This is a genomic window from Hominiventricola aquisgranensis (assembly GCF_040096225.1).
Classification (GTDB): Bacteria; Bacillota; Clostridia; order Lachnospirales; family Lachnospiraceae; genus Hominiventricola; species Hominiventricola aquisgranensis.
The window spans coordinates 1-57,671 of the sequence record NZ_JBBMFC010000002.1; the positions used below are offsets into that span (position 1 = coordinate 1).

Genomic DNA, 57,671 nt, shown 5'->3' on the forward strand with positions numbered 1-57,671 from the left:
TTATGTACATAGTAAAGGCTGGTACATCCTGCGACCGAAGAATGCAGCTCTGGCCGCAAAGATGGCTGAGCGGATGATTGCCGCCTGCAACAACAAAAATATCGGCTATGACCAGGGTAATCGCCTGGGAGTCATTATTTATAGTATCAATACCAAGACAAAGACCGAGTGCGATTGCAGCAGTCTGACCAGACAGGTTGTTAAAGAGGCATCTGGTAAGGATCCGGGTAATTTTACCACGGCAAATGCAACAGCAGTTCTGGGAGCAACTGGGCTGTTTATGTCTAAAATCGCGTATGTGTCTCAGGCAAAGACCCCGATTTACAACGGCGACATCTTGGTGACAAAGACCAAAGGGCATATTGTAGTAGTGGTGTCTGGACACCCTCGGAGTCAGACACAGAACAGCGGATCAGGAAGCAATGTAGCGAAAGGAGAATATAACATGCAGACAATCAGAAAAGGTAGCAAAGGAAAAGCAGTGAAGATCTGGCAGGTAATACTGGGACACACCGGAAGCAAGATTGACGGAATCTTTGGATCTGGCACTGAGGCAGATACAAGGACTTGGCAGAAAGCACATGGCCTGACTGCTGATGGAATTGTTGGAGCGAAGAGCTGGAAAGTTGGTCTGGAATCAGCATAAAAATATCATCTCCATCCTCCGTGAGCCTACGAATTAGCCCATCTTGAAATGATTTGTGCCATTGTTTATCAGCTGACCAAGAATATGACCATAGAAGAATTAAAGGCATCTGGTTTTGATAAATATTATGTGGATCATACAGCAGCACTATGGCCACAGGCAGCGGGTGGAATTCCCTTCAATGCCTGCGAGTTCCAGTCCAAGGGAGATGTGATCACAGATCTTCATGAGGATCTCGCAGCAGAACAGAAAGCAAGAACCACATATGACAACCTGCTTCGGTTGGTCAAAGACCCGGAAGTGGCAGATCCCTTACGTTTTCTGAGGGAGAGAGAACTTGTTCATTATCAGAGATTTGGAGAATGTTTAAGAATCACACAGGAACATCTGGATGCGAAGAACTTCTATATTATGAATCCTGAATTTGATACAGGAATCCAGGGGAATTGTAAGAATTAAATTGTGCAGGCCTGGATATACGTTGTTGTGACTACAAGCAGTAGAGTAACATTTTATGATTAAGATCAGTACAGGATGCAACACGAAATGCAACATGAAAATAAAAAACCCCGAGATTTCGGGGTTTTTTGTATGCAGGAGATGGGACTTGAACCCACACGAAGTCACCCTCGTCAGATTTTGAGTCTGATGCGTCTGCCATTCCGCCACTCCTGCGCATCTAACTCTGATATTCTATCACAGGTTCCTTCAAAGTTCAAGTGTTTATTTCCAACTAAGCATTATTTTTTAGTTATTTTTCAGCAATCAGTTTATTCAAGGTTTCGCCGATCTCAAAGCAATCAAAGGTTGCGAAGTAGTCATGCAGGGTCTCAGCTCTGCGGATCAGCTGTACACTGCCGTCTTCTTTTAACAGAAGTTCAGCAGAGCGTAATTTACCGTTGTAGTTATATCCCATGGAATGTCCGTGAGCACCAGCATCATGGATGAAGAGGTAATCGCCCTTGTCGATCTTCGGGAGTTTGCGGTCAACAGCGAATTTATCACAGTTCTCACAGAGGGATCCGGTTACATCATAAGTATGATCGCAAGGCTCATTTTCTTTGCCAAGGACGGTAATGTGATGATAAGCACCGTAGATCGCCGGACGCATCAGGTTAGCTGCGCAGGCATCTACACCGATATACTCCTTGTAAGTATGTTTTTCATGGATGGCTTTGGTGATCAGTCCGTCATATGGACCAGTCATAAAACGACCAAGCTCGGTACACAGGGATACGTCCCCCATTCCAGCCGGAACGAGAACCTCGTCATATACTTTGTGAACTCCTTCACCGATAACCATAATATCATTCGGCTCCTGATCCGGGGTATACGGAATACCGATTCCGCCGGACAGGTTGATGAAGGTAATGTGTGCACCGGTTTTCTCTTTTAATCTGACAGCCAGTTCAAAGAGAACCTTTGCAAGCATTGGATAGTATTCGTTCGTTACAGTATTGCTGGCAAGAAATGCATGGATACCGAAGTTCTCCACACCTTTGGACTTCATGATACGAAATGCCTCGATAATCTGTTCTTCGGTCATACCGTATTTAGAATCACCAGGATTGTCCATGATTCCGTTGCTCATTTTAAAATATCCGCCTGGATTGAAACGGCAGCTCATGGTCTTAGGAAGATATCCTACGGATTTTTCCACGGCTTCAATATGAGTAATATCATCCAGGTTAATGATTCCTCCAAGTTTTTCACACAGCGCGAATTCATTCAGCGGTGTGTCATTGGAAGAAAACATAATGTCATGTCCAGTAATCCCAACAGCCTCGGACAGAAGCAGCTCTGCTTCTGAAGAACAATCACTTCCACAACCGTATTCTTTCAAAATGCTCATCAGAAATGGGTTTGGAGTTGCTTTGACGGCAAAATATTCTTTATATCCCGGATTCCAGGAAAATGCCTCATACAGACGCTTGGCATTTTCACGGAGACCTTTTTCATCATACAGATGGAAAGGAGTCGGGTAGGTTTTGACGATTTCTTCAATCTGTTCTTTGGTTACAAAAGGTACTTTTTTCATATGTGTTTGCTCCTCGTAAATGCGTGGTAAATGATTTTGACAAAATTTATTTGATTAACTTATGGGGGATTGTTAGGATTCTGTCAAGTAACAGAAAAGGGAGCCTACATTGTTTGTAGACCCCCTCCTTGGAGTGAAGCTACGATCGGCAGCCTCTTGAAATCGGGGTAACAGGATTCGAACCTGCGACCTCACGGCCCCCAGCCGTGCGCTCTAGCCAAACTGAGCCATACCCCGATAACGCAACTAATTATATTATAGATATGTGGAAAAAGCAAGTACAAAATTTCCCATAATACAAAACGCCTGGTTGCATTGCATTCCACGTTTGGGTATAATAAGCACATATGAGGACAGGAGCGATCGTTATGAACTGTAAACAGGTACAGCGGCAGTTGGTATCCTATATCAACGGTGAGCTGGAGGAAAAAGAAGAGGAAGAATTCGTAAAGCATATTCGGCATTGCCCGGAGTGTTATGAAGAACTGGAAGTCTATTCCACTGTTTTTGCCGGTATTCGGCAGTTGGACGGCGCAGAAGAAGAGATTGATTACCGCACATTGGTGGAGGATTATCTGGAAACGTCAGAGGAAGATGCGAAAGACGAACATTTTCTGTCTACCTATGTATTTTTGCTGCGCATTGTGGTTACGGTGTTGTTGTTCTACATGATCGTGAGGTGCTTTTTAGGATGAGTGAAAAAATAGTTTTAATTGATGGTCATAGTATTATTAACCGTGCTTTTTATGGAGTGCCGGATCTGACCAATTCTGATGGACTCCATACCAATGCAATCTATGGATTTTTGAATATTATGTTTCGGATCCTGGATGAGGAGAAGCCGGATTATCTGGCAGTTGCATTTGATCTGAAGGCTCCAACCTTCCGCCATCAGATGTATGATGCTTATAAAGGAACGAGAAAACCCATGCCGGAAGAATTGCGGGAGCAGGTTCCGGTATTAAAGGAAGTTCTGCAGGCTATGGGTATTCCGCTTTTGATGAAAGAAGGATTTGAGGCTGATGATCTCCTTGGAACGGCGGCGAGAGTCAGTGAGGAAAAAGGAATCAACGCTGTTATTGTATCTGGTGACAGGGATCTGTTGCAGCTGGCAACGGACAATGTGCTGATCCGGATGCCAAAGACCAAAAGAGGAACCACAGAGATTGAAAATTATTATGCGGCTGACGTGAAGGAAGCTTATCAGGTGAATCCGCCTCAGATCATTGAACTGAAGGCATTGATGGGTGATGCTTCTGATAATATTCCGGGTGTGCCGGGAATCGGTGAAAAAACGGCAACTAATCTGATCGTAGCATATGGTTCTATTGAAAATGCTTATGCACATGTGGAAGAGATCAAGCCAAATCGTGCAAAAGAAGCTCTTCGTAACCATTATGACATGGCTAAGATGAGTAAAAAGCTTGCAACCATCTGTGTGCAGGCTCCATTAGAACTGTCATGGGAAAATGCAAAGCTTACCAATCTTTATACGCCAGAAGTGTATGAGTGGTTCAAGAAGCTGAATTTTAAAAAGCTTCTGTCCAGATTTGATTTGACAGGAACGGAACTTCCTTCAGTGCCGGAAGTGAAGCGGGTAACAGAGCTGGGCGAGGCGGAAAGCATTTTTGCAAAGGCAGCAGACCAGGATCGCCTGGCGTTTGAAATCTGTCAGTCCAAGGATGAATTTGGCATCTCTCTGGCACTGTCCGAACAGGAAGTTTATTATTTGGCAGCAGAAGGATTTCTGACCGAGGAATACCTGACAGATCATATGACACAAGTGGTGGAACAGGTGCCTTTGTGTGCGGCTTCGGACGTGAAAAAACTGTTGAAAATGGTTCATCCGGTACACAGAGAGCATTTCTTCGATATTGAAATTGCAGCATATCTGATCAATCCGCTGATCAGCAGCTACGCACATGAGGATATGGGAACACCTCATGCGGCATTGACCACGTTGAAAAAACTGCCGGAATTATTGAATAAGCTTGATGAAATGGAAATGCGCTCTTTGTTTGATGAGGTTGAGATGCCATTGGTATTTACCTTGTTTGATATGGAGCAGGAAGGGATGCGAGTCAATGCAGAAGAACTGAAAGCATACGGCGAAGCACTGGTGGACAAGATCAGTGCATTGGAAAAGAGCATTCATGAGGCAGCGGGAGAAGAATTCAATATCAATTCCCCAAAGCAGCTTGGTGTGATCCTGTTTGAAAAGCTGGGCATGAAGGGTGGTAAGAAGACCAAGACCGGTTATTCTACTTCTGCGGAAGTGCTTGATAAACTGGCGCCGGAACATCCGATAGTTCGGGATATTCTGGAATACCGACAGCTTACCAAATTAAAATCCACCTATGCAGATGGCCTGGCAGGATGCATTGCGGCAGATGGTCGGATTCATAGTAGTTTCAATCAGACGATTACGGCAACTGGTCGGATCAGCAGTACAGAGCCGAATCTTCAGAATATTCCGGTTCGTATGGAACTGGGACGCCTGATCCGAAAGGTATTTATTCCATCGGATGGTTATGTATTTGTGGATGCAGATTATTCTCAGATCGAACTGCGTGTGCTGGCACATATGTCAGGTGATGAAAAACTGATCGAAGCTTATAGACAGGCAGAGGATATTCACCGGATTACAGCTTCGCAGGTATTTCATGTGCCCTTTGATGAAGTAACACCACTTCAGAGAAGAAATGCAAAAGCAGTAAATTTTGGAATTGTTTATGGCATCAGTTCCTTTGGCCTGTCGCAGGATCTGAGCATTTCTACGAAGGAAGCAAAGGAATATATTGACCGGTATTTTGAAACTTATCCTGGAATCAAGGTATTTCTTGATAAGCTGGTACAGGATGCAAAAGAGCAGGGATATGTGACTACCATGTTCGGAAGACGCAGACCGGTGCCGGAACTGAAATCTTCTAATTTTATGCAGCGTTCCTTTGGTGAACGTGTAGCTATGAACTCTCCGATCCAGGGTACGGCTGCAGATATTATCAAGATTGCCATGAACCGGGTTCATGACCGTCTGCTAAGAGAAGGGCTGGAGTCCCGCTTGATCCTTCAGGTACACGATGAACTTTTAATAGAAGCAAAATTGTCGGAAGCAGATCAGGTGGAGCAGATCTTGCGGGAAGAGATGCAGCAGGCGGCAGATCTTCAGGTTCCGTTGGAAATCGACCTGCATAGAGGAAATAACTGGTATGAGGCGAAATAAATGAAGATCATTGGAGTGACCGGAGGCGTAGGAGCAGGGAAAAGCACGGTGCTTGATTATTTGAAGGAAACCTATCATGCCCACCTGATCCTGGCTGATCTGGTGGGACATGAAGTCATGGAGCCGGGGCTTCCGGCTTACGATGCGATTATAGAAACCTTTGGCAGAGAGATCCTGAGTGAGGATCAGACCATTGACCGAAAGAAGCTTGGAGATATTGTATTTCATAAGGAAGAGATGCGCCAGAAGCTTAACGCCATCGTTCATCCGGCTGTAAAACAGGAGATTCTCAGGAGGATTGAACAGGCAAAGTTGGAGAATGTGTCATATACAGTGGTAGAAGCCGCATTATTTCTGGAAGAAAATTATGATGCATTTTGTAATGAAACATGGTATATTTATACGAGCGAAGATAACCGGAGGCTTCGATTGAAAGAGAGCCGTGGTTATAGCGATGAGAAGATCGACCGGATGTTTGCAGCGCAGAAAAGTCATGAAGAATTTCTGGAACGTTGTCAGTTTGTGATTGATAACAATGGCAGCGCCGAGGAGACGCACCGGCAGATCGACAGAAGGATGAGACATACATGAGATTATGCAGTATTGCCAGTGGAAGCAGTGGAAACTGCATCTATACAGGTACCGATGACACCCATTTACTGATAGATGCGGGAGTCAGCGCAAAGAAGATAGAGGCAGGACTGAAGGACTTGGAGCTGGAAGGCCATGATATCCAGGGACTTCTGATCACCCATGAGCATTCAGATCATATCAAAGGTGTGGGAGTGCTTGCCAGAAGATATGGATTTCCCATCTATGCCACACAGGGAACGATTGATCAGATGAAGGGCATGAGCAGCCTGGGAGCAATTGATGAAGGGCTGTATCATACAATCAGACCGGATGAGACATTTTCCATAGGAGATGTGGAGGTAGAACCCTTCCATATTTCTCACGATGCGGCGGATCCGGTGGCATACCGGTTTGAGAGCAACGGAAAAAGTGCCGCAGTTGCCACAGACATGGGAATCTATAATGATTACATAGTAGAGCATCTAAAAGGACTGGACGTAGTATTGCTGGAGGCAAATCACGATATCCAGATGCTTCAGGTGGGACCCTATCCTTACCCGTTGAAGCAGCGGATCCTTGGAGAGCGGGGACATCTGTCCAATGAGAGTGCGGGACAGCTTTTATGCAGAATCCTGCACGACAATATGAAAAAGATATACCTTGGCCACCTGAGCAAAGAGAATAATTATGCACAGCTGGCTTATGAAACGGTGAAGCTGGAGATTCAGCTGGATCCGGTGGAATACATGCCTCAGGATTTTGATATTCAGGTAGCAGAGAGGGATTGTATATCCGGTATATGCAACTTTTAAGACGGAGGAGAAACCTATGAAAAACAAATTTGTCATTACAGTAGTAGGCCGCGATACAGTAGGTATTATCGCAAAAGTCTGCACCTATCTGGCTGATCACCAGGTAAATATCCTGGATATTTCCCAGACGATTGTAGATGGGTATTTTAACATGATGATGATCGTCGATGCAGCAAATGCAGGCGACGTAACTGAGATGTCCGGAGATCTGGCTGCGCTTGGACAGGAGATCGGTGTGGTGATCCGGTGCCAGCATGAAGATATCTTCAATATGATGCATAGAATTTAGGAGGCGGAAAGCATGATAAATATTAATGAAGTGCTGGAAACCAATAAGATGATCGAGGAAGAGAATCTGGACGTGAGAACCATCACACTGGGTATCAGTCTGATGGATTGTATTGATACAGATCTGGAGACTCTGAAGAAAAATATTTACAATAAGATCACAACGGTAGCAAAAGATCTGGTGAAGACCGGTAAAGAGATCGAGGCACAGTATGGGATTCCCATTGTAAATAAGCGAATCTCTGTGACTCCGATCGCATTGATCGGCGGATCTGCCTGCAAGACTCCGGATGATTATGTGGAGATTGCAAAGGTATTGGATCAGGCAGCGAAGGAAGTGGGTGTGAACTTCCTTGGAGGATTTTCTGCACTGGTATCAAAAGGAATCACGAAGAGTGACGATCTTCTGATGCATGCGATCCCGAAGGCATTGGCAGAGACGGAGAGAGTCTGCAGTTCTATTAATGTGGGTTCCACTAAGACGGGTATCGACATGGACGCAGTTAAATTGATGGGTGAGATCATCAAAGAGACTGCAGAACTTACGAAAGAAAATGATTCTCTTGGCTGTGCAAAGCTGGTTGTCTTCTGCAATGCGCCGGATGACAATCCATTTATGGCAGGTGCATTCCACGGAGTTACTGAAGGGGATGCAGTAATAAACGTAGGTGTCAGCGGACCGGGTGTTGTGAAGACTGCACTGAGCAAAGTCCGTGGGGAGAATTTTGAAGTTCTTTGCGAGACCATCAAGAAGACAGCTTTTAAGATCACCCGTGTAGGTCAGCTGGTTGCACAGGAAGCATCCAGAAGAATGGGAATTCCATTTGGAATTATTGACCTTTCTCTTGCACCGACTCCGGCTATTGGAGACAGTGTGGCCGAAATCCTGCAGGAGATTGGACTGGAGCGCGCAGGTGCACCGGGAACTACCGCAGCCCTTGCATTACTCAATGACCAGGTGAAAAAGGGCGGTGTTATGGCATCTTCCTATGTAGGTGGTTTGAGTGGCGCATTTATTCCGGTCAGCGAAGATCAGGGTATGATCGACGCAGTTCAGGAGGGAGCACTGACAATTGAAAAACTGGAAGCAATGACTTGTGTTTGCTCCGTAGGACTGGATATGATTGCAATTCCGGGAGATACTCCGGCAACCACAATTTCCGGTGTGATCGCGGATGAGATGGCCATCGGTATGGTGAATCAGAAGACCACAGCTGTTCGTCTGATCCCGGTGATTGGAAAAGGTGTAGGTGAGATGGTAGAGTTTGGTGGACTTCTCGGATATGCACCGGTTATGCCGGTAAACAAATTTGCATGTGATGCATTTGTAAATCGTGGCGGAAGAATTCCAGCACCGATCCATAGCTTTAAGAATTAAAGTACATAAAAGTGCACAAAAAATTGAGGCTGATGCTTGACAGTATGCACAGAATGATATAAAATAAAAATGTGCAAAGAATGCTGTGTCAAGTGCGTATCGACAAGTTTGATACGAAAAGGGAATCAGGTGTAAGTCCTGAGCGATCCGGTCACTGTGTTCGGAGAGTCTGTTTTCAATATCCCATTGCATAACCCAATCATGATACATGTGAGAAGGGGAGGACAGACGTTTGTATCCGTAAGTCAGGAAACCTGCTTGGCATATGAGATGAGCTTCCGAGCAAAGCTTAACATCCGACAGCCGGGAACGAATGGCGCGTGCCCGACTTGAAACGTCGACTTGTGGGTTAAGGCGGCATTTTTGATGAGAATCTCTAAGCAGTGATGCACAAACATATATTGTCGGATGATCATGCATAGCCTCCATAAAACATTTGCATGAGAATGGCGCATCTGACAGCTTCATGTAAAACCCCTCCGGGCGCAGGTTCCCTGAACACCCTGCCTCCCGGAGGGGTTTTACGTTTCATCCTCATCCACCATCCGGTATCCAACTCCGATTTCTGTAAAGATATACATCGGCTCTGAAGGATTAGGTTCCAGCTTTCGTCGGATATTTGCCATATGTACACGGAGACTGGTGGTATCATTCTCGGAATAGGGTCCCCACACATGGGCAATGAGCCGATCATAAGTGAGCACCTGTCCGCAGTTTTGAGCCAGCAGAGAGACAATCTTGAACTCATTCTGGGTCAGGTGAATCTCAGCACCGTCCCGGGTGATGAGCCGCTTCTGAAAATCAATGACAAGTCCATGACTCCGATAAGGATGGTTAGTTTGTCCAGTATCAGTCTTCAGACGGTTTACATGGCGAAGTGCAGTACGGATCCTGGCCAACAGTTCTGAATTGCCGAAGGGTTTGGTAATATAATCATCGGCACCGGAATCCAGCGCCAGCACTTTATCATCCTCCTGAACCCGGGCAGAGATTACAAGAATCGGTGTATTAGACCACTCGCGGATCTTACGGATAATCTCCATACCGTCCATATCAGGGAGGCCGAGATCCAACAGGATCAGATCAGGAGAAGCGGAAGCTGCCTGACTGAGCCCGTCCCGCCCGGTCAGGGACGAGATGACCTGATAGTGCTGGGAATTCAGCACAGATGTAATAAAGTTCTGAATATTTTTCTCATCTTCGATGACCAGAATCCGAATGTTCTGACTCATGTGAAATCGCCTCCTTTGGTAAATTGAAGAAAAATTCTGCACCATCCGCATGATTTATGGCATGGATCTCGCCATTGTGGGCGGTGATGATTGCTTTACAGATAGACAGTCCGATGCCCATGCCGCGTTTGGTGTCTGCGGCGGAGGATGGAGCAGAAGGTGCAGCATCGAAGATACTTTTCAGCCGGTCCGGTGCAATTCCATTTCCATGATCCCGGATATGAACCTGGATCTGGGCGTCGTCTCCGGTGAGATAACACTGAACAGGCTGTTCACTTCTGGCATGGAAATAAGCATTTTCCAGAAGATTGATGATGACCTGCTTGATCAGCAGTGGATCCATGGGAACCACATAGAAATCACCGGGTACAGAGACCTGGATCTGATAATCCGGATAGCGTTTGCGGATGGTGGAGACTGCATCGAAAAGCACTTCTTCAGCGACTTCCGGCGTCTCTTTTAACGTGTTGGAAATACCATCTGTGATCCTTGTAACAGACAAAAGATTTTCAACCATATGAAGCAGCCAGTTGGCATCCTCGTAGATGTGGGAGACCAGATCCCGCTTTTCCGGAGAAGAGAGGGTGGTTTCATTTTCCAGATAAGAGGAACTGGCTCCGATCATACTGGTCAGCGGTGTGCGCAGATCGTGGGACACAGCCCGCAGCAGATTGGCGCGGAGCTTTTCCTTTTCTGCTTCTGCCAGCAGCTTTTCTGTCTCATTGATCTTCTGAGCCTGATCCTTCATGCGGAAGACGGTAGCACTGCTTAGGATAGAGATAAAATACATAACAGCAAATGTAAATGGATAACCTGCTGTGGAAAAACTGAACTGTCCAAATGGATAGGTAAACATATAATTAATGAAAAAGACACTGATAATTCCAGAGATGATGCCATAGCGGTATTTATCTGTGTGGTAAGAGATCATAATGATGGTCAAAATATAGATCAGCGCGATGTTGGCTGAGCCAGTGGGAGTGATCTGGTGAAAAAACAGCGACAGTGCCGTGGCGAAGGTCATGGCACCGATGGTAAACAACAGGCTGAAATGCGCATGAAAGGTATGTGCCTGAGAGATCGCATCCACAAACCGGGTAAATCGATTCCATATAAAATTTTTCAAAGTCGTTCCTCCTGTGGTCATACGACCAGCATTTTTCTGCGAAATTCATTCTGGTAGGGAGTCTGCTGCAAGATAGAGCGGACAGACTCATATAATTGGTCGGGATAGAGGCTGGTTCTATCCAAAGGGCTTCTGGTCAGAGAAGTAACAACAGGCAGTGTGCCTTGTTCTGACAGGGCTGTCAGTACTGCACGGGAGTCCTTTCGGAATCCAAGAACGCGGAACATGCAGGCAGGCTGCGGTGCTTGTATATCCAGTAGAATATGGAGCAGTGCCCGGCTGATAGCAGTTCTGGTCTGATTGCGGGTTTTCATAAGATCCGTAAATGCAGAAAATCCGGTAAACTGATCCAGTGCGCCAGAGATCCGGTTTGCCAGATCCTCGGAGATCCCTTCGTATTGAGACAGTGGCTCGTCTGTCAGAGAGAGTCTTCGCAGTTTTTCTAATAGAAGAAGAGAAAAGGCATCTTCTGTCACAGGTGGATGATCTGCGTAAGATATATAGAGTTCCGGGTGAGGAAGCTGTGCCAGCAGTTCTTCTGAAAAATGTCCGCCGGAACGGATCAGTTCGGCACGAATGGCGCTGGCAGAACTGTACTGTCCGGAAGATACATCCGTATCATGGTATCCGGATCCTTCCCGCTGAATAGTAAACGGCCGGATAGAACTTCCATACAGGTGAAGAGCTTTCAGATATTCCAGTCCCAGCAGGTTATTAGGCATTCCCAGAAGTTCTGCAGGGAGAGATGGATCACTGAACCTCACCGCCTGTTCTCTGGCGGCTGGAAAAGAAAGTCCCTGCTTTAAGCCATCTTGCAGATGCAGCTTATAGTCTGTTGGTTCCTCAGCGAGAAATGCAGCCAGCCGCTCAAGAGAAGACAGATCTCCACACTCGCTTCCAAAGCACAGATCAGTGACAATACCTGTATCATGAAGCAGTCTGACGCCGCCTCTGGCAAAGGCTTCTGCGCTTCCGGTGGCGATGGAGACAGGAAGCTCCAACACCAGATCAGCGCCTGACAGGAGGGCTGCATGGGCTCTGGTGTATTTATCAAACATGGCAGGAGCACCGCGCTGTACAAAATTACCGCTCATGGACACTAGGATGAAGTCTGCCTGAGTCAGTTCCCGGACTTTTTTGATCTGATAGGCATGTCCCTGATGAAAGGGATTATATTCTGCAATGATACCGACAATGCGCATGAAATTCTCCTTGCTCTAAGATTTACTATCGTGGACATTATATCACAAACATGCTATAATTGTACACGATGTCCTGTGGGGCATATATTGGAAAAGAGAGAAGTTGTGCATGAGCAAATCTTTATATATTGCGGAAAAACCAAGTGTTGCCCAGGAATTCGCCAAGGCGCTGCATCTGGATTTCAGCAGAAAAGACGGCTATCTGGAAGCCACGGAAGCGGTGGTGACCTGGTGTGTGGGTCATCTGGTGACTATGAGCTACCCGGAAGCCTATGATGAAAAATACAAGCGCTGGTCTCTGACTACCTTGCCATTTTTGCCAAAGGAATGGAAGTACGAAGTGATCAGCAGTGTGAAAAAGCAGTTTCAGATCGTAAGTTCTCTTCTGAACCGGCCGGATGTGACCTGCATCTATGTCTGTACTGACTCGGGGCGGGAGGGAGAATATATTTACCGTCTGGTAGAACAGATGGCAGGTGTAAAGAACAAGGAACGCCGTCGTGTGTGGATCGATTCACAGACAGAAGAGGAGATCCTCAGAGGGATCCGGGAAGCAAAAGATCTGTCTGCTTATGATAATCTGTCCCATTCCGCTTATCTGCGGGCCAAGGAGGATTATCTGATGGGAATCAATTTTTCCAGACTGCTGACTTTGCAATATGGAAGAGCTGTTTCAAATTTTCAGAATAGCAAGTATACGGTGATCTCCGTAGGTCGTGTCATGACTTGTGTGCTTGGCATGGTGGTGCGCAGAGAACGTGAGATCCGAAGCTTTGTGAAGACACCATTTTATCGGGTGCTTTTGACACAGGAACTGGCAGCAGAGCAGTTTGAGGGAGAATGGCGTGCAGTAGAGGGAAGCGATTATTTTCAGTCTCCTCTCTTATATAAGGAAAATGGATTTAAGAAAAAGGAAGACGCGGAAGCCTTTATTCAGAAGATGAAAGCACTGGAACAGACGGAAGCAGAGGTTTGTTCCATTGAACGGAAGAAGGAGACCCGTTATGCGCCACTGCTGTTTAACCTGGCAGAGCTTCAGAATGAATGCTCCAGACGGTTTAAGATCAGCCCTGATGAGACGCTGAAGATTACGCAGGAGTTATATGAGAAAAAGCTGGTCACCTATCCAAGAACAGATGCCCGCGTGCTGTCTACAGCTGTGGCAAAGGAAATCTATAAAAATATCCGAGGACTTGGTAATTTTCAGCCGGCGGCAGCATTTGCAGCAGAGATTCTGGAGAAAGAGTCCTGGAAAGGGATCGGCAAGAGCCGTTATACCAATGACAAGCAGATCACCGATCACTATGCAATCATTCCGACCGGGCAGGGATTTGGTGCTCTTCGCAGTGTATCAATGGTTGGACAGCAAGTATATGAGGTAATCGTTCGCCGGTTTTTGAGCATCTTTTATCCACCTGCGATCTATCAGAAGGCATCGTTGATCACCTCTCTTGGACAGGAAAAGTTCTTTGCAAATTTCCGTATCCTGATGGAAGAAGGTTATCTGAAGGTGACGCCTCAGCCAGAGTCAAAGAAGAAAAAGGATGACGGCGAGGAAGAGGAAAACAGTGGAGATGCTGCCATGCTGGAAGCACTGATGAAGCTTAGAAAGGGCATGAAGCTTCCGGTAAAGGGTATGAAGATCAAAGAAGGAGAGACCTCTCCGCCTAAGCGATACAATTCTGGTTCTATGATTCTTGCCATGGAAAATGCGGGACAGTTGATCGAAGATGAGGATCTGCGTTCACAGATCAAAGGAAGTGGTATCGGCACCAGTGCGACGCGTGCGGAGATTCTGAAAAAACTGGTCAATAATAAATATATCGCGTTAAATAAGAAGACACAGATCATCACACCGACTCTTCTTGGGGAAAATATATTTGATGTTGTGAATGTGTCGATCCGGTCACTTCTGAATCCAGAGCTGACAGCAAGCTGGGAGAAGGGTCTGACGTATGTAGCTGAAGGACAGATCACACCGGATGAATATATGCAGAAGCTGGAACATTTTGTGACGTCCAGAACGGAGCAGGTTCTGCACAGCAATCAGCACTATGCCATGCGGCCATATTTTGAAGCGGCGGCAGATTATTATAAAACACCTGAAAAACAGACACAGAGACGTGGAAAAGGAGACACAAAACAATGAGTAAGATTATGATCAAAGACCTTTACAACATGAATGAAACGATTGCAGCAGAACTGTTTGACGGCCTGACCTATCCGTGGGAGGCACTTCCGAAGATCGGTGAGTTTATCAAGAAACTGGGAGAGACCCTTGATCCGGAAGAATATGATAAAGTGGGCGCGGATGTGTGGATCGCAAAATCCGCCAACGTATTTCCGTCCGCATATGTACATGGACCGGCGATCATCGGAAAAGACGCAGAAGTTCGTCACTGTGCATTTATCCGTGGCAATGCCATTGTAGGTGAGGGTGCTGTAGTCGGTAATTCCACAGAACTTAAAAATGTGGTGTTATTTAATAAAGTACAGGTTCCACATTACAATTATGTAGGAGATTCTATTCTTGGATACAAGGCGCATATGGGCGCAGGTTCCATTACTTCCAATGTGAAATCTGATAAAAAGCTGGTGAAAGTACATACACCAGAGGGTGATATTGAGACCGGCATCAAGAAATTTGGTGCCATGATCGGAGATAATGTGGAGGTTGGCTGTGGAAGCGTGCTGAATCCGGGAACAGTGATCGGCCGTGAGAGCAATATTTATCCGCTGTCTTCCGTCAGAGGCGTGATTCCATCCCGTTCTATTTACAAAAAACAGGGTGAAGTAGCGACAAAACATGAAGACTAAGAGAGGTCTGAATGGATGTGTGCTCAAATGGATCGCCATTATTCTTATGGCGATCGATCATTTCGGGGCATCCATTCTGGAGAACTTTCTGTTAAATGTATGGGATGTGTCCCCGCTGGGAGACCTGCTCAGGGACTATCCTGATTACTGGGATCTGGTGCTGATGGCAGATCGTGTGATCCGGAAGATCGGACGGCCTGCATTTCCTGTGTTCTGTTTCTTTATCGTGGAAGGATTTTGCCACACCAGAAATGTGAAAAACTATGCAGTGCGGCTGGGAATCTTTGCACTGATCAGCGAAGTACCCTTTGATCTGGCAATTTTCGGAACACCATTTCACTGGGGACATCAGAATGTATTTTTTACATTGTTTCTTGGATTATTGCTGATCTGGTATCTGCGGGACGTAAGCACAAGTACAGAATGGAGTCTGGCTGGCGCACTGGCAGTCTGCTGCGCGGCGGAAGTGCTGCATGTGGATTATGGAGCGTTCGGCGTGGCATTGATCGGTGTCTATTATATTTTACGGGAACTGCCTGTTCTGCAGGCGGGGGCAGGAGCAATATTGAGTGCGTGGGAGATGCCAGCACCCCTTGGAAGTCTGCTGCTGTTATTCTATAACGGGGAGCGGGGCAGACAGCCCAAATGGTTTTTTTACTGGTTTTATCCGGTTCATCTGTTCCTTTACTATGTGATTGGAACATGGGTGCTTCCGGCATGGATATGATGAGGTGAACAAAAGTGGCAAAAGCGATTATGATACAGGGAACCATGTCTAATTCAGGAAAAAGCTTCCTGACAGCAGGACTGTGCCGGGTATTTAAGCAGGACGGATACAAAGTGGCACCGTTTAAATCACAGAATATGGCACTGAATTCCTATATTACAAAAGATGGTCTGGAGATCGGACGGGCACAGGCCATGCAGGCGGAGGCCTGTGGCATCGACCCGACGGTAGAGATGAATCCGATTCTTCTGAAACCGACCAGCAATGTGGGAAGTCAGGTCATTGTAAATGGCGAGGTCCGCGGCAATATGAAGGCTATGGATTATTACCGCAATAAAAAGCAGCTGGTGCCGGATGTGATGGCTGCCTATGAAAGATTAAGCGAACAGTATGATATTATTGTGATCGAAGGAGCCGGAAGTCCTGCAGAGATCAATCTTCATGACAATGATATTGTAAATATGGGAATGGCGCGCATGGCGAAAGCACCGGTACTCCTGGTGGGAGATATTGACCGTGGTGGTGTATTTGCAGCCCTTTATGGAACGGTAAAGCTGCTGCCTGAAGATGAGCAGCAGATGATCAAAGGTCTGATCGTCAATAAATTCCGTGGGGATGTGAAGATCCTTGAGCCAGGCCTTCGGATGATCGAGGAGCGAACAGGGATTCCTATGGTAGGTGTGGTTCCTATGGAGCATCTGGATATTGATGATGAGGACAGTCTCTCTGACCGTCTGAATCAGACTCAGAAGGGAGCTGGCATTGATGTGGCAGTGATCCATCTGCCGCATATTTCCAATTTTACAGATTTTTCCGCATTTGAGCGGATGGACGGGGTATCCCTCCGTTATGTAAGTCAGCCGGGAATGCTGGGGGATCCAGATCTGATCCTTCTGCCGGGCACAAAAAATACTATGGATGACTGCCAGTGGCTCAGAGAGTCCGGCATGGAAGCACTGATCCTCCGCCAGGCAGAGAAGAAGACACCGATCATCGGCATCTGTGGTGGATTTCAGCTTCTGGGCGAACAGATGGAAGATCCGCATAATGTAGAACATGGAGGAACCATGCGTGGCATGGGACTTCTGAATACAAGAACCGTTTTCTCAGAAGCAAAGACCAGAACTCAGATCCGCGGAGTGATGGAAAAGGGCGTGGGTCTTTGGAACAACTGGCAGGGAAAAGAAGTAACAGGTTATGAGATCCATATGGGCGTGACTGAGAATCTGGGAGGTTGTCAGGAACTGGTCCGTCTCGAGGATGGAAGAGTGGATGCACTGGCTAATGAAGATGGAAGTGTGATGGGAAGTTATCTTCATGGTATCTTTGATACGGATGGATTTGCGGAGGAAATGATCCGCAGATTGATGAAAGAAAAAGGTATGGAGTTTGAAAACTGGCATTTTGATCTGGAAGCTCACAAGGAGCAGGAATATGACAAACTGGCAGATCTGGTCAGAAGCTCGTTTGATATGAAGAAAATATATGAAATACTGGAGGAGGGAATCTGATGCTGGATAAAATTGAGATTGTAAAACCTACGGAGATAGAGAAACGAAGCATGGAAATTATTACATCGGAGCTTAATGGCAGAACCTGGCCGGAGCCTGAGTTTTCTATTGTAAAACGATGTATCCACACATCCGCAGATTTTGATTATGCGGATAATCTGTGTTTTTCTGAAAATGCGGCTATGCTGGGTGTGGAAGCACTCCGCCGTGGTGCGGTGATCGTGACGGATACCCGTATGGCATGGTCAGGGATCAACAAGAAAAAACTGGCAGAGTATGGCGGCGAGGCATTCTGCTTTATGTCGGATGCAGATGTGGCACAGGAAGCGAAAGACAGAGGCTGTACCCGTGCAGCTATCTGTATGGAACGTGGAGCAGCACTGGGAAAAGAAGTAATCTTTGCGGTTGGCAATGCGCCGACAGCACTGATCCGTCTTTATGAGCTGATAAAGGCAGGAGAGGTAAAACCGGCGCTGATCATTGGTGCACCTGTAGGATTTGTCAATGTGGTGGAAGCAAAAGAGCTGATCATGACAGCAGGGGTTCCTTATATTGTTCCGAAAGGACGCAAAGGCGGAAGCAATATTGCAGCGACAATCTGCAATGCCATGCTGTATTATAAGGGATAGAGACATGATAGCATTTTTAAGAGGAACTGTAGAAGATATAGCAGAGAGCAGTCTGGTGCTTGATGTTCATGGCGTGGGCTATGAGGTGCTGGTACCAGGGCAGCTCTTATCATCCATCAGTGGGACCGGGCAGGAGCTGAAGCTCTACACTTACATGCAGGTGAGGGAGGATGCGGTGGTCCTGTTTGGATTTCTGACAAAGGATGATCTTGCCATGTTTAAGATGCTGATCGGTGTTAATGGTGTTGGTCCTAAGGCGGGACTTGCGATTCTGTCAGCACTGGGAGCAGACGATCTTCGTTTTGCGGTATTATCAGATGATGCGAAGAAAATCGCCAAAACACCGGGTATCGGAGCCAAGACTGCGCAGAAGATCATTCTGGAGCTGAAGGACAAGCTGGATCTGCAGGATGCATTTGAAAAGAAGCTGGCAGCACCGACGGTGGGAGCTGAGGTGGCAGCAGCTGCAGCAGGTAACAGTGTGGTACAGGATGCAGTAGAAGCACTAGTTGCGCTTGGCTATGGAAGTACCGAATCTCTGAAGGCAGTGCGTTCCGTGAATCCGGACGAACATATGGATGTGGAGACGGTTCTGAAAGCTGCGCTTAAGCACTTATTTTAAGTGTATATGCGGAGATGATTTTATAAATATGACTTTGCATGATTTATGAAACTATGAAACAAGAACAGGAGAACAATATGGGCAGCCGCAGAATCATAGCGACAGAAGAGGCGGAAGAGGATATCCGGATTGAAGGAAGTCTTCGACCACAGAGCCTGGACGAGTATATCGGTCAGGAAAAAGCAAAAAATAATCTGAAGATTTATATTGAGGCGGCAAAATCCAGAGGAGAAGCACTGGATCACGTGCTGTTCTATGGACCGCCCGGACTTGGTAAGACCACGCTGGCAGGCATTATTGCCAATGAGATGGGGACACATCTGAAGGTGACCAGCGGTCCTGCTATTGAGAAGCCGGGTGAGATGGCGGCGATCCTCAATAACTTGCAGGAGGGAGATGTCCTTTTTGTGGATGAGATCCATCGACTGAACCGGCAGGTGGAGGAAGTGCTGTATCCGGCGATGGAAGATTATGCCATTGATATTATGATCGGAAAAGGAGCTTCTGCCCGCAGTATTCGTCTGGATCTGCCGCAATTTACTTTGGTGGGAGCAACTACAAGAGCAGGTCTTCTGACCGCACCGCTCAGAGATCGTTTTGGTGTGGTCCATCATCTGGAATACTATACCATTGAGGAACTGAGCACCATTATCCGCAGATCTGCAGAAGTTCTGGGCGTAGAGATTGATGCAAAAGGGGCCGTGGAACTGGCCAGACGTTCCAGAGGAACACCTCGTCTTGCGAATCGACTGCTGAAACGTGTCAGGGATTTCGCGCAGGTAAAATATGATGGAAGAATTACCGAGGATGTGGCAGTATTTGCACTGGATCTTCTGGAAGTGGATAAATATGGACTGGATCAGTCGGACAGACGGATCCTGCGAACGATCATTGAGAAATTTGCAGGAGGTCCGGTGGGACTGGATACGCTGGCAGCGGCTCTTGGAGAAGATGCCGGAACGCTGGAAGATGTGTATGAACCGTACCTTTTGAAAAATGGATTTCTGAACCGTACTGCCAGAGGCCGTGTGGCGACACAGACCGCCTATGAGCATTTGGGGATTGCTTTTCCAGAGTAAATTAGGTACACTGTACTATATAGGCTAACAAAGAAGCAGGTGAGGGATAATGGCAAAGAAAAATACAGCTGATGTGCTGATTAACGGAAAAGTATATACGATCAGTGGCTATGAGAGCACTGCTTACCTGCAGAAGGTTGCGACATATCTTAACGAGATGGAAGAAAAGGTAGCAGTGATGGAAGGCTATGCCCGACTGACAGCGGACGAGAAGCAGCTTCTCAAAAACATGAACCTGGCAGATGTCTATTTTAAGGCAGATGCAGCCAGAGAATCGCTGGAAAAGGAAAAAGAACAGAAGGATCGGGAGCTGTACAGTCTGAAGCATGATCTGATCGATGCAAAGATGGAGAAGGAAAAGCTGATGGAGCGTATTCATGAGCTGGAGGCACAGCTTGAAAAAGCGCAGAAGCAGACTTCCAGACAAGGTGTAGAGAACCGTCAGCCAAGAACTGCACATCCGACGGGAAGAAATGTGTCCCATCCGGAGCAGAAACTGTAATGACAGAAATCAAACATGATAAGAGGGGGACCAGCCATCAGTGCTGGTCCTTGTTATCATAAGGAGAAGAAGATGGAAAAGAAGAAACTGGAGATTCTGGCACCGGCCGGATCCTTTGAAAGTCTCAAAGCAGCCGTTCATGCAGGAGCAGATGCGGTCTATATGGGAGGCAGCCGGTTCGGAGCAAGAGCCTATGCACAGAATCCGGAAGGAGACCGGCTTCTGGAAGCTATCGATTATGCACACCTCTATGGGGTAAAACTGTATCTGACAGTCAATACTCTGCTGAAGGACAAGGAACTTGAAGGAGAACTTTATGATTATCTGAAACCTTGCGTGGAGCATGGACTGGATGCAGTGATCGTACAGGATACAGGTGTGATGAAATGCATTCAGCGCTGGTTCCCGGAGCTTGATATTCATGCCAGCACACAGATGACTCTCTGCGGAGTGGGTGGTGTGGAACTTCTGAAAGAAGAAGGGGCACATCGGGCAGTACTGGCAAGAGAGCTTTCGCTTGATGAGATCCATGAGATCTACGAAAAGACAGGCATGGAGCTGGAGTGCTTTGTACATGGAGCATTATGCTATTGCTATTCGGGTCAGTGCCTGTTCAGCAGTCTCCTGGGAGGCCGAAGCGGCAATCGGGGCCGTTGTGCACAGCCATGTCGTCTGGCCTATACGGCCGCTGACCATGGAAAAAATATTTCAGGCAAAGAGCAGGATCTCTTAAGTCCCAAGGATCTCTGTGCGTTAGATCTGATCCCGCAGATCGCCGAGGCAGGTGTCTATTCCCTGAAGATAGAAGGACGCATGAAGCGTCCTGAATATACAGCAGGAGTGGTGCGGATCTATCGGAAATATGTGGATCAGTATTTAAAGCATGGAAGAAAAGGATACAAAGTAGCAGAAGCGGATCGGAAGGAGCTGCTGCTGTTATTTAACAGAGATGGATTTTCCACCGGGTATTATGAAAAACACAATGGAAGAGATCTGATGGCTCTTTATCAGGCACCAGCTTCAGACAGCGAGAAGAAAGCCTATGAAAAGAAAATTGCGGAACTTCATCAGATGTATGTGGAGCAGGAGAAGAGAATCCCGGTTCATGGATATTTTTATGGAGGAGCAGACCAGCCATTACAGCTGACTCTGACAGAAGATGAGACAGGGGCATGTGTGGTAGTTACCGGCGGATGTCCGCAGGCGGCACAGAATCGCCCCACTGATCAGGAACAGGTGGAGAAGCAGTTGAAGAAGCTGGGGGGAACATCCTTTGTCTGGGAAAGTCTGGATGTGCAGATAGAAGATGGATTATTCATACCGGTACAGGAGTTGAACAATCTCAGGAGAGAAGGAATAACAGAACTTCAGAAGGAACTGCTTCGGATTGCTCTGGAAGAAAAAGCAGATAGACAGGGAGCTGGTAAAGGAACTGACGTGACTGCAAAGCGTGGGAAAAAATCCCATGGATTCCGGGAACTCCATATTTCTGTGGAGACGGAGAAGCAATTAGCAGAAGTGCTCCGCTGGTGGGATGAGACGGGCACTCAGACAGAGGGGATAAGACCGTCTCTTGGAGCTGTTTATCTGGATGCGGAGAGTCTGGAGGAGGATCTGGAACGTCTGGTTGGACAGGTTCACAGTGCAGAACTGAAAGCTTATGTGGTGCTGCCGGCTATTTTCAGAAAAATAACAAGAGCACGGTATGAGAAAAAGCTGTCTTACTGGCAGAATCTGAGAGCGGATGGTTATGTGATCCGCAATCTGGAGGAATACGAATATGTAAGAGACAAGGAGTGGGCAGGAGACCTGATCCTCGATCACAATGTCTACACTTTCAATCAGGAGAGCCGGGAATACTGGCGGCAAAAAGGTGTGATGAAGCAGACCAGCCCGCTGGAACTGAATGGAAGGGAACTTGCCAATCTGTCGGACGAGAACAGCATTCAGATCGTGTATGGCAGATATCCTATGATGACTACAGCAGGCTGTGTTCGAAAGACGTTGAATCTTTGCAGACATGAGCCAGGTGTGACAGAATTAAGAGATCGGAAAAACGTAAGCTTTCCTGTAAAAAATTATTGTCGGGATTGTTATAATGTGATCTACAACAGTCAGCCATTGTATCTGTTTGACAGATTTTCAGAAGTAGAGGCATTGGGAGCAGGAGTCTGCAGGATCATGTTTACTACAGAAACCGTGCAGGAGACAAGGCTAGTGCTTAACCAGTGGCTGACCGGAGAAAAGAGACAGTCAGAATTTACGAGAGGACATTTTGCAAGAGGCGTAGAGTAATATGGTAACGATCATTACAGAATTGTCAAAATATGCCATGATTCTGTCACTGGCAATCTATACAGTTCTTGGGTTTCGTCTGGTACGAAGGAACGAGGCAGGGAAAAAGGCGGCACTGTGGCAGCAGAATGTGCTCATGTTCGGTATGCAGTTTCTGGGAAATCTGACGCTGTATCTGAGTACAGAAAATGAGAAGATCCTTCTGTTTTATATAGCTCAGCTGGGAGCATTTATTCTGTTCCTTGTTTTACAGAGAGTCATCTATCCGAATGCAGATCAGTTGCTGAATCACAATATGCTGCTGCTCTTAAGTGTGGGGCTTCTTATGCTTGCAAGACTATCCTTTGATAAGGCAGCGCGGCAGGCGGAACTGGCAGCCCTGGCGGCAGTACTGACCTTTGTTATTCCGGTGATCATCCGAAAGAGTGGACGTCTCCGGAATCTGTACTGGCTATATGGAGCGGCGGGATTTGGGCTGCTTGCAGTGGTCTTTATTGCCGGAAGTATCACTCATGGAGCCAAATTATCCATTACCGTTTATGGAATCACGCTTCAGCCATCGGAGCTGGTAAAAGTTTTATTTGTGTTTTTTGTGGCGGGTATGCTTCATGAAGCGGTGGATTTCAAACGGATCGTACTGACCAGCGCATTGGCAGCAGCTCATGTACTGCTGCTGGTTATGTCAAAAGATCTGGGAGCGGCTCTGATTTTCTTTGTGACTTATCTTGTCATGCTTTATGTGGCATCCAGACAACCTTTTTATTTTCTGGGGGGATTGCTGGCAGGAAGTGCGGCAGCCTGGGTAGCATGGAAATTGTTTGCCCATGTGCAGACTCGTGTGCTTGCCTGGAGTGACCCATTTTCTGTGATTGACAAGGAAGGCTACCAGATTGCGCAGTCTTTGTTTGCTATTGGAACCGGAGGCTGGTTCGGTCTGGGGATCAATCAGGGAATGCCATATAAGATTCCGGTGGTGGAGCAGGATTTCATTTTCTCTGCGATTGCAGAAGAAATGGGTATCCTGTTTGCACTCCTTTTGATTTTTATATATCTGAGCAGCTTTTATATGATTCTCAACATTGCCATAGTGTTGAAGGACTCTTACTATAAGCTGGTTGCTGTGGGACTTGGAACATTAATGATCTTTCAGGTGTTTTTGTCCATCGGAGGTGTGACTAAATTTATTCCATCTACGGGTGTGACGCTGCCATTTGTGAGCTATGGAGGAAGTTCCCTTCTGGGAAGTTTTCTGATCTGGTCGGTGATCCAGGGAATGTATCTGAAACGAAGCGATGAGGTGACAAAAGTTGAGCGGGAAGCAGACGAAGAAAAAGCAAAAAAAGAAAAGAAATCAAAACAATCAAAACAATCGTGAGTATAGCTTTGTCCTGTATCTGTTTACCGGGCTTTTTGTGATGCTGATCGGTTATGTCAGCATGTTTCAGATCACGAAGAGCCGGGAAGTGATCAATAACCCGTACAATGCAAGGCTGGAAGCCTTTGAAAATAAAGTGATCCGCGGAAGTATTCTGGCGTCTGACGGACAGCAGCTTGCCTACACAGAAGTGGATCAGAACGGCACAGAGACCCGGAAATATCCTTTTGGCTGCACATTTTCCCATGTGCTTGGATATTCGGATTATGGTAAGACCGGGATTGAGGAGCTGGGTAATTTCCAGCTGATCACATCCAATGCGTATTTTATGGAGCGGTTTTTCAATGAATTAAAAGAACAGAAAAATGTGGGAGACAGTCTGGTAACTACGTTGGATGTGGATCTGCAGACAGCAGCTCACGATGCCTTGAGTAAGAGAAATGGAGCGGTTATCGTCATGGAGCCGTCTACAGGAAATATCCGTGCAATGGTATCAAAACCAGATTATAACCCTTCAGAAGTAGCGTCCAAATGGGAGACCTTCAGCAGTTCTGATGATGGAATCCTGCTGAATCGTGCTACTCAGGGACTTTATCCTCCGGGATCAGTATTTAAGACGGTGACTTTGCTGGAATATCTCAGGGAACATCAGATGGATCCGACTGGATTTTCCTATATCTGCAAAGGAAAGATCAGTACAGGAGACCGCAATATCAGTTGCTATCATGGAAAATCCCATGGAGAACTGGATCTGAAAAGTGCATTTGCAAAATCCTGCAACAGCGCATTTGCACAGATTGGAAGTGAACTGAATGTGGATTCTTATGAGCAGTTAGCCGATCAGCTTCTGCTTAACCAGGATCTTCCGCTGTCTTTTCCATACAGTAAGAGTTCTTTCGCATTGAAGGACACAGACACGGAGACCACGAAGATGCTCACAGCCATTGGTCAGGGGGATACACTGGTAACTCCTATGCATCTGGCTATGCTTATGTCGGCCATTGCCAATGATGGGGTGCTCATGACACCACGGGTGCTGGATCGTACAGAAAATTATACGGGTACGCTGGTAGAGAGGTATGAGCCACAGGAGTATGGAAGTCTGCTGACATCCGAAGAAGCAGAAAATCTGAAAGAATATCTCCGGGCAGTGGTGACAGACGGAACAGGAAGTGCGCTTCAGACGGACTCATATACGGTTTATGGAAAAACTGGTACTGCGGAGTACTCCAATAATAAAAAAAGCAGCCATGCCTGGTTTGTGGGATGGGCATCGGGAGACAAAGAAGATCTGGTGGTGGCTGTTCTTGTGGAAAAGGTCGGTTCCGGAAGTGAATATGCGGTACCGATCGCAAAGAGGATCTTTGATACTTATTACGGAAAGTAAGGATTCATCTTGTCATTTGTAAAAAAAAATGGTATCCTATAACCAGTCTTAGAGGCACACCAAACGACAGGAGGAATTGCAGTGATAGAAGCAACGAGCTGCGGCGGTGTGGTGATTTTTCGAGGTAAGATCCTTCTTCTGTACAAGAATTATAAGAACAAGTACGAAGGGTGGGTACTGCCAAAGGGAACTGTCGAGGCTGGGGAGGAATATCCTGAGACAGCGCTTCGCGAAGTGAAGGAAGAGACAGGTGTTGATGCAGAGATCATCAAATATGTCGGCAAAAGTCAGTACAGTTTTACGGTACCGGAAGATGTTGTCGAAAAAGATGTACATTGGTATCTGATGATGTCGGACAGCTATTACAGCAAACCACAGCGTGAGGAATACTTTACAGATTCCGGATACTACAAGTTTCATGAGGCGTATCATTTATTGAAATTCCCCAATGAAAAGCAGATTCTGGAAAAAGCGTACAGCGAATATCTGGAGATGAAGAAGACGAATCTCTGGAAAAACCGCAGGTAAGAGGAGAGGTTGTTGGAAACGACAGCCTCTTTTTGTAAAGGAGGATCGTGGGATGAGATGGTATCGTCCTTTATACCTTAGTAAAAATACTGCAGACCAGATCGATAAGATCAGGGAAAAAGCGGCTGCAGGCGCATGGGTGCCCGGCATCTATTTTGTGACACTGTCCTCGGAACCAGGACATCTTCTGGATCTGTTTCATAACACCATACTGAAGGAATCTATTTTCAGAGATGTGCAGAGACTGGATATCGTAGGAGTAGCACAGGGACGTATGGAGGCGCTGCGCATGGTGGAGAAGATCGTAAAGGATAAATATCAGGAGACCGGTGGATTTGATGTGACCGCGTGGTTTCCGGAGGAATATTTCACAGATAGTGAAGGAGCATAGGACAGCAGATGCTGCATATCATCATATTTATATTGAAAATCATAGGAATTCTGCTTCTTGTGATCCTGGGGCTGATCTTTTTGCTGGTAAGTTCCGTGTTGTTTGTTCCGATCACCTACAAAATCAGGGCGGAACGCAAGGATGGAGTGATCCAGGTACGAGCAGTTGCAGGCTGGATGTTTCGGCTGCTTTCAGTGCATTACAGGCTTCATACCAGTCAGGAACCTATGCAGCTATTACAGGGGCGGATCCTTGGGATACCCGTGTGGAAACCGCTGGAGCCAAAGAAAGAGAAGCCGAAGAAGGCTGAAAAGAAGTCAAAGGAAAAACAGTCCAAGCCGAAGCAGATGGAGGCGAAGCAACTGGAGCAGAAGGCAGAAGTGAAGTCATCTGACAAAGCCAAGGAGCGCCTGAAGAAGGATCTGACTCCTGGAACAGCCGTTGCAACCATACCGCAGCCGGAACCGGAGGTATCCAGGCAGGAGCAGCCACAGGACAAACAGGCGCAGACGAAACCGCCGCGGCAGAGCATTTTGAAAAAGCTTCTCTATGCAATCCGGCGGATTTATGGTAAGATAACTGCCATAGGAAGAGGATTATTCTCTCTGGTCGTGAAACTGCTTCATATGCCGGAGAAAGCGTCAGAGACGATAGGAACGCTGACGGACTTCTGGAATCTGGAAGAAAATGTGAAAGCCAGAGAATCCATATGGCGGGAACTGAAGTTCCTGTGGAAGCACAGCCGTCCAAGAAAAGCAGATCTGACACTTCATTTTGGATTTGAAGATCCATCCTGGACCGGACAGTGTATGGGAGTCTTGTCGATCCTGAATGTCTGGTATCCTGGAAGAATTTTTTTGAAACCGGAGTTTGAACAGGAGATCTTTGAGGGAACACTTTATATAAAAGGTCATATGATGCTGGCAGTGCCGCTGCTGTCTATATTCCGTCTCTGGAGGGATGAGAATGTGATGAAAATGTACCGGCGCTTCAGACAGTAACAGGAGGTTTTTATTTATGAGCGAAAAAAATAATAACAGCTTTGAATCTACCGTATCTTCTCTTTTTAAAGGAATGGATCAATTTATCTCCAGCAAGACTGTAGTAGGAGATGCAATCACTGTAGGTGATACCATCATTCTTCCACTGGTGGATGTATCCTTTGGCGTAGGCGCAGGCGCAAGCTCCGCAGAGAAGAAGGACAATGGTGCCGGTGGTCTTGGAGGAAGAATATCCCCGAGTGCAGTGCTGGTCATCAAGGATGATAACATCCGTCTGGTCAATGTAAAGAACCAGGATGCTGTGACTAAGATCCTGGATATGGTTCCTGATTTTGTCAATAAGTTTACAGCCGGCAAAAAATCTGACCCGGAAGTAGATAAGGCAGTGGATGAGATTGTAAATCCAAAATAATACAAAAAAAAGTAAAATTTTACTTGCATTATTTATATAATTCTGATACAATAACAAAAGTTGTGAGTCTCCCGACTCAAATAAGCCTAAGGAGGTGCAATGATGGCTAAATGTGCAGTTTGTGAAAAGAGTGTTCACTTTGGAAACAATGTGAGTCATTCCAATAGAAAATCCAGCAAAATGTGGAAATCCAATGTAAAGTCCGTAAAAGTTAAAATGGACGGTGGAGCAAAGAAAATGTATGTGTGCACTTCTTGCTTAAAATCTGGCAAAGTTGAGAGAGCTTAACTGACCGGTAATTATTTAATTGGAATGGATAGGAGGGTTGTCGCTGTGCGATGACCCTTTTTTCGCGAAAGAAGGCTGACAGATCTCTAGCAGAGGAAACAGCACTGGTACCCGCAGATGATGAGAACAGCAGACAGCAGGATGCGGATAAACACATGATCAGTGGGAAGAAAAAGTGTCAGGAAGATTCCGATTCCGATGAAAAATATGGCAAATCCAAGCTTTCTCTTCATGGGCTGTCCTCCTTTGCGGAGAGATTCTTGGTTTATTATATGAAATATAGAAATATTTATTTCTTTTTTACCTGTTATCGGGTATAATAATTACAATTATGATTATGATTGGGAGGTATTTGTATGCAGGGACAGATTCATACAGAACTTGGCAGTATATTAATTGATGCGGATGTGGTGGCTACTTATGCAGGTTCCGTTGCACTTGGCTGTAGTGGTATCGTGGGCATGGCATCCCTGGATATGCGTGATGGACTGATGAAACTTCTGAAGAAGGACAGTATCAAGCGCGGTATCGAGGTGGCAATCGAAAACAATGAGATCTACCTCGGCTTTCACGTGATCGTTGCTTATGGTGTAAATATCCCGGTCGTATCTGAAAATCTGATCGATTCTGTCAGATATCAGGTAGAGGAGTTTACCGGTATGAAGATCGGTAAGATCGACATCTTTGTCGAAGGCGTGAGAGTGATAGATTAACGAGGGAGGAGCTTCACTTTGATTAAGACGATTGATGCCCAGATGGTTGCAAAAATGTTTCTGGGCGGCGCAAAAAATCTGGAATCCAACAAAGAGTGGATTAACGAGCTGAATGTATTTCCGGTACCGGATGGAGACACAGGTACCAATATGACAATGACGATTACAGCTGCAGCAGCAGATGTAAGTAAGCTGGACAACCCGGATATGTATACCCTTGGAAAATGCATTTCTTCCGGTTCTTTAAGAGGCGCAAGAGGTAACTCCGGTGTTATTCTGTCCCAGCTTTTAAGAGGATTTACCAAAGGCATCCGTGACCATGAGGAGCTGGATGTGATCGATCTGGCAGGAGCTATGCAGAAAGCTGTAGAGACTGCGTATAAGGCTGTTATGAAGCCGAAGGAAGGAACAATCCTTACAGTGGCAAAAGGAGCTGCTGACAAGGCAGCAGAACTCTCTGAGAGTGTAGAGGATGTGGAAGAATTCGCACGCCTTGTTATCGAAGAGGCAGAAGCAGTGCTTGCAAAGACTCCGGATATGCTTCCGGTACTGAAAGAAGCAGGAGTGGTAGACTCCGGCGGACAGGGACTTGTGCAGGTGCTCAAAGGCGCATATGACGTTCTGACGGGCAAAGAGGTGGATTATTCCTTCGAAGGTCAGAAGAAGGCTGAACCGGTCAAGATCAGTGCGCAGACAGAGGCTGAGATCAAGTTTGGCTATTGTACAGAGTTTATTATCATGCTGGACAAGGAATTCAGTGAAAAGGCAGAGCTGGAGTTCAAGGCATATCTTGAGTCCATTGGTGATTCTATTGTAGTCGTGTCTGACGGCGAAGTTGTCAAAGTACACGTACATACGAATGATCCAGGACTGGCGATCCAGAGAGCGCTGACTTATGGTGCACTGTCCAATATGAAGATTGATAACATGCGTCTGGAGCATGAGGAGAAGCTGATCAAAGAAGCTTCCAGGATTGCTGAAGAGCAGAAGAAAGCGGTTGAAGAGAAGAAGGATGAGCCGAGAAAAGAGATGGGCTTCATCTCTGTATCTATTGGTAACGGTGTGGGAGAGATCTTCCGTGAGCTGGGTGTTGACTACCTGATCGAGGGTGGACAGACTATGAACCCAAGCACCGAGGATATGCTGGAAGCAATCGAGAAGGTAAATGCAGATACTGTATTTATCCTTCCGAACAACAAGAACATTATTCTTGCAGCAAACCAGGCAAGCTATCTGTGTGAGGATAAGAAGATCATTGTAGTGCCGACCAAGACAGTACCGCAGGGTATCACCGCTATGATCAGCTATAACCCGGATGAAACACCGGAAGCCAATGCAGAAGTGATGCAGGAAGAGATTCAGAATGTGAAGACCGGTCAGGTAACTTATGCAGTCCGTGATACGAAGATCGATGACAAAGAGATCCACGAAGGCGATATTATGGGAATCGGAGATGCCGGAATCCTGGCAGTAGGAAAGAGCATTGAAGCAACCACCAAAGCTATGATGGCAGAGCTGGTAGATGAGGATTCTGAGATTATCGGTATTTACTATGGAGAAGATGTGAAGGAAGAGGATGCACAGAAGCTTGGAGATGAGCTGGCAGCCCTGTACCCGAATGCAGAAGTAGAAGTACACAATGGCGGACAGCCGATCTACTACTATGTGATCTCTGTGGAGTAAATATTATAGACCGATAGATATGTTTATTCATACAAGTATGATTTGCATATCTATCGGTCATTTTGTATTGTTCGGAATTATCCTACCGTCTTTTCCAGAACTCTGGTAAAGTTCTCTCTTGCGATCAGTTCTTTTTCTCGTTTGGTCAGTCCCAGTTTATCAAAGCACTGGAACAGCTTATATATTTCGGAACAGTCTTTCATGCCTGCTACACTCAATTCAGGATCATCTGTCATAGTTCCTACAACATCGGGAGTACAGAATTCAAAGAAATCAAATCCACAGCCCACATGTTCAATTCCCATGATGTTGATCATATGATCAGCATGTTTTGCAAGCTGCTCGACGGTCTGCTTTGCTTTCGTGGCATGGACGAATGGAGTGAAGGAGTTCAAGCCTACCACACCGTCCAGATCCCGAATCGCACGAAGCTGCTCATCGGTCAGATTACGCGGAACATCACAGAGTGCACGGCAGTTGGAGTGAGAGGCAATGATCGGAGCCGTTGCAACATCCACAATATCCCAGAAGCCATCTTCATTCAGATGAGAGGTATCTACAAGCATGCCAAGCTGCTGCATTCTCTTTACAACGTTTTTTCCGGCTTCTGTCAGACCATCTGTAAGACCGGTAGCAGCACCTGCACCCAGCAGATTTTTCTCATTCCAGGTCAACATGCCATGGCGGCATCCAAAATTGTAATATTCGTCAACCTTAGATACATCATCGCCAATGGCAGCCATACCTTCGATGCCGATCCAGATGTAAAATTTACCAGCATCTCTTGCCTGTTTCATCTCAGCGACGGTATGTACGATCTGTACCTCATCACATTCAGCGGTTTCGTCAAGAATGGCCTGTTTGATCTGCGCGGTTCGGATGGCATAGTCCTGAATGTCAGGTCGCTCAACCCAGATGACGAAGATGCTGCCTTCCACCTGACCGGCACGAAGCCGGTCCAGATGGTGATTCTTTAATACATTCTTTTCTCCATGTTCTCTTTTGACCGTTACGTCGGTCCAGATATCAGAGTGTGCGTCAAAATACATGAATAACTTCCTCTTTTCCTTAGTATGCAATACTTAATCATGTAATCTGGTGATTACGCGCCGAGGAGACCTCCAACCACAACACCAAGGTATGTACCGATGACATAACCAAAAGTACCAATCAGCATAACCGGTCCGACCAGCTTGGTCCATCCCTGGGAGATTGCCATTCCTGCTGCGGTTGTTGGTCCACCGATATTTGCATTGGAAGCAAGAATGATATCTTCCAGATCAAAGTGAAGCAGTTTACCAAATACAAAGCAGAACAGCATATTGGTCAGCACCATGATTCCGGTGAAGACTAACAGCAGCGGAGTCTCGGTAATGATCTTGACAATAGAAGCCGGAACACCGATAACAAACAGGAACAGATAGATAAAATAAGTACCGATCTCCTGAGAACCGGACAGATTTTCCACCTGTTTTTCACCAACAGTAGCAGCAAACATGGCGATGGTGGTGATCCATACATACTGGCTTCCGAAGAACGTATTGAGAATCGACAGCAGAGTATTGGTGGTCGGGATCACTGCACTGATGCCAGATGCGATCAGTTTTGCAAGGAATACAACAACAACACAGTAAGCTACGTTCATAGCGATATCTTTCAGAGAAATCTCTTTTCTGTTCCAGTATGCAGCAGCCTGTGTCTGTGCATCCTTCAGATCAGATACTTTCACTGCATCAATGTGTGGATGAGCATAATGTTTCTGGAAGAACTTCATGCCTGCAATGAAGATCAGGGCGAAGAAGTAAAGCGCCATCAACAGGTTATCAGCAACTGTAGCAGCTGCTTTGATCTCCCCTACATTAAATTCTGTTGCCAGAGCTGCAAAGTTTACGCCGCCTCCGATATAGGAACCGGTCATGATCGCTGCCACACCTGCAAGTCCTGGAATAAAGTTGTGAAGCAGGGCATATGCAAGAAATGCACCGGCAACAGTTCCGGCAGAACCGATACAGAAGATGATCATGATCCGTCCGGTCTCTTTCCAGATTTTTTTCATGTTGCACTGAAGCATCAGCAGCGGAATACCCATGGGAACTGCAAATCCCCAGATAATGTCATCATACAGGGTACAGGCGGTCGGAATAATGGACAGGTTGGAAAGCACCAGAGCAAATAACAGGGCGATGATCGCACCTGAGATTTTGGAGGCCCACATGTATTTTTGTTCCAGATAAATGGATATGGCAACAGCTACACACATGACCATCAGAAGCGACCAGGTATCATCTGGTGCAACCAGTGTTTCGCGTCCTACAAGGGACATAAACAGTGAACTTAACATAATAAACTCCTTTCTTGCAAAAAAAACGAGGCAAGCCCTTGTATCAAGAACTTCCTCGTTCAGATCGCAACCACAATGTATTGTTTCTGATATAAATTATATCGTTTTTTTGCCAAAATGCAATGCTTTTTATAAAATTTGTTAAAAAAGTATAAAAATTCAAATAAATAAAAATAAAACAGAATATATGTTCGGAAATGGTTGATTATAGAAATTCAATCGTGTATGATATAAAAGAAGAATAAACAGGAGGCATAAGATGAATCTGCAATCATCCATCACAGAATTAAAAGGAATCGGAGAGAAGACTTCGCTGCCTTTTGCGAAGGTTGGCATACATACAGTATTGGATCTGCTGGAATACTATCCAAGAGATTATGAGATCTATGAAGAGCCGGTGGAACTTACAGAGATCGAGAGCGGGAAAAAATATGCAGTTCATGGATTTGTGGACTCTGTCTCTGAGGTGAAGCGCTTTGGAAAATATCAGATCTTCAGTGCCAGACTTCGGGTGGGAGAACAGGTGATTCAGGCTACCTGGTTTAATGTACCGTTTTTACGAAGAGTATTTCAGCGTGGAAGTCAGTATATTTTTCGCGGGATCATTGCGGAAAAGAATGGACAGTACCGGATGGAACAGCCGGAACATTTTACACTGGCAGACTATGACAAATTACTCTATGTGATGCAACCAAGATATCCACTGACTACGGGCCTGACGGAAAAAATGGTGGTGAAGTCGGTTCATCAGGTCATTGATGGAGGACAGGTTTATGTGCCGGAATATCTGCCGGAAGACATGCGAAGAGAATACAATCTGGAGTCTGAGTGGGATGCCGTGCGGCAGGTGCATTTTCCAGCCAATGAGCAGGTGATGAGACAGGCGAGAAAGAGGATCGTGTTTGATGAGTTCCTTCTGTTTATATTGGGAATCCGTCGGATGAAAGAACAGCAGGAAGAACTGGTCAACGAGATGCCTATGGTGGAAGTCAGCGAGACAGCCCGGCTGATCGAGGCTCTTCCTTATGAACTGACGAATGCACAGATGAGAGTCTGGCGGGAAATTGTATCGGATATGACCGGAACAAAGGTTATGAGCCGTCTGGTGCAGGGAGATGTGGGCTCCGGCAAGACGATTCTTGCAGTACTGGCATTGATCATGGCAGGCTGCAATGGATATCAGGGAGCTTTGATGGTGCCCACAGAAGTGCTGGCAAAGCAGCATTACCAGTCGGTGAAGGAATTGCTGGAGACCCATCACATCCCACTTCGTCCCATTTTGCTGACAGGTTCCATGACGGCGAAGGAAAAGCGGCTGGCAAGAGAAGAGGTCGAGAGCGGCAAAACGCAGATCGTTATCGGAACCCATGCTTTGATCCAGGAAAAAGTGATCTATCGGAATCTGGGACTGGTGGTGACAGATGAGCAGCACCGTTTTGGTGTGAAGCAGCGGGAAATGCTGGCAGAGAAAGGGCGGATGCCTCATGTACTGGTTATGAGTGCCACGCCGATCCCGCGGACATTGGCCATCATTATTTATGGAGATCTGGATATTTCTGTAGTGGATGAGATGCCGGCGCACAGACTTCCTATCAAGAACTGTGTAGTGGATGAATCTTATCGCCCCAATGCGTATCGTTTCATGAAAAAAGAAGTGGAAGCAGGTCATCAGGTCTATATTATCTGCCCGATGGTGGAGGAAAATGAAGAACTGGAGTTGGAAAATGTCACAGACTATACCGAAAAGCTGAAAGGGATCCTGCCGGAATTTCAGATCAGCTGTCTTCATGGAAAGATGAAGCCAAAAGAAAAAAATGAGATTATGGAAGCATTTGCGGATGGACAGATCCAGATTCTGGTATCCACTACGGTGATCGAGGTTGGTATCAATGTGCCTAATGCCACAGTTATGATGGTGGAAAATGCAGAACGCTTTGGTCTGGCGCAGCTTCATCAGCTCCGTGGCCGGGTAGGAAGAGGGAGAGATCAGTCTTACTGCATCTTTATGAGTGGCAGCAAAGGAAAAGAGACCAAGAAACGCCTGGAAGTTCTGAATCAGTCCAATGACGGCTTTTATATTGCCAGTGAAGATCTGAAGCTGCGCGGACCTGGTGATCTGTTTGGAATCCGCCAGAGTGGTGTGCTGGAGTTCCGTATGGGAGATGTATTCCAGGATTCCCGCGTGCTGGAGCAGGCAAGCGAAGCGGCAGGACGGATTCTGGAGGAAGACGCAGAACTTGCACTTCCAAAACATGAAAAATTAAAAGAACGCCTGGAAACAGCCATGGCCAAAGGTGGGGAGAACTTAAGTCTGTAATGACAAAATCTGACAGTGTATGATCTGCCGGTCTGCATATACTAAGGTCGTAACAAACAACCAATGGAGGGCTTTATTATGGCAGGTTCTACAAACAAAGCAGCAGTACCGGAGGCAAAGGGAGCACTGGATCGTTTTAAATACGAGGTTGCGAGCGAGATCGGTGTACCGCTGAGCGACGGTTATAATGGAGACCTTACGTCCAGACAGAATGGATCTGTGGGCGGTTATATGGTCAAAAAGATGATCGAGGCGCAGGAGCGCAAGATGGCAGGAAAATAGAATATGAGCGAGATCTTAGCAATTAAGATACTCCTGTGATAAAGCGGGTGAAAAGTCTGAGAACAGGCTTTTCACCCTTGCTTTTGGTAAAGATAAAGAAAATCAGCTTCTGTATTTTTCCATTGACATTTCTCTGATACTTGTTATAATAGCATTTGTTCTGAAAAATGCAAATGATTTGCAAATGCATTGTATTTGCAATCTTAAGCGATATGACGGGAAATGAGAGGAGACAGATATATGTTGATGGAAGTGATCATAGATACAGCGTTGGACAGTATAAAGCTGCTGCCATTTTTGTATATTACGTATTTACTGATCGAGCTGATCGAACACAAGGTCGGGGAGGCAGGCAGAGCAAGGATCGGTGCAGCAAAAAAATCAGGTCCAATCTGGGGAGCATTGTTTGGAATCATCCCTCAATGCGGATTTTCAGCGGCGGCTTCCAGCTTGTATGCAGGAAGGATCATTACCATTGGTACGTTGATGGCAGTGTATCTTTCTACATCAGATGAGATGCTTCCGATCCTGATCTCATCCTCTGTGGGGATTACGCGGATCCTGCATCTGCTTCTGGTAAAGGCGGGAATTGCCATGGTCTCGGGTATAGCCATTGATCTGGTGATCCGGGACTGCAGAAAGACTGCAGAAGAGAAACATCATCATCATAATCATGAAGGGGAGCAGGGGTGTGAGGAGCGTCTTGCGCTGGCTGCTCTTCGCCATACGATGGAAGTATTTATCTATATTGCAGGTATTTCATTTTTGCTGAATCTTGGAATCGCAGCTATTGGAGAAGCAACACTGGCAGGATTTTTCATTTCTATCCCGGTGCTGGGAGAATTTCTGGCAGCGTTGGTGGGGTTGATCCCGAACTGTGCATCTTCTGTAGTGATCACAGAGCTTTATCTGTCAGGTGTGATCGGAGCCGGAGCTATGATGTCAGGTCTTCTGGTCAATGCGGGAGTCGGGATCCTGGTTCTGCTCCGGATCGATCATGACCGGAAGGAGACGGCGAAGATCATAGCGGCACTGTATGCCCTGGGCGTGTTCTGGGGGCTTGTCATCCATGTGCTGGGAGTGGTATTCTAATAGAAGTGTCTGAGAGAGGAAGAGACGTATGACAGGAGAAAATCATTATGCGACGGCAAGCCGCAGAAAAATACTGGAGATCTTAAAGGAAAGCAAGGATAAGACTGTCACAGCTGCTCAGATCGGTGAGAAGCTTCGTCAGATGAACAGTGAAGTCAATATTACCACCATCTACCGGTATCTGGATCGACTGGAGAAGGACGGAACGGTGATCCGTTATGTATCCGGGCAAGGTTCCCAGGCTGCTTATCAGTATGTGGAGCAGGGCAAAGGCTGTTGCGACCATCTGCACCTTCAATGTGTAAAATGTGGTCGGATCTATCATCTGGACTGCGCCTTTATGAAAGAAATCTCAGAACATATTGAGAAAGACCATGGTTTTGAATTACAGTGCCGGAACTCTGTGTTATATGGAATCTGTAAAGACTGCAAGACCATGAAGGCATGAGGAGAGTGACAAGATGGCAATGGATATTTATCTGATCCGTCATGGAGAGACGGACTGGAATAAAACGAAACGGCTGCAGGGAGTGACAGATATTCCGCTGAATGCCTGCGGGATCGAACTGGCAGAAAAGACAGCAGAGGGGCTTAAAGATGTGCCCTTTGACCGGATCTATACAAGCCCTCTGATCCGTGCAAAGAAGACGGCAGAGATCATTCGCGGAGACCGGCCTGTTGAGCTGGTGGTGACGGATGGATTGAAAGAGATCAGCTTTGGAGAATATGAAGGATTGTGTCATGAGCCGGAGCATTATACGATCCCAAAGCCCGGATTTCGAAAATTTTTTGAAGATCCGGAGCATTTCGAGACTCCGCCGGGAGGAGAGAGTCTGGCGCATCTGATCAAACGGACATCCTCTTTTGTGAAAAGTGTGATCAATGATCCGGAAAATGACGGAAAGACATTTTTGATGGCATCTCATGGAGCAGCGATCCGGGGAATTATGTCAGGACTCCTTAACTTGCCGATTGCACAGTTCTGGAGTGGTACGGTACATAAAAACTGTGGTGTGACCTGCCTTCATGTGGAGAACGGACAGGTTACAATCACCTTTGAAAATCGGATTTATTACTAAATAGATAGGAAAAATAACTGGACTGGTCAAAAAATATAAAACTGGATATTTAATTGTAACCAGTCATAGGCTAATATAGGTTCCAGCAAGCAGCGGAAGGCAGGAAAATGCTTGTCTTCCGTTCTTTTATTACAAGGAGGTTCAGTATTATGAGCACAAGAGAAGCATCTGCTGGAAAGAGTATTACCGTATCGGAGATCGCAATTACAGGAGTATGTATTGCACTGACATTTGTGGCAACCGGATTCATCAACATCCGTCTGCCGATCGCAGCCAATGGAGGACTGGTTCATCTGGGAAATGTGCCGTTGTTCCTTGCAGCTATCATTTTCGGAAAACGGACAGGAGCGTTGGCTGGTTCTTTTGGAATGGCATTGTTTGATCTGATGGGCGGCTGGGTATTATGGGCACCATTCACCTTTGTAATTGTTGGTCTTATGGGATTCACAGTAGGAGCTATCACAGAGAATCACAAGGGATTCAGATGGAATGCACTGGCGATTGCTGCTGCATGTGTGATCAAAATTGTAGGTTATTATATTGCAGAAGGATTTATCTATGGTAACTGGGTTGCGCCGGTAACGTCCATTCCGGGTAACCTGGTACAGATCGGTGTGGCAGCAGTTCTGGTACTTCCGATTGCAGAGGTGGTCAGAAGAGCTATTCGCAGATAATAGGAGAGTATGGCACGGTGGGAGCAGATGGTTTCTGCCGTGTATGCAGTTACACGAAAATGGAGGATAACATATGTACAAGATCATGACCCCGGGTCCGACCCAGGTAAGAGAAAATGTCCGCATGGCGAGAAGCCTTGCGTGCACCAATCCGGATCTGGATCCGGCATTTTATGATTATTATAAGGAGACCTGTGAGCTGATCAGCGAATTATTGGAGACGAAGAATACCGCTTATATTCTTGACGGAGAAGGTATTCTTGGTCTGGAGGCTGCCTGTGCATCCCTGACAGAGCCTGGCGATAAAGTGCTGGTGGTTGATAACGGTATTTATGGCAAAGGATTTGCTGATTTTGTGACCATGTATGGCGGGCAGGTGACATTCTATGAATCCACGTATACCCAGGCGGTAGATGTGAAAGAGTTCAGAGCATTTCTGGAAGAACATCACGATTTTAAGTATGCAACACTGGTTCACTGTGATACTCCAAGCGGTGTTCTGAATCCAGTGGAGGAATTAAGCCGTGCCCTTCATGAGTATGGCATTATGACCATTGTGGATTCGGTATCTGCCATGATGGGAGAACCTCTTCGTGTGGATGAAGGACAGATCGATATTGTCTGCGGCGGTTCTCAGAAAGCGGTATCAGCGCCTCCTGGACTGACTTTTGTAACTGTCAGTGATGCAGCCATGAAAGCGATGGAAGAGAGAAAGACACCGATTGCATCCTTCTACGCCAATATTCTGGTGTTCAAGGATTACTATAAAAACCTGTGGTTCCCGTATACTATGCCGATCAGTGATATTTATGGTCTTCGTACAGCTCTGGAGAATGTAAAAGCAGATCCGGATCGTTATGAGCGTCATAAACAGATGGGTGAATTGACCAGACGGACAGTGAAGGAGATGGGATTGTCTCTCTATCTGGAAAATGGGTATTCCAATACGGTAACAGTCATTCGTGTGCCGGATGGAATCAAAGCAGATGATATTCTGGAACTGATGAAGAAGGATCATAATATCATGATCGCCGGAAGCTTTGATGTACTGACAGGTCAGGTGATCCGCATCGGTCATATGGGCGAGAATGCCAATGAAGCGGATGTAGTTGAGACACTGGAAGCTTTGAAATCAGTTTTAAACAAACTGTCTGCTTAACAGATTTTTTATGATTTTAACAAAATTGACGTGGAGTAACGATTCAAGGCTATCGTGAACAAAAGTAAAGAATCCGTTCATTACAAAAAAGGGCTGCTGTCATAATTGACAGCAGCCCTTTTGAGGCTGATTAATAAGAAGTCTGTACTTCGGTACATGGATCAGCTCCATAGTAGGGAAGTCTTCCTTCACTGTATCCATATGCGAAATAATGTTCCAACAGTCCCTGTGCATTCTTGCCGACTACCTTTGCAACATCCGGGTAGGTATTGTAATAGTAGATCGGATCAAGCTTCGGCAGATCAGAATCAGCATTGTTCGGGTCTGCGGGCGGGATTGTCATCAGGAATGCTTTGCGCTCTTCAGCGGTATCAACGTGTCCGGCAGCGGCACGCCACTCTGCCTGCTGATTTGCATAACGTCCTTCAGCCATTCCACTGGTCTGGTAATGATTGAACAGTGCCTGGGGATCGAATCCAACTGCGTTAGCTACATCCGGGTATTTCCAGAAGTAGTAGTTGTAGTCGAATGCGGATTCAGCTTTTGATGGGAATGCACCGATCGTGGTTGCCAGAACAAGGGCACACATGGTGCCAAGCAACATTTTACTTTTCTTAAATTTCAAATCTGTCACCTCCATAAGGCTTATTTTCATATTCTTAGCATACCATTAAAATCGACAGGATTCAACAAAAAAAGACCTGATATGCAGGTCTTTTTTTGTTACATCTTATTTACTGTGAAGACAGATCGGCCAGTTTGTATTTCTGGGCATAATTATCGAAACATTTGAGATATGCAGCATCCTTCATGTGACGGACACTCTTCAGATACTCATGAGTATCGAATTCATCACTGTCAGTCTCGATCATGGCAACTGCTACGTTGGAACAGTGAGCTGCGATACGCTCCAGGTTAGTCAGCAGATCGTTGAATGCGAATCCCTGCTGGAATTCACAGGTTCCATCCTGCAGACGACCGATGTGGCGGGTCTTCAGTTCGTTGCAAAGAATACCGATCAACTCGCGCAGAGGCTCTACCTTAGCAGCCATCTCCAGATTATCTTCACAGAACGCATCAACGGTCAGATCAACCACTTCCTGAACTGCACTCTGAAGAATGCGGATCTCGTCCTGAGCGGATGGAGAGAAGGTGATCTTCTTCTCGGACAGCTCACTGGCAACTTTGGAAATATTGACTGCATGGTCACCCAGACGCTCAAAGTCACTTAAAGTATGCAGAAACTTGGACACCTGCTGGGTCTGCTGCGGAGACATGCTGTGTCCGGTCAGCTGCATAAGATAAGTGCCAAGCTTATCTTCGTATTTATCAATCAGGTTTTCCTTCTGTTGGATCTTATTATATTTATCCTGGGAATAATCCTTCAGCAGGGCAAATGCACGATTCAGATTCTTGCGGGCTTTTTTTGCCATACCGTTCATGGCGGTATGACTCTGGGTGATAGCCAGTGCCGGGTAAGCAAGGAAACGCTCCTCCAACAGATCAAAATCAGCCTGCTCTTCCAGGTCCTCCGGATCTTCTTTGATCAGCCAGAAGACCAGCTTCTCAATCTTGGAGATAAATGGTACCAGCACCAGGATGGTAGCCATACGGAAGACGCTGTTCATCAGGGCAACGGTTACCGGGCTCATGGTCAAATCCATAAATGAGAAGTGAACTACAGCGTTTACACTGTAGAACACGATGGACCAGAATACCATGCCGAATAAGTCATTCAGCAAGTAGATCAGGGCGGTACGCTTTCCGTTACGGTTGGTTCCGATGGAAGAGAGCAGTACCGGACATGCAGCACCGACACCGATACCCATGGTGATCGGGAGAGCAGCTGCAAAGCTGATGCTTCCGGTTACGGATAGTGCCTGCAGAATACCGACGGATGCAGAAGCACTCTGGAGAACTGCAGTAAACAGAATACCTACAATGATACCCATGAACGGGTTTTCAAAGGTGGTAAGCAGATTTACAAAATGCGGGTTCTCTTTCAGAGGGGATACGGCGCCACTCATGGTCTGCATACCGACCATCAGGATGGCAAAACCAAGCATGATGTCGCCCACATTTTTATAGGTTGTCTTTTTGACAAACATCTTGAAGATGATACCAATGATAGCAACAATGGCTGAAATAGTTGCGGTGGACAGAAGCTGTGCAATTCCACTGGAACCCTCAATGTAGGACAGACACAGGATCCAGCCGGTGACGCTGGTACCGATATTGGCACCCATGATGATACCGATGGCCTGGGATACCTTCATCATACCAGAGTTTACGAATCCGACTACCATAACAGTGGTTGCGGATGAAGACTGGATAATGGCGGTTACTGCGGTTCCGAGAAGCAGTCCCTTGATAGGAGTGCTGGTAAGCTTGTACAATACAAGCTCAAGTTTGTTTCCTGCCACACTTTTCAGGCCGTCTCCCATGAGAGACATACCGAAGAGGAATAATGCAACTCCGCTTAAAAGGGTCAGGATAATCATTATGCCATTCATATGTTTTTTCTTTCTCTCCTATGTGATTTTTACACGTACTTCATTATTATAAAACATTTTACACTGCTTTTACAATAATTTTACTCATTTTTATGGAAATAAACGAAAAAAACTGCCGGATAGGGACAAATTCATCCAAATCCGACAGTTAAAAGAGCTATTAAAGTTTTTGATTACAGATCTTTTCCGGTCAGCATTTTATATGCCTGCAGATATTTGTCGATGGTCTTATCTACGATTTCCTGCGGCAGAGTCCAGTTGTTGTCTGGATTTGCTTTGAGCCAGTCGCGGGCAAACTGTTTATCGAAGGACGGCTGACCATGTCCCGGCTCATAACCATCTGCCGGCCAGAAACGGGAGCTGTCCGGAGTGAGCATCTCGTCACCGATGACCAGATTACCTTCCTCGTCCAGACCAAATTCGAATTTGGTATCTGCAATGATAATTCCTTTGCTCAGTGCATATTCTGCACATTTTTTATAAAGAGCGATGGTATTGTCCCGAAGAAGCTCTGCATATTTCTGCCCTTTTCCTGGGAAATACTTTTCCAGATGAGCAATGCTCTGTTCAAAGGAGATGTTTTCGTCATGATCTCCAATCTCAGCCTTGGTGGACGGAGTGTAGATCGGCTCCGGAAGCTTGTCGGACTCTTTCAGACCTTCTGGAAGAGTAATACCACAGACGGTTCCGTTCTCTTTATAGCTTGCCCAGCCGCTTCCGGTGATGTATCCGCGGACGATACACTCGATCGGCAGCATCTGAAGCTTTTTACACATCATGGATTTGCCTTCGTATTTGGGCTGCTGGAAAAATTCCGGCATATCTTTTACATCAACAGAGATCATATGGTTCGGAAGAATATCCTTGGTCATGTCGAACCAGAACTTGGACATCTGGGTCAGGACAGTACCTTTTTTGGTCACTTCATTATGAAGGATCACATCAAAACAGCTGATGCGATCTGTGGCAACCATGATCAGACTGTCGCCGTTATCATAGATCTCACGTACTTTACCTTCTTTGATCGGTTTTAATTCCTGCATGCTTTCACACCTCTTCGTTTGTGTTATCAATAATCACCGTAAACGTATCATTATTGGACCATGACTGTCAATCAACTTTTTTTAATAAGTCTTCATAAGCAGAAATGGAAAATAAAGTTAAAACAAACTAACTTATAAAATGCGAATGTTAGTATGGAACACAAAAAACACAAACTAGATATTGTGTATTGTAATAAAAAAACTGGAAAAATATACTTGGTATTGCAATTCTAAATGCGAGTGTTATAATTTCAACTGGATTATTATTGTCAGAAATGAGTTGTATATAGCTAACAATATACAACTGCTATATTTGGCAGATAATGAAAATATATGTCAGGAGGTATTGTTGATGAAAGACTGGAAACAGTGGGATGGTTTTGAAGGCCGTCAATGGAAGGAAGAAATCAATGTAAGAGACTTCATCCAGAAGAACTACACACCATATGATGGGGATGAATCCTTTTTGGAAGGAGCAACGGAAGCAACAGATAAGCTTTGGGGAATCCTTCAGGGACTGCAGAAAGAGGAGCGTGCAAAAGGCGGCGTTCTGGATATGGATACGGATATTGTGTCCGGTATCACTTCACATGGTGCAGGATATCTTGGCGAGGATACGAAGGAGCTGGAGCAGGTTGTTGGTCTGCAGACAGATAAGCCTCTGAAGCGTGCATTCATGCCATATGGAGGAATCAAGATGGCTGAGCAGGCATGCCAGACCAATGGCTTTGAACCGAGCCCGGAGCTTCACAAGATCTTTACAGAATACTGCAGAACTCATAACCAGGGCGTATTCGATGCTTACACACCGGAGATGAAGAAAGCACGTCACAACAAGATTATCACCGGACTTCCGGATACTTATGGAAGAGGCCGTATTGTAGGTGATTATCGCCGTGTGGCTCTGTATGGAATTGATTTTCTGATGGAGAAGAAGGCGGAAGACTTTGCAAACTGCGGAGATGGAACCATGACCGATGATGTGATCCGTCAGAGAGAAGAGATCAGCAGACAGTATCAGGCACTTGGACAGATGAAGAAGATGGCTGAAATATATGGATACGATATTTCCGAACCGGCAAAAACTGCAAAAGAAGCAGTTCAGTGGCTGTATTTTGGATATCTGGCAGCTGTAAAGACCCAGAACGGAGCAGCTATGAGTGTTGGCCGTGTATCCACTTTCCTTGATATTTATATTCAGAGAGATCTGGAAAATGGAACTATCACTGAGAAAGAGGCACAGGAGCTGATCGATCATTTCGTAATGAAGCTTCGTATGGTAAAATTCGCAAGAATCCCGTCCTACAATCAGCTGTTCTCCGGTGACCCGGTATGGGCAACGCTGGAAGTTGGCGGAATCGGCGTAGACGGACGTTCCATGGTAACCAAGAACGATTTCCGTTTCCTGCATACTCTGGTAAATATGGGACCGAGCCCGGAGCCGAACCTGACCGTTCTGTATTCCTCCAAGCTGCCGGAGAATTTCAAAAAGTTCGCAGCAGACATTTCCATCTGTACCAGCTCTGTGCAGTATGAGAATGACGATGTGATGAAGCCGGTATGGGGCGATGATTACTCTATCTGCTGCTGTGTATCTGCAACACAGACAGGTAAAGAGATGCAGTTCTTCGGAGCAAGAGCAAACCTGGCAAAATGCCTGATGTATGCCATCAATGGCGGTGTGGATGTGAAGACCAGAGAACAGGTGGGACCGGCATATAAACCGATCATTTCCGAGTACCTGGATTATGACGAAGTCGTTGCCAAATATGATGTAATGATGGACTGGCTGGCAGGACTGTATGTAAATGTACTGAACCTGATCCAGTATATGCATGACAAATATTACTATGAGGCAGCTGAGATGGCTCTGATTGATACCGATGTCAGAAGAACCTTTGCTACCGGTATTGCAGGATTCTCCCATGTAGTTGACTCTTTGAGTGCCATCAAATATGCAAAAGTAAAATGCGTTCGTGACGAGACTGGTATTGTTGTTGATTACGAGACCGAGGGAGATTTCCCAAGATACGGCAATGATGATGACAGAGCAGATGATATTGCAGTATGGCTTCTGAAGACCTTCCTTGACAAGATCAAGAAGCATCACACCTATCGTGATTCTGAGCCGACTACCTCTATTCTGACCATTACTTCCAATGTGGTATACGGCAAGGCAACTGGAAGCATGCCGGATGGAAGAAAAGCAGGTGAACCGCTGTCCCCGGGAGCAAATCCGAGCTACGGTGCAGAGAAGAACGGTCTTCTGGCTTCCCTTAACTCTGTTGCAAAACTTCCTTATGAATGGGCATTGGACGGAATCTCCAATACTCAGACCATCAACCCGGATGCACTGGGCCACAGCGAGGAAGAGCGCGTGAACAATCTGGTACAGGTTATGGACGGATACTTTGATCAGGGTGCACATCACCTGAATGTCAATGTATTTGGAAAAGAGAAACTGATCGATGCGATGGAACATCCGGAGAAAGAAGAGTATGCAAACTTCACCATCCGCGTGTCCGGCTACGCTGTAAAATTCATCGACCTTACCAGAGAACAGCAGATGGATGTTATCTCGAGAACCTGCCATACTGCTATGTAAGGAATGACGGATATGACAGATACGGCATTGACGGGACAGGTACATTCTCTGGAGACCTTCGGCCTGGTGGATGGTCCGGGAGTCCGGTGCGTGGTATTTTTGCAGGGCTGTAAGATGCGATGCAGATACTGTCACAATCCGGAGACCTGGAGTCAGCAGGGCGGTGAGACCTGGACGGCAGAAGATCTGTTCCGGAAAGTGTACCGCTATCGAAATTACTGGGGAAAGGACGGGGGACTCACAGTCAGTGGTGGGGAGCCCCTTCTCCAGATGGAATTTGTAACTGAATTTTTTAATCTGGCAAAGAAAAAGCAGGTGAATACCGCACTTGATACTTCCGGCAACAGTTTTTGCCTGGAATCATCTTATCTGGAACGATTTGACAGACTGATGGATCTGACGGATCTGTTTCTGCTGGATATCAAGGCAGTGGACGCCTCTCTTCACAAACAGTTGACTGGACAGGATAACGCAGGAATCCTGGCACTGGCTCACTACCTGGCGGATCATGGGAAATCCTTGTGGATCCGAAGGGTACTGGTGCCGGGGCTTACGGATTCTGAAGAGGATCTGACGGCTCTTCGGGATCTGGCAAGATCCTTGCCGACCCTGAAACGGTTGGAAGTTCTTCCTTATCATACACTGGGAACGTTCAAATGGGAGAAGCTTGGCATTCCCTACTCGCTGGAAGGTACACCGGTGCCAACCAAAGAGCAGGTGGCACAGGCCGAAGCAATCCTGGAAGTGAACAAGTATCAATAAAGACTCTTATCAATAAAATTCTTCAACAGGAGGTGCCAAACAGTGCCTCCTGTTGCATTTTTAATGAAAGAATTTTTACTGTTAGATATAACTAAAAAAATTAACGAGAACTTTTTTCAATAAAGTGAGTTAAGGGTGGAATTTTGTCGGATGAGAACGTATAATGCTGGAAAACAAAACAACTGGAGGTAAATATCATGAAAAACATTTTTAGTAGTATTGACTGGAAGAAGACTGGATTATTTGCAGCAGGTGTTGCATTTGGAACCGCAGGCATTAAAGTTCTCTCCAGCGATGATGCAAAGAAAGTATATACCAACTGTACCGCAGCTGTTCTTCGCGCAAAGGATTGTGTAATGAAGACAGCTACTACCATTCAGGAGAACGCAGAGGATATCTATGCAGAAGCTGTTCAGATTAACGAGGACAGAGCAGCAGAAGAAGATGCAAAAGTAGAAGAGTCTCTGGATGAAGAAGTATCTGCTGATGAAGAGGGTGCAGAATAAGCATTATGAAATTCATAATCAAACATGAGATCAGGGGCCGCATTCGTATACATGCGGCCCAAAGTCGGATGAGCGCTGTTCAGGCAGATACACTTGCATATTATGTAGGAAAGCTTGAAGGCGTGACTTCTGTAAAAGTGCAGGAACGTGTACAGGACGCAGTGATCTGTTATACCGGAGACCGAGAGACACTGATCCTGGCGTTGCGGCAGTTCGCTTATGAGAATGTGGAAGTTCCGGAGCAGGTACTGGCAAGCTCCAGCCGCGCACTGAACAGTGAATACTGGGAGAAGCTGGTGACGGCCGTGGTCTTAAGAGCCGGAAGCAAGATGTTCCTGCCTTATTCCATCCGTTCTGTGATAGCAGCAGTAAAATCTGTAAAATATCTGTGGCATGGAATCTGCACACTGGCACACGGCAAGCTGGAAGTTCCGGTACTGGATGGAACAGCCATCGGTGTATCTGTGTTCCGTGGCGATATGGAGACTGCATCTTCCGTGATGTTCCTTCTGGGAATCGGTGAGATCCTGGAGGAATGGACCCACAAGAAATCTGTGGCAGATCTGGCGCGGAGCATGTCTCTTCACGTAGAGAAGGTATGGCTGCAGCGTGACGGACAGGAGATTCTTGTTCCATCTGAACAGATTGAACCGGGCGATAAAGTTGTTGTCCGCATGGGCAACATGGTTCCGTTTGACGGTGTAGTTGTAACTGGTGACGGTATGGTCAACCAAGCCTCTATGACTGGTGAATCCATCCCGGTTCATAAGAGCGAAGGAAGCACTGTCTATGCAGGAACTGTTCTGGAAGAAGGCGAGTTGACCGTTCTGGTCCGTGAAGTGACTGGTTCTGGAAAATTTGATAAAATCGTATCTATGATCGAAGAGTCTCAGAAACTGAAATCCTCTATGGAAGGAAAAGCAGAGCACCTGGCAGATCGTCTGGTGCCGTATACACTGGGCGGAACAGCATTGGTCTATCTGTTGACCAGAAATGTGACCAAGGCACTGGCGGTACTGATGGTAGATTTTTCCTGTGCACTGAAGCTTGCTATGCCAATCTCAGTACTGTCAGCTATCAGAGAGGCAGGAACCTATGATGTGACCGTTAAAGGAGGCAGATATCTGGAAGCCATTGCAGAGGCAGATACCATCGTCTTTGATAAGACCGGTACTCTGACCAAGGCAAAACCGACGGTTGTGGATGTGGTTCCATTCGTGGATGAAGACCCCGACGAACTGCTTCGTCTGGCAGCCTGTATGGAAGAGCATTTTCCACACTCTATGGCAAAAGCGGTTGTAGAAGCAGCGAAAGTAAGAGGGCTGTCCCATGATGAGCGTCATGCAAAGGTGGAGTATGTGGTGGCGCATGGCATTTCTACCACGATCGAAGGCAAGAAAGCTGTGATCGGAAGCCAGCATTTTGTATTTGAAGATGAGAAATGTGTGATCCCGGAGGGCATGCAGGAGAGATTCGATGCAGTTCCGGAGGAATATTCTCATCTGTACCTGGCGGTGGAAGGCAGGCTGGTAGCAATCATCTGTATTGAAGACCCGCTGCGTCCGGAAGCTGTTGATGTAATCCAGGGCCTTAAGAAAGCAGGTATCAGCAAAGTAGTCATGATGACTGGAGACAGTGACCGTACCGCTCGTGCCGTGGCTTCAAAAGTAGGCGTGGATGAGTATTATTCTGAGGTCCTGCCAGAAGACAAGGCATCTTTTGTAGATAAGGAACGCTCTGCTGGAAGAAAGGTTATCATGATCGGGGATGGTATCAATGATTCACCGGCATTGTCCGCGGCTGATGTTGGAATTGCTATCAGTGATGGCGCGGAAATTGCCAGAGAGATTGCGGATGTGACCATCAGCGCAGACAATCTGGAAGAACTGGTGAAGTTAAAACAGATCAGCAATGGACTGATAAAACGGATCCATCAGAATTACCGTGTGATCGTAGGATTCAATATGGGTCTGATCATTCTGGGCGTTGCAGGTATCCTCCAGCCGACCACATCCGCATTGTTCCACAATACTTCTACACTGTTGATCAGTTTGAAGAGTATGACGGATCTGCTCCCGGAAGTGTAAAATCGATAATGAATCAAATATAAAATAAGCAAGAAGAACTGTTGGGGTGGACTTGACAGTTCTTTTTGTATATTCTGCAAAATATTTTTTGACAAAAAAAACACAAGGCTCTATAATAAAGACAGATTTGGGCATATAAGCAATAAGGAGGACTCAGAATGGAAGAGAGACAGATCTCAAAAGCGGTAATCAAACGGCTTCCGAGATATTACCGATATCTTGGCGAGATGCTGAATAATGGAGTCGAGCGCATTTCTTCCGGTGAGCTGAGCACGAAAATGCAGGTGACGGCATCTCAGATCAGGCAGGATCTGAACAATTTTGGCGGATTTGGACAGCAGGGATATGGATATAATGTGAAATTCCTGTACGATGAGATCGGCAAGATTCTGGGTGTGGACAAGAAGCATCCTATGATCATTATTGGTGGTGGTAATTTCGGACATGCTCTGGCAAACTATGATTTTGAAAAGAACGGATTTATCACAAAGGCAATCTTTGATGTTCGTCCCAGCCTGGTAGGAACTGATGTGCGTGGTATTCCGGTACTGATGATGGATGAGCTGGAAGATTTTGTGGCTCGTGAGCATATTGAGATTGCAGTACTGACGCTTCCGAAGGATCGTGTGGCAGAGACGGCTGACCGTCTGGTTCGCTGTGGAATCAAGGCATTGTGGAACTTTGCACATCTGGATCTGAAAGTTCCGGATGATGTGGTAGTGGAAAATGTTCATCTGGTAGACAGTCTGATGCAGTTATCTTATCGAATCAGCAGCTATGAAAATGAACACAAAAAGGAAGAAGTATAAGGAACGAGGGTCTGTTATTGTATACAGACCCTTTTGCTCATTTAGTTAAAATGAAAGAGTATAGAAACGTAGATCAGAAGATTCTGGAAAAACTTCCTGAAAGACCGAAAAGGTCTCATAAAGGAATGTTTGGAAAAGCACTGTGTATGGCGGGAAGTGTTAACATGGCAGGCGCAGCATATTTGTGCGCGGGAGCAGTGTATCGAAGCGGTGCAGGTCTGGTGAGGATCCTGACACCGGAAGAAAACCGGGTGATCCTGCAGACACTTCTGCCTGAAGCAGTGATGACTACTTTTGAGCAGGATGAACGGGAAGCGCTGGATAACATACTGGAAGAAGCACTTTCCTGGGCGACAGTGGCAGCCATTGGTCCAGGGCTTGGAAGAAAGCCATGGGCATATCACATGATGAAGCTGACGCTTCAGAAATTTCACGGGCCGCTGGTGATCGATGCGGATGCGCTTAATATTCTGTCAGAACATATGGAATGGCTGGAACAGCATGAAGGAGATGTGATCCTGACCCCTCATGTAGGGGAATTTTCTCGACTGACAGGTGTGGAATCCCGGGAAATCAGTAAAGATATTTCAGGATGGGCTGCTGCTTTTGCAAGAGAACATCATTGCATCTGCATTCTGAAGGATGCACCCTCCGCAGCAGCACTGCCAGATGGAACTTGTTATGTGAACACTACAGGCAACAGTGGAATGTCCACCGGAGGAAGCGGCGATGTGTTGACGGGAATTCTGACAGGCCTGCTGGCTCAGAAAGTTGATCCTTCAGATGCAGCGCTTCTGGGCATGTGGCTTCACGGAAGAGCCGGGGATCTGGCGATGGAGCAGGAAGGCGTATATGGTCTTCTGGCAAGGCATCTGCTGGAGTATCTGCCCGGTGCTATGAAGAAAGCATAAGTCCGGACAGATGAAAGGCAGATTTAAAATATAGGCGACAAAAGGAGAATGATACAATGAAACATTACATGAGAGTATGTGCAGAGATCAATCTGGATGCAGTGGCATATAATTTTAAAAGCATGAAGGATAATCTGACGCCGGGAACGAAGATGGTGGCTGTTGTGAAGACAGATGGTTATGGGCATGGTGCGGTGCCGATCGCTCAGATGGTGGAGGCATATGATTATATCTGGGGATATGCAGTGGCAACCATTGAGGAGGCGCTGCTGCTTCGCAAGGCAGGCATCACAAAACCAATCCTGATCCTTGGATTTGTATTCCCGGATGCCTATGAAGAAGTGGTGAAATACGATATCCGTCCGGCAGTATTTAAGCTGTCCATGGCCCGTCAGCTTTCTGAAGAAGCTGTCCGCCAGGGTAAGACCGTCCATGTACATATTAAAGTAGATACTGGTATGTCCCGTATTGGATTTAAAGATAATGCTGAGAGTGCTGATATTGTGAAAGAGATCAGCCAGCTGCCCAATCTGGATACAGAAGGACTGTTTACTCATTTTGCCAGAGCAGATGAAACAGATAAGACACCGGCAGAGGTACAGTTAAGTCGTTATCTTGCATTCAGCAGACTTCTGGAGGACAGAGGTGTGAATATCACGCTCCATCACTGTTCCAACAGTGCAGGTATCTTCGATCTGAAGCAGGCAAACCTTGATATGGTCCGTGCGGGAGTATCGATCTATGGCATGTACCCGTCTGATGAAGTTAATAAGTTTGCAGTGCCGATCACACCGGTACTGTCTTTGAAGAGCCATATTGTCTATATCAAAGAGCTGGAGGCTGGTGCGGCTGTCAGCTATGGAGGTACCTTTGTAGCTGAGAAAACCATGAAGGTGGCAACGGTTCCGGTGGGATACGGCGATGGATATCCGAGATCCCTGTCCAATAAGGGCTGGGTACTGATCCGCGGACAGAAAGCTCCGATTCTTGGAAGAGTCTGCATGGACCAGATGATGGTGGATGTATCTGTTATTCCGGAAGTGAAAGAAGGAGATCAGGTAACACTGATCGGCTCTGACGGCGGACAGGAGATCACGATGGAGGATCTGGGAGACCTGTCTGGAAGATTTAACTATGAACTTGCCTGCGACCTTGGAAAACGGGTTCCGCGTCGGTTCTGGAAAGACGGCAGGATCGTAGCTACACAGGATTATTTTTCATATACTGGAATAGAATAGAAATAGACAGGAAATACTCTGACTGCAAAATAAAACAGATCGGAGTGAAGAAAATTGATGATCAGACGCGGTGATGTCTACTATGCAGATCTCAGACCGGTGATCGGTTCCGAGCAGGGTGGGATCAGACCAGTCCTTATCATTCAGAATGATGTGGGCAACCGTCACAGCCCAACTGTGATCTGTGCGGCGATCACTTCAAAGATGAATAAGGCGAAGCTTCCTACCCATGTGGAACTGGACGCAGAAATCTGTCATATGGTGAAGGATTCAGTGATCCTGTTGGAGCAGCTGCGTACTATTGATAAAAAGAGACTGAGGGATAAAGTGTGTCATTTGGATGGAATTATCATAAAAAAAATCGATGATGCGCTGAAAATCAGCCTGGAGTTGGATACATAGACCTTGCAAAGAAGAAATCAAGATGTTACAATGTATCTTTAGGAACAAAAGAGTAGTAAAGGAGAGTTATATTTATGTCAGGACATTCAAAGTTCGCCAACATAAAACATAAAAAGGAGAAAAACGACGCTGCAAAGGGTAAGGTTTTTACCATTATCGGCCGTGAGATTGCCGTTGCAGTCAAAGAGGGCGGTCCGGATCCGAACAACAACAGCCGTCTTCGCGATGTTATTGCAAAAGCAAAAGCAAATAACATGCCTAATGATACGATTGACCGTGGTATCAAGCGTGCAGCAGGAGATGCGAATGCCGTTAACTACGAGCACGTTACATATGAAGGATATGGACCGAGCGGAATCGCTATTATTGTAGAAGCACTGACCGACAACAAGAACCGTACTGCTTCCAATGTACGTAACGCATTTACCAAAGGAAACGGAAGTCTGGGAACCAGTGGCTGTGTATCCTATATGTTCGATCAGAAGGGACAGATCATCATTGACCGCGAAGAGTGTGATATGGATGCTGACGATCTGATGATGATGGCTCTGGATGCAGGCGCAGAGGATTTCTCAGAGGAAGAGGACAGCTTCGAGATTCTTACTTCCCCGGATGATTTCTCAAAAGTCCGCGAGACACTGGAGAAGGAAGGCATTCCGATGGCTGAGGCTGAGATCACCATGATTCCGCAGAATTATGTGACTCTGAGTGATGAAAACGATATTAAATTCTTAAACCGTACACTGGATCTGCTGGATGAGGATGATGACGTTCAGGCAGTCTACCACAACTGGGATGAGTAAAATCTATGTTTAAAGAAGGAATATGCCCGTGCTGCCATGAGAAGATCCAGGTTCCGGAAGACAGGGATCAGATCATCTGCATGTTCTGCGGAAAAGAGATTTCCGTGGAGGAAGCACTGGAAAAACAGAAGAGTAAGATCCGTAAAGTATCGCAGGAAGAGTATGATCAGTATATGGATACAGCAAAAGCTGTTCTTGAGAAGCTGATCAGGGAGTGTGATAATCCTATGCAGAATTTCAGAAAGAACCTGTATGAGGGTGCTTTCAATGATTTCTGCAGTATCAACAGACCACTGTTTGAGGCAGTGGATATGATCTGCGGCAATGCAGAGGATGCAGACGGTGTGACAACTGAACTGACAGATCATTTGATAAATGCTGCAAAAGAGGAACTGGCAGGTGTGAAGTTCAAAGGTCATAAGAACCAGAAGCAGATGGACTATAATTTTCTGCTGAGTATTTATCTGGTGCCGTCGGCGGTGAAATATCCGGGTGAGTATTCAGAGCAATTTGCAGATCATCTGCTGGCAGACTGGAATCAGGCATTTGGAACCAATCTTGGGAAAGCTACCTATGAGGGAATTGCAGGCGGCTTCCGCAGAAAACTGTGTTATGTGACTACGGCTGTGTGCGAGGGCCTTGGAAAAGGAACCGACTGCTATGAGCTGAACGTTCTGAAACGTTATAGAGATGAGTATCTGGAGCATGCCAAGGGCGGCCATGAGCTTGTGGAAGAGTACTATGACATTGCACCGACCATCGTAAAACGTATGGAAAAAGAAGCGGATAAAGAGCAGATTTACAGAGCGTTGTATGAGGACTATCTGATGCCCTGCATCAGAAAGATCGAAGCGCAGGAATACGAAGAATGTCGTGATCTTTATGAATCTATGGTGGAAACACTCAAAGTAAAATATTTGATGTAAAAAACTGCCGTGGGGAAGATGCTCCACGGCAGTTCTGATATAAAACAAAAGGATCAAGGAGGATTTTACGAATGAGTAAAGAGTTCAGACCAGATACCATCTGCGTACAGGCAGGATGGAAACCAAAGAAAGGTGAGCCGAGAGTACTGCCGATCTATCAGAGCACGACATTTAAGTATGATACGACGGAAGAAATGGGCAGATTGTTTGCACTGGAGGAAGATGGATATTTCTACAGCAGACTTCAGAACCCGACCAACGATGCGGTAGCAGAGAAAATCTGTGAACTTGAGGGCGGTGTAGCTGCCATGCTCACATCTTCCGGTCAGGCAGCGAACTTCTATACGATCGCTAATTTGTGCCAGGCAGGGGATCACATTGTGTGTTCTGCAAAAGTATACGGGGGAACCTTTAATCTGTATGCAGCAACTATCCATAAAATGGGGATGGAGTGTACGTTTGTAGATCCGGATGCTCCGGCAGAAGAGATTGACAAGGCATTTCGTCCGAATACCAAGGCTGTGGTAGGTGAGACCATTGCAAATCCGGCTCTGACAATTCTGGATATTGAGAAGTTCGCAAAACTGGCTCATGCTCATGGCGTACCTCTGATCGTAGATAATACGTTTGCAACACCCATCAACTGCAGACCATTTGAGCACGGGGCGGATATTGTTACTCATTCCACCAGTAAATACATGGATGGACATGCCATGGCACTGGGCGGATGTATTGTGGACAGCGGTAATTTTGACTGGAATGCTCATGCTGAAAAATTCCCGGGTCTGACTACTCCGGACGAGACCTATCATGGTGTTGTCTATACAGAACGGTTTGGCAAGAAAGCATTTATCACCAAGGCAACTGCACAGCTTATGAGAGATCTGGGAAGTATTCCATCTCCGATGAATTCCTTCCTACTGAATGTGGGTCTTGAGACATTGCCTCTGCGTGTGGAAAAGCATTGCAGCAATGCAAAGAAGGTTGCAGAATTTCTGAAGAATCATGAGAAAGTGGAATTCGTAAACTGTGGTATGCTGGAAGGTGACCGTTATTATGAAGTCGCTCAGAAGTATATGCCAAACGGAACCTGCGGTGTTCTCTCCTTTGGTCTGAAAGGAACCAAGGAAGATGCAGTTCGTTTCATGGACAGCCTGAAGCTTTGTGCGATCGTGACTCATGTGGCGGATGCCCGTACCTGTGTACTTCATCCGGCAAGCCATACCCATCGTCAGATGAATGAGGAGCAGCTAAGAGAAGCGGGAGTGACCCCTGGCATGATCCGTCTGTCTGTGGGAATCGAGAATCCACAGGATATCATTGATGATTTGGCACAGGCTCTTGCAAATGTATAAATCAAATACAATTTTATAAGGATACATAGAAGACCGGTTTTTCTGGCATACTGAGAAAAAGTATGGCAGAAAGGCTGGTTTTTTATATGGCAGAAAATCAAGATGAACTGGAAAAATACGGACAGCCGGAGCAAAGAAGGAGAGAGGAATCTTCTCCGATCCAGCTGCTCACGATCATCGGAGAAGTAGAAGGGCATGAATGTCTGGCCGCAAACAGTAAGACAACCAAATATGAGCATGTGATTCCTATGCTGGCGGCAGTGGAGGAAAATCCACAGATCCGGGGGCTGCTGGTGCTGATCAATACGGTAGGCGGTGATGTGGAGAGTGGACTTGCCATTGCCGAGATGATCGCATCCATCAGTAAGCCCTCGGTGTCCCTGGTTCTGGGAGGCAGTCATTCGATTGGTGTTCCGTTGGCGGTGTCCACGGACTACTCCTTTATTGTACCGACAGGAACGATGATGATTCATCCGGTCCGGATGAATGGTCTGATCATAGGGGTGGCACAGACTTTTGAATATTTTCAGAAGATTCAGGACCGGATCGCCGGATTTATCACAGATCATAGTCGGATTTCCAAAGCGCGTCTGATGCAGCTGATGCTGGAAACCGGGGAACTGACCAAAGATGTGGGAAGTGTGCTGGTAGGTGAACAGGCAGTTTCCGAAGGGCTGATCGATGAGCTGGGTGGAATCCATGATGCTTATGACAAATTGTATAAAATGCTGGATTTGACAGAAACAAAATAAATAAAATTAACACTGAAAAGAGGTCAATATGACAGCTCCGGGATTCTTCCCGGAGCTTTTTTTCAGGCATTCTTAAGATTTCTGAAGAATTTCCAAAGTCGGTATTTTTGCGAAAAAAGTATGGTAATGTATAAAAGCTACTTGAATTGTTGTTTACAAAACAAGATGCATATGTTATTATACTAAGCACTTAATACAATAATTAAATAGCACAAAAAAGGAGGCGTAAGTAATTGATAGAACCGTTGATCAGGGTCAGAGATCTTTGCAAAGTATATAATCCGGGGGAAAATGAAGTGCGTGCTCTGGATCATGTAGATCTGAGCATCGACAAGGGAGAACTGGTAGGTATTATCGGACATTCGGGATCTGGTAAATCTACACTGATGAATATGCTTGGATGTCTGGATGTTCCAACGTCCGGCAATTATTATTTGAATGGTAAAGACGTGTCAAATATGACGGATGATGAACTGTCGGATGTGAGAAATGTGGAGATTGGATTTATCTTTCAAGGATTTAATCTGATTCCCAATCTGACTGCCAAGGAGAATGTGGAATTGCCATTAATCTACAGAGGTGTTTCAAAGAAGGAAAGGGAAGACCTGGCAGTGGAGTCGTTGAAAGCCGTGGGACTGGAACATCGGATGGATCACAAGCCAAGCGAGATGTCAGGAGGACAGCAGCAGCGAGTAGCTATTGCCAGAGCCATTGCGGCCAGACCGCCGGTGATACTGGCAGATGAGCCAACCGGGAATCTGGATTCCCGTTCTACACAGGAAATCATGGAAGTGTTAAAGGAACTTCACCGAAGCGGACGGACTGTGATCCTGATCACTCATGACGATGAGATTGCCGCACAGGTGAATCGGGTGATCCGGATCAAGGATGGAAAAGTAGAAGCAGACTTTATGAACAAGCAGACAGGAGAGAAATACAATGCATAAATTTTGGAAAAGGAAGAAAGAACAGAGCGAGAACACGACAGAGCTTGTAAAGGCAGAACTGACACCACAACAGAAGAAAAAGAGAAAGAAGCGGATCATCGGAGGTGTGATCGCTGCCGTACTGGTGTTATTTATTGTAAGCCGGGTACTGACACCGGCAGCACTTCCGGTGGTCATGGTGCGAAGTACCGAGAAAGGAACCGTGAAACAGACCATAGACACCAGCGGTACGGTAAAGACCGAACAGCAGAAGACCTATTTTTCACCATTAGCTGCCAAAGTAGAAGTATGTAAGGTGCAGGAAGGCGATGCAGTAGAGGCCGGACAGGTATTGCTGACCTATGATGCGCAGGATCTGGAAAACCGGAAGAAAGAAGCAGCGCTGCAGAACGACGAAGCATATTATGGATATCAGAACACGATGGATAAGAACAGCAAAGATACTTCTGAGTACAGCCGTTCCAGCCATGATGTGGAGATTCTGGAGCAGCAGGTGGAGAATGCGAAAGCAGAGGTCCGTGCGTTGAAACAATATCTGACGGATATGGGATGTTTTTTGAGAGAAGCACAGAATGACAATCACAAAAATC

56 protein-coding genes, 2 tRNA genes, 1 pseudogene and 1 riboswitch (1 of these 60 running past the window's edge) are annotated in these 57,671 nt (G+C 46.3%); of the genes and pseudogenes, 47 read left to right on the forward strand and 12 right to left on the reverse strand.

The window, feature by feature from the left end:
* Positions 1–646: peptidoglycan-binding domain-containing protein (locus tag WMO62_RS00980; RefSeq protein WP_349143512.1), on the forward strand; the 646-nt coding region annotated here is incomplete at its 5' end.
* A gap of 30 nt (positions 647–676) precedes the next feature.
* A pseudogene (locus WMO62_RS00985) lies at positions 677–1,105 on the forward strand (manganese catalase family protein); the annotation flags it as partial.
* A gap of 133 nt (positions 1,106–1,238) precedes the next feature.
* Here the strand turns inward: WMO62_RS00985 and WMO62_RS00990 are convergent.
* From WMO62_RS00990 to WMO62_RS01000, 3 genes are all read right to left on the reverse strand, one after another.
* Positions 1,239–1,321 (reverse strand) — tRNA-Leu (locus WMO62_RS00990).
* Positions 1,322–1,397: 76 nt separating this feature from the next.
* Complete coding sequence (locus tag WMO62_RS00995; protein WP_349143513.1) at positions 1,398–2,684, reverse strand: diaminopimelate decarboxylase; 1,287 nt, start codon at positions 2,682–2,684, stop codon at positions 1,398–1,400.
* Between the two features lie 162 nt (positions 2,685–2,846).
* Positions 2,847–2,921, reverse strand: a tRNA-Pro gene (locus WMO62_RS01000).
* Positions 2,922–3,052: 131 nt separating this feature from the next.
* Between WMO62_RS01000 and WMO62_RS01005 the strand changes: the two genes are divergently transcribed.
* From WMO62_RS01005 to WMO62_RS01030, 6 genes are read left to right on the forward strand one after another with little or no spacing between them, the layout of a single operon-like run.
* Positions 3,053–3,379, forward strand: a complete 327-nt coding sequence (locus tag WMO62_RS01005; RefSeq protein WP_349143514.1) for an anti-sigma factor family protein — start codon at positions 3,053–3,055, stop codon at positions 3,377–3,379.
* The gene (gene polA, locus WMO62_RS01010) at positions 3,376–5,907 is read left to right on the forward strand and encodes a DNA polymerase I (protein WP_349143515.1); all 2,532 of its coding nucleotides are present in this window, start codon (positions 3,376–3,378) and stop codon (positions 5,905–5,907) included. The genes WMO62_RS01005 and polA overlap by 4 nt, the downstream gene beginning before the upstream one ends.
* A complete protein-coding gene (coaE, locus tag WMO62_RS01015) occupies positions 5,908–6,498 on the forward strand; it encodes a dephospho-CoA kinase (protein ID WP_349143516.1) in 591 nt (196 codons plus the stop codon).
* Positions 6,495–7,292 carry an MBL fold metallo-hydrolase gene (locus WMO62_RS01020; RefSeq protein ID WP_349143517.1) on the forward strand — a complete coding sequence of 266 codons (798 nt, stop codon included), beginning with the start codon at positions 6,495–6,497 and terminating at the stop codon, positions 7,290–7,292. The genes coaE and WMO62_RS01020 overlap by 4 nt, the downstream gene beginning before the upstream one ends.
* Positions 7,293–7,308: 16 nt before the next feature.
* On the forward strand, positions 7,309–7,581 hold the full coding sequence (locus WMO62_RS01025; RefSeq protein WP_117497820.1) for an ACT domain-containing protein: 273 nt from the start codon (positions 7,309–7,311) through the stop codon (positions 7,579–7,581).
* Positions 7,582–7,593: 12 nt separating this feature from the next.
* Positions 7,594–8,958, forward strand: a complete 1,365-nt coding sequence (locus WMO62_RS01030; RefSeq protein WP_118512396.1) for a PFL family protein — start codon at positions 7,594–7,596, stop codon at positions 8,956–8,958.
* A gap of 73 nt (positions 8,959–9,031) precedes the next feature.
* Positions 9,032–9,234: riboswitch (cobalamin riboswitch) on the forward strand.
* Between the two features lie 245 nt (positions 9,235–9,479).
* Here the strand turns inward: WMO62_RS01030 and WMO62_RS01035 are convergent.
* From WMO62_RS01035 to WMO62_RS01045, 3 genes are read right to left on the reverse strand one after another with little or no spacing between them, the layout of a single operon-like run.
* On the reverse strand, positions 9,480–10,190 hold the full coding sequence (locus WMO62_RS01035; protein ID WP_349143518.1) for a response regulator: 711 nt from the start codon (positions 10,188–10,190) through the stop codon (positions 9,480–9,482).
* Positions 10,153–11,316: a sensor histidine kinase gene (locus WMO62_RS01040; RefSeq protein ID WP_117497827.1), complete on the reverse strand. Its 1,164-nt coding sequence runs from the start codon at positions 11,314–11,316 to the stop codon at positions 10,153–10,155. The genes WMO62_RS01035 and WMO62_RS01040 overlap by 38 nt, the downstream gene beginning before the upstream one ends.
* 17 nt (positions 11,317–11,333) lie before the next feature.
* The gene (locus WMO62_RS01045) at positions 11,334–12,518 is read right to left on the reverse strand and encodes a tRNA(Met) cytidine acetate ligase (RefSeq protein ID WP_349143519.1); all 1,185 of its coding nucleotides are present in this window, start codon (positions 12,516–12,518) and stop codon (positions 11,334–11,336) included.
* Positions 12,519–12,627: 109 nt separating this feature from the next.
* Between WMO62_RS01045 and WMO62_RS01050 the strand changes: the two genes are divergently transcribed.
* From WMO62_RS01050 to rpmB, 16 genes are all read left to right on the forward strand, one after another.
* The gene (locus tag WMO62_RS01050) at positions 12,628–14,667 is read left to right on the forward strand and encodes a DNA topoisomerase (RefSeq protein WP_349143520.1); all 2,040 of its coding nucleotides are present in this window, start codon (positions 12,628–12,630) and stop codon (positions 14,665–14,667) included.
* Complete coding sequence (locus tag WMO62_RS01055; RefSeq protein ID WP_349143521.1) at positions 14,664–15,335, forward strand: acyltransferase; 672 nt, start codon at positions 14,664–14,666, stop codon at positions 15,333–15,335. The genes WMO62_RS01050 and WMO62_RS01055 overlap by 4 nt, the downstream gene beginning before the upstream one ends.
* Positions 15,325–16,062, forward strand: a complete 738-nt coding sequence (locus tag WMO62_RS01060) for a TraX family protein (RefSeq protein ID WP_118627232.1) — start codon at positions 15,325–15,327, stop codon at positions 16,060–16,062. The genes WMO62_RS01055 and WMO62_RS01060 overlap by 11 nt, the downstream gene beginning before the upstream one ends.
* A gap of 14 nt (positions 16,063–16,076) precedes the next feature.
* Entirely contained in the window at positions 16,077–17,573 is a 1,497-nt protein-coding gene (locus tag WMO62_RS01065) for a cobyric acid synthase (protein WP_178756277.1), read from the forward strand.
* The gene (locus tag WMO62_RS01070; protein ID WP_349143522.1) at positions 17,573–18,202 is read left to right on the forward strand and encodes a precorrin-8X methylmutase; all 630 of its coding nucleotides are present in this window, start codon (positions 17,573–17,575) and stop codon (positions 18,200–18,202) included. Before WMO62_RS01065 ends, WMO62_RS01070 begins: the two co-directional genes overlap by 1 nt.
* Positions 18,203–18,206: 4 nt before the next feature.
* On the forward strand, positions 18,207–18,824 hold the full coding sequence (gene ruvA, locus WMO62_RS01075; protein ID WP_147600399.1) for a Holliday junction branch migration protein RuvA: 618 nt from the start codon (positions 18,207–18,209) through the stop codon (positions 18,822–18,824).
* A gap of 77 nt (positions 18,825–18,901) precedes the next feature.
* The gene (gene ruvB / locus WMO62_RS01080) at positions 18,902–19,903 is read left to right on the forward strand and encodes a Holliday junction branch migration DNA helicase RuvB (RefSeq protein ID WP_117498082.1); all 1,002 of its coding nucleotides are present in this window, start codon (positions 18,902–18,904) and stop codon (positions 19,901–19,903) included.
* Between the two features lie 49 nt (positions 19,904–19,952).
* The gene (locus WMO62_RS01085) at positions 19,953–20,405 is read left to right on the forward strand and encodes a cell division protein ZapA (RefSeq protein ID WP_349143523.1); all 453 of its coding nucleotides are present in this window, start codon (positions 19,953–19,955) and stop codon (positions 20,403–20,405) included.
* 72 nt (positions 20,406–20,477) lie between these two features.
* Positions 20,478–22,700 carry a U32 family peptidase gene (locus WMO62_RS01090; protein ID WP_349143524.1) on the forward strand — a complete coding sequence of 741 codons (2,223 nt, stop codon included), beginning with the start codon at positions 20,478–20,480 and terminating at the stop codon, positions 22,698–22,700.
* Position 22,701: 1 nt separating this feature from the next.
* Positions 22,702–24,075 carry an FtsW/RodA/SpoVE family cell cycle protein gene (locus WMO62_RS01095; RefSeq protein WP_349143525.1) on the forward strand — a complete coding sequence of 458 codons (1,374 nt, stop codon included), beginning with the start codon at positions 22,702–22,704 and terminating at the stop codon, positions 24,073–24,075.
* On the forward strand, positions 24,008–25,462 hold the full coding sequence (locus WMO62_RS01100) for a peptidoglycan D,D-transpeptidase FtsI family protein (protein WP_349143526.1): 1,455 nt from the start codon (positions 24,008–24,010) through the stop codon (positions 25,460–25,462). Before WMO62_RS01095 ends, WMO62_RS01100 begins: the two co-directional genes overlap by 68 nt.
* Before the next feature lie 81 nt (positions 25,463–25,543).
* The gene (locus WMO62_RS01105) at positions 25,544–25,990 is read left to right on the forward strand and encodes an NUDIX hydrolase (RefSeq protein ID WP_117497845.1); all 447 of its coding nucleotides are present in this window, start codon (positions 25,544–25,546) and stop codon (positions 25,988–25,990) included.
* A gap of 52 nt (positions 25,991–26,042) precedes the next feature.
* Positions 26,043–26,381, forward strand: coding sequence for a hypothetical protein (locus WMO62_RS01110; RefSeq protein WP_349143527.1), 339 nt, complete (start codon positions 26,043–26,045; stop codon positions 26,379–26,381).
* An 8-nt stretch (positions 26,382–26,389) separates the two neighbouring features.
* A complete protein-coding gene (locus WMO62_RS01115; RefSeq protein WP_349143528.1) occupies positions 26,390–27,382 on the forward strand; it encodes a hypothetical protein in 993 nt (330 codons plus the stop codon).
* Positions 27,383–27,398: 16 nt separating this feature from the next.
* The gene (locus tag WMO62_RS01120; RefSeq protein ID WP_118512380.1) at positions 27,399–27,794 is read left to right on the forward strand and encodes a GerW family sporulation protein; all 396 of its coding nucleotides are present in this window, start codon (positions 27,399–27,401) and stop codon (positions 27,792–27,794) included.
* 102 nt (positions 27,795–27,896) lie between these two features.
* Positions 27,897–28,082, forward strand: coding sequence for a 50S ribosomal protein L28 (gene rpmB, locus WMO62_RS01125; protein ID WP_118439921.1), 186 nt, complete (start codon positions 27,897–27,899; stop codon positions 28,080–28,082).
* 86 nt (positions 28,083–28,168) lie between these two features.
* Here rpmB and WMO62_RS01130 read toward each other — a convergent pair whose 3' ends face one another.
* Positions 28,169–28,315 (reverse strand): hypothetical protein, encoded by a 147-nt coding sequence (locus tag WMO62_RS01130; RefSeq protein WP_178754822.1) that lies wholly within the window; start codon positions 28,313–28,315, stop codon positions 28,169–28,171.
* Positions 28,316–28,438: 123 nt separating this feature from the next.
* Here WMO62_RS01130 and WMO62_RS01135 point away from each other — a divergent pair, with 123 nt between their 5' ends.
* Both WMO62_RS01135 and WMO62_RS01140 read left to right on the forward strand, forming a co-directional pair.
* A complete protein-coding gene (locus WMO62_RS01135; protein WP_117497857.1) occupies positions 28,439–28,795 on the forward strand; it encodes an Asp23/Gls24 family envelope stress response protein in 357 nt (118 codons plus the stop codon).
* Positions 28,796–28,837: 42 nt separating this feature from the next.
* Complete coding sequence (locus WMO62_RS01140) at positions 28,838–30,478, forward strand: DAK2 domain-containing protein (RefSeq protein WP_349143628.1); 1,641 nt, start codon at positions 28,838–28,840, stop codon at positions 30,476–30,478.
* Between the two features lie 77 nt (positions 30,479–30,555).
* On the opposite strand, the gene WMO62_RS01145 is transcribed toward WMO62_RS01140, so the two are convergent.
* Both WMO62_RS01145 and WMO62_RS01150 read right to left on the reverse strand, forming a co-directional pair.
* Positions 30,556–31,527, reverse strand: coding sequence for a dipeptidase (locus tag WMO62_RS01145; RefSeq protein WP_349143529.1), 972 nt, complete (start codon positions 31,525–31,527; stop codon positions 30,556–30,558).
* A gap of 53 nt (positions 31,528–31,580) precedes the next feature.
* Positions 31,581–32,819 carry a DUF819 family protein gene (locus WMO62_RS01150; RefSeq protein ID WP_117497860.1) on the reverse strand — a complete coding sequence of 413 codons (1,239 nt, stop codon included), beginning with the start codon at positions 32,817–32,819 and terminating at the stop codon, positions 31,581–31,583.
* A 259-nt stretch (positions 32,820–33,078) separates the two neighbouring features.
* Between WMO62_RS01150 and recG the strand changes: the two genes are divergently transcribed.
* The 7 genes from recG (at position 33,079) to WMO62_RS01185 (ending at position 39,422) form a co-directional block, all read left to right on the forward strand.
* On the forward strand, positions 33,079–35,136 hold the full coding sequence (gene recG / locus WMO62_RS01155) for an ATP-dependent DNA helicase RecG (RefSeq protein ID WP_349143530.1): 2,058 nt from the start codon (positions 33,079–33,081) through the stop codon (positions 35,134–35,136).
* Between the two features lie 78 nt (positions 35,137–35,214).
* Positions 35,215–35,418, forward strand: a complete 204-nt coding sequence (locus WMO62_RS01160; protein ID WP_178754671.1) for a small, acid-soluble spore protein, alpha/beta type — start codon at positions 35,215–35,217, stop codon at positions 35,416–35,418.
* A gap of 240 nt (positions 35,419–35,658) precedes the next feature.
* Positions 35,659–36,510, forward strand: coding sequence for an arsenic efflux protein (locus WMO62_RS01165; protein WP_349143531.1), 852 nt, complete (start codon positions 35,659–35,661; stop codon positions 36,508–36,510).
* 28 nt (positions 36,511–36,538) lie between these two features.
* A complete protein-coding gene (locus WMO62_RS01170) occupies positions 36,539–36,958 on the forward strand; it encodes a Fur family transcriptional regulator (protein WP_349143532.1) in 420 nt (139 codons plus the stop codon).
* Positions 36,959–36,971: 13 nt separating this feature from the next.
* Complete coding sequence (locus tag WMO62_RS01175) at positions 36,972–37,589, forward strand: histidine phosphatase family protein (protein WP_118440651.1); 618 nt, start codon at positions 36,972–36,974, stop codon at positions 37,587–37,589.
* Between the two features lie 149 nt (positions 37,590–37,738).
* On the forward strand, positions 37,739–38,263 hold the full coding sequence (locus tag WMO62_RS01180) for an ECF transporter S component (RefSeq protein WP_117497868.1): 525 nt from the start codon (positions 37,739–37,741) through the stop codon (positions 38,261–38,263).
* Between the two features lie 73 nt (positions 38,264–38,336).
* Positions 38,337–39,422, forward strand: coding sequence for a pyridoxal-phosphate-dependent aminotransferase family protein (locus WMO62_RS01185; RefSeq protein WP_118511864.1), 1,086 nt, complete (start codon positions 38,337–38,339; stop codon positions 39,420–39,422).
* A 130-nt stretch (positions 39,423–39,552) separates the two neighbouring features.
* Here WMO62_RS01185 and WMO62_RS01190 read toward each other — a convergent pair whose 3' ends face one another.
* The 3 genes from WMO62_RS01190 to WMO62_RS01200 form a co-directional block, all read right to left on the reverse strand.
* Positions 39,553–40,047 carry a hypothetical protein gene (locus tag WMO62_RS01190; protein WP_147324680.1) on the reverse strand — a complete coding sequence of 165 codons (495 nt, stop codon included), beginning with the start codon at positions 40,045–40,047 and terminating at the stop codon, positions 39,553–39,555.
* Between the two features lie 109 nt (positions 40,048–40,156).
* Positions 40,157–41,935, reverse strand: a complete 1,779-nt coding sequence (locus tag WMO62_RS01195; RefSeq protein ID WP_147600408.1) for a Na/Pi symporter — start codon at positions 41,933–41,935, stop codon at positions 40,157–40,159.
* 173 nt (positions 41,936–42,108) lie between these two features.
* Entirely contained in the window at positions 42,109–42,978 is an 870-nt protein-coding gene (locus WMO62_RS01200) for a phosphoribosylaminoimidazolesuccinocarboxamide synthase (protein WP_117497876.1), read from the reverse strand.
* A gap of 352 nt (positions 42,979–43,330) precedes the next feature.
* Here WMO62_RS01200 and pflB point away from each other — a divergent pair, with 352 nt between their 5' ends.
* From pflB to WMO62_RS01270, 14 genes are all read left to right on the forward strand, one after another.
* A complete protein-coding gene (gene pflB, locus WMO62_RS01205) occupies positions 43,331–45,583 on the forward strand; it encodes a formate C-acetyltransferase (RefSeq protein ID WP_349143533.1) in 2,253 nt (750 codons plus the stop codon).
* Positions 45,584–45,595: 12 nt separating this feature from the next.
* On the forward strand, positions 45,596–46,345 hold the full coding sequence (pflA, locus tag WMO62_RS01210) for a pyruvate formate-lyase-activating protein (RefSeq protein WP_349143534.1): 750 nt from the start codon (positions 45,596–45,598) through the stop codon (positions 46,343–46,345).
* Between the two features lie 197 nt (positions 46,346–46,542).
* On the forward strand, positions 46,543–46,851 hold the full coding sequence (locus WMO62_RS01215) for a DUF6110 family protein (RefSeq protein ID WP_349143535.1): 309 nt from the start codon (positions 46,543–46,545) through the stop codon (positions 46,849–46,851).
* Positions 46,852–46,856: 5 nt separating this feature from the next.
* Positions 46,857–48,938 (forward strand): heavy metal translocating P-type ATPase, encoded by a 2,082-nt coding sequence (locus WMO62_RS01220; RefSeq protein ID WP_349143536.1) that lies wholly within the window; start codon positions 46,857–46,859, stop codon positions 48,936–48,938.
* Positions 48,939–49,096: 158 nt separating this feature from the next.
* Positions 49,097–49,747: a redox-sensing transcriptional repressor Rex gene (locus WMO62_RS01225; RefSeq protein ID WP_349143537.1), complete on the forward strand. Its 651-nt coding sequence runs from the start codon at positions 49,097–49,099 to the stop codon at positions 49,745–49,747.
* Positions 49,748–49,764: 17 nt separating this feature from the next.
* Entirely contained in the window at positions 49,765–50,658 is an 894-nt protein-coding gene (locus WMO62_RS01230) for an NAD(P)H-hydrate dehydratase (RefSeq protein ID WP_349143538.1), read from the forward strand.
* Between the two features lie 56 nt (positions 50,659–50,714).
* Positions 50,715–51,896, forward strand: a complete 1,182-nt coding sequence (alr, locus tag WMO62_RS01235; RefSeq protein WP_349143539.1) for an alanine racemase — start codon at positions 50,715–50,717, stop codon at positions 51,894–51,896.
* Positions 51,897–51,950: 54 nt separating this feature from the next.
* The gene (locus tag WMO62_RS01240; RefSeq protein ID WP_117497892.1) at positions 51,951–52,298 is read left to right on the forward strand and encodes a type II toxin-antitoxin system PemK/MazF family toxin; all 348 of its coding nucleotides are present in this window, start codon (positions 51,951–51,953) and stop codon (positions 52,296–52,298) included.
* Positions 52,299–52,372: 74 nt separating this feature from the next.
* Positions 52,373–53,101, forward strand: a complete 729-nt coding sequence (locus tag WMO62_RS01245) for a YebC/PmpR family DNA-binding transcriptional regulator (RefSeq protein WP_117497894.1) — start codon at positions 52,373–52,375, stop codon at positions 53,099–53,101.
* A gap of 5 nt (positions 53,102–53,106) precedes the next feature.
* Positions 53,107–54,027 carry a CFI-box-CTERM domain-containing protein gene (locus tag WMO62_RS01250; protein ID WP_117497896.1) on the forward strand — a complete coding sequence of 307 codons (921 nt, stop codon included), beginning with the start codon at positions 53,107–53,109 and terminating at the stop codon, positions 54,025–54,027.
* Positions 54,028–54,098: 71 nt separating this feature from the next.
* Entirely contained in the window at positions 54,099–55,382 is a 1,284-nt protein-coding gene (locus WMO62_RS01255; RefSeq protein ID WP_117497898.1) for an O-acetylhomoserine aminocarboxypropyltransferase/cysteine synthase family protein, read from the forward strand.
* 86 nt (positions 55,383–55,468) lie between these two features.
* On the forward strand, positions 55,469–56,134 hold the full coding sequence (locus tag WMO62_RS01260; protein WP_349143540.1) for a ClpP family protease: 666 nt from the start codon (positions 55,469–55,471) through the stop codon (positions 56,132–56,134).
* Positions 56,135–56,370: 236 nt separating this feature from the next.
* Positions 56,371–57,081, forward strand: coding sequence for an ATP-binding cassette domain-containing protein (locus WMO62_RS01265; RefSeq protein ID WP_147600998.1), 711 nt, complete (start codon positions 56,371–56,373; stop codon positions 57,079–57,081).
* Positions 57,074–57,671, forward strand: the start of a protein-coding gene (locus tag WMO62_RS01270; protein ID WP_349143541.1) for an efflux RND transporter periplasmic adaptor subunit. Its footprint extends 794 nt past the window's final position; only the first 598 of its 1,392 coding nucleotides appear in the window; its start codon is at positions 57,074–57,076; the stop codon falls past the right edge of the window. Before WMO62_RS01265 ends, WMO62_RS01270 begins: the two co-directional genes overlap by 8 nt.

Bases quoted from the DNA above. Each gene is read 5' to 3' on its own strand.
- WMO62_RS00995 (WP_349143513.1), bottom strand. From the start codon at position 2,684: ATGAAAAAAGTACCTTTTGTAACCAAAGAACAGATTGAAGAAATCGTC.
- WMO62_RS01005 (WP_349143514.1), top strand. From the start codon at position 3,053: ATGAACTGTAAACAGGTACAGCGGCAGTTGGTATCCTATATCAACGGT.
- polA (WP_349143515.1), top strand. From the start codon at position 3,376: ATGAGTGAAAAAATAGTTTTAATTGATGGTCATAGTATTATTAACCGT.
- coaE (WP_349143516.1), top strand. From the start codon at position 5,908: ATGAAGATCATTGGAGTGACCGGAGGCGTAGGAGCAGGGAAAAGCACG.
- WMO62_RS01020 (WP_349143517.1), top strand. From the start codon at position 6,495: ATGAGATTATGCAGTATTGCCAGTGGAAGCAGTGGAAACTGCATCTAT.
- WMO62_RS01025 (WP_117497820.1), top strand. From the start codon at position 7,309: ATGAAAAACAAATTTGTCATTACAGTAGTAGGCCGCGATACAGTAGGT.
- WMO62_RS01030 (WP_118512396.1), top strand. From the start codon at position 7,594: ATGATAAATATTAATGAAGTGCTGGAAACCAATAAGATGATCGAGGAA.
- WMO62_RS01035 (WP_349143518.1), bottom strand. From the start codon at position 10,190: ATGAGTCAGAACATTCGGATTCTGGTCATCGAAGATGAGAAAAATATT.
- WMO62_RS01045 (WP_349143519.1), bottom strand. From the start codon at position 12,518: ATGCGCATTGTCGGTATCATTGCAGAATATAATCCCTTTCATCAGGGA.
- WMO62_RS01050 (WP_349143520.1), top strand. From the start codon at position 12,628: ATGAGCAAATCTTTATATATTGCGGAAAAACCAAGTGTTGCCCAGGAA.
- WMO62_RS01055 (WP_349143521.1), top strand. From the start codon at position 14,664: ATGAGTAAGATTATGATCAAAGACCTTTACAACATGAATGAAACGATT.
- WMO62_RS01060 (WP_118627232.1), top strand. From the start codon at position 15,325: ATGAAGACTAAGAGAGGTCTGAATGGATGTGTGCTCAAATGGATCGCC.
- WMO62_RS01070 (WP_349143522.1), top strand. From the start codon at position 17,573: ATGCTGGATAAAATTGAGATTGTAAAACCTACGGAGATAGAGAAACGA.
- ruvA (WP_147600399.1), top strand. From the start codon at position 18,207: ATGATAGCATTTTTAAGAGGAACTGTAGAAGATATAGCAGAGAGCAGT.
- ruvB (WP_117498082.1), top strand. From the start codon at position 18,902: ATGGGCAGCCGCAGAATCATAGCGACAGAAGAGGCGGAAGAGGATATC.
- WMO62_RS01085 (WP_349143523.1), top strand. From the start codon at position 19,953: ATGGCAAAGAAAAATACAGCTGATGTGCTGATTAACGGAAAAGTATAT.
- WMO62_RS01090 (WP_349143524.1), top strand. From the start codon at position 20,478: ATGGAAAAGAAGAAACTGGAGATTCTGGCACCGGCCGGATCCTTTGAA.
- WMO62_RS01095 (WP_349143525.1), top strand. From the start codon at position 22,702: ATGGTAACGATCATTACAGAATTGTCAAAATATGCCATGATTCTGTCA.
- WMO62_RS01110 (WP_349143527.1), top strand. From the start codon at position 26,043: ATGAGATGGTATCGTCCTTTATACCTTAGTAAAAATACTGCAGACCAG.
- WMO62_RS01115 (WP_349143528.1), top strand. From the start codon at position 26,390: ATGCTGCATATCATCATATTTATATTGAAAATCATAGGAATTCTGCTT.
- WMO62_RS01120 (WP_118512380.1), top strand. From the start codon at position 27,399: ATGAGCGAAAAAAATAATAACAGCTTTGAATCTACCGTATCTTCTCTT.
- rpmB (WP_118439921.1), top strand. From the start codon at position 27,897: ATGGCTAAATGTGCAGTTTGTGAAAAGAGTGTTCACTTTGGAAACAAT.
- WMO62_RS01130 (WP_178754822.1), bottom strand. From the start codon at position 28,315: ATGAAGAGAAAGCTTGGATTTGCCATATTTTTCATCGGAATCGGAATC.
- WMO62_RS01135 (WP_117497857.1), top strand. From the start codon at position 28,439: ATGCAGGGACAGATTCATACAGAACTTGGCAGTATATTAATTGATGCG.
- WMO62_RS01140 (WP_349143628.1), top strand. From the start codon at position 28,838: ATGGTTGCAAAAATGTTTCTGGGCGGCGCAAAAAATCTGGAATCCAAC.
- WMO62_RS01145 (WP_349143529.1), bottom strand. From the start codon at position 31,527: ATGTATTTTGACGCACACTCTGATATCTGGACCGACGTAACGGTCAAA.
- WMO62_RS01150 (WP_117497860.1), bottom strand. From the start codon at position 32,819: ATGTTAAGTTCACTGTTTATGTCCCTTGTAGGACGCGAAACACTGGTT.
- recG (WP_349143530.1), top strand. From the start codon at position 33,079: ATGAATCTGCAATCATCCATCACAGAATTAAAAGGAATCGGAGAGAAG.
- WMO62_RS01160 (WP_178754671.1), top strand. From the start codon at position 35,215: ATGGCAGGTTCTACAAACAAAGCAGCAGTACCGGAGGCAAAGGGAGCA.
- WMO62_RS01165 (WP_349143531.1), top strand. From the start codon at position 35,659: ATGTTGATGGAAGTGATCATAGATACAGCGTTGGACAGTATAAAGCTG.
- WMO62_RS01170 (WP_349143532.1), top strand. From the start codon at position 36,539: ATGACAGGAGAAAATCATTATGCGACGGCAAGCCGCAGAAAAATACTG.
- WMO62_RS01175 (WP_118440651.1), top strand. From the start codon at position 36,972: ATGGCAATGGATATTTATCTGATCCGTCATGGAGAGACGGACTGGAAT.
- WMO62_RS01180 (WP_117497868.1), top strand. From the start codon at position 37,739: ATGAGCACAAGAGAAGCATCTGCTGGAAAGAGTATTACCGTATCGGAG.
- WMO62_RS01185 (WP_118511864.1), top strand. From the start codon at position 38,337: ATGTACAAGATCATGACCCCGGGTCCGACCCAGGTAAGAGAAAATGTC.
- WMO62_RS01195 (WP_147600408.1), bottom strand. From the start codon at position 41,935: ATGAATGGCATAATGATTATCCTGACCCTTTTAAGCGGAGTTGCATTA.
- WMO62_RS01200 (WP_117497876.1), bottom strand. From the start codon at position 42,978: ATGCAGGAATTAAAACCGATCAAAGAAGGTAAAGTACGTGAGATCTAT.
- pflB (WP_349143533.1), top strand. From the start codon at position 43,331: ATGAAAGACTGGAAACAGTGGGATGGTTTTGAAGGCCGTCAATGGAAG.
- pflA (WP_349143534.1), top strand. From the start codon at position 45,596: ATGACAGATACGGCATTGACGGGACAGGTACATTCTCTGGAGACCTTC.
- WMO62_RS01215 (WP_349143535.1), top strand. From the start codon at position 46,543: ATGAAAAACATTTTTAGTAGTATTGACTGGAAGAAGACTGGATTATTT.
- WMO62_RS01220 (WP_349143536.1), top strand. From the start codon at position 46,857: ATGAAATTCATAATCAAACATGAGATCAGGGGCCGCATTCGTATACAT.
- WMO62_RS01225 (WP_349143537.1), top strand. From the start codon at position 49,097: ATGGAAGAGAGACAGATCTCAAAAGCGGTAATCAAACGGCTTCCGAGA.
- alr (WP_349143539.1), top strand. From the start codon at position 50,715: ATGAAACATTACATGAGAGTATGTGCAGAGATCAATCTGGATGCAGTG.
- WMO62_RS01245 (WP_117497894.1), top strand. From the start codon at position 52,373: ATGTCAGGACATTCAAAGTTCGCCAACATAAAACATAAAAAGGAGAAA.
- WMO62_RS01250 (WP_117497896.1), top strand. From the start codon at position 53,107: ATGTTTAAAGAAGGAATATGCCCGTGCTGCCATGAGAAGATCCAGGTT.
- WMO62_RS01255 (WP_117497898.1), top strand. From the start codon at position 54,099: ATGAGTAAAGAGTTCAGACCAGATACCATCTGCGTACAGGCAGGATGG.
- WMO62_RS01260 (WP_349143540.1), top strand. From the start codon at position 55,469: ATGGCAGAAAATCAAGATGAACTGGAAAAATACGGACAGCCGGAGCAA.